The sequence below is a fragment of the Pseudomonas atagonensis genome (assembly GCF_011369485.1).
Lineage (GTDB): Bacteria > Pseudomonadota > Gammaproteobacteria > Pseudomonadales > Pseudomonadaceae > Aquipseudomonas > Aquipseudomonas atagonensis.
Map to the genome: position 1 here is coordinate 114,491 of NZ_VXCA01000003.1, position 55,595 is coordinate 170,085.

Below are 55,595 nucleotides of genomic sequence, written 5' to 3' on the forward strand. Positions count from 1 at the left end.
GCGTCCGGCGGGTGCCGCAGCGCCGCCGCTCTCAATCATGGTTTCGGTCAAGGTGTTCCAGGCGCCGCATTCACCGCACTGGCCCGCCCACTTGGGAAAGGTTGCGCCGCACTCGGTGCAGCCATACATGCGCTTGGCCTTGGCCATCTGAACCCCCGGGGCAAAACCGCGATGATAACGCAGACGCCGTGGATCAGCGCGGCGCGGATTCCTACACATCAAGCAACAGGAAAAACACTTATCAGCGCAAACGGGGCCTGATCCCGGCCCCGTTGCGCAGCGACTCGATCAGTCGACCAGTTTCGCGGCCAACGCCTTGACCCGGGCGAGGTCACCCTTGGCGACTTGCGTCACGCTGGCGCCGTATTCCGCATCGGCCTTATAAAGGAAGGACAGGATGATGTGCTTGCTCTCATCATCCGCACCGGCCAGCGAGCCACCGAAGCTTTCAATCAAATCGCGGCGTTCTTTTTTGCTGTACGAGCGATAGAGATCACCGGCCTGCTTGAAGTTCTGCTCACGCGTTATTTTCGCTTGCTGAGTATTGCCAAACAGAGCCGATTGGCTGTAACGCGCACTTTGCTTTTCTTCACGCGGTTGCAAGCGACTTGGCTGATAGTTCACGCCCGAGTGGCTGGCGCCAGTATTCATCGCGCCGTCCTGATTGCCGTTATTCACCGCGACTTTCGGTGCGTTGATTGGCAATTGCAGCCCGTTGGCACCCAGACGATACATTTGCGTGTCGGCGTAAGAGAACATGCGCCCTTGCAACAGGCGATCTTCCGAAGGCTCGATACCCGGCACAACATTGGCCGGCGCCATGGCCACTTGTTCGGTTTCCTGGAACACATTCGCCGGATTGCGATTCAGGATCATTTGTCCAACTTTTCGCTCCGGGACACCCGGCCAGATCTTGGTGGCGTCAAGTGGATCGAAATCAAACTTGGACAAATCTTGCGGATTCAGCACCTGAATGTACAAGTCCCATTTTGGGAAATTGCCTTTGTTGATATTCGCCACCAGATCATTGGTCATGTGACTGTAATCCTGACCTTGAACTTTGCTGACCTCTTTCGGCGTCAGATTTTTTATTCCTTGCAAACTCTTCCAGTGAAACTTGACGTAGTGAACTTCATTCTTTGCATTAACTAACTTATAGGCGTGAACACTATTGCCATCCATTTCACGATAACTCGCTGGCGTCCCCGAATTCGAATACAACTCGGTAAGTGTTCGAGTGGCTTCCGGCACATGTGAGAAGAAATCGAAGCGTCGCGAATCATCATCCAGGTTAGTGCGCGGATCAGGTTTGAAGGCGTGAACCATGTCCGGAAACTTGATCGCATCGCGAATAAAGAATGTCGGGAAGTTATTACCGACCAGATCCCAGTTACCGTCGGCGGTATAGAACTTGGTCGCAAAGCCGCGCGGATCGCGCAGGGTTTCCGGCGAGTGATTGCCGTGCACCACGGCGGAGAATCGCACAAACACCGGCGTGGTCTGGCCAGCAGCAAAGACTCTGGCCTTGCTCAGGTCACTGAGGTCGTTGGTCACGGTAAACGAGCCGTGGGCGCCGGTACCACGGGCGTGCACCACGCGCTCGGGAATGCGCTCGCGGTCGAAGCGTTGCAGCTTCTGGATCAGTTGCACGTCCTGCAGCAAAACCGGGCCATTGGCACCGGCAGTTTGCGAGTTTTGGTTGTCCCCCACCGCCGCACCGTTATCCCGGGTCAGGGGCGCGGCGTTGACGGAAAGAGTCAGCAGGCTGGCGGTGAATACGCCGAATGTACGACGGTAGGGAAAAGCCCCGTGGCCAAATGATGAAGTCATATCAGTTTCCTCTGGTTTTTCTGGGCGCATCCAGGTGCGCCAACCAGAGGCTAGAGGGCCGGGGGCGGGATCATAAATAGAATGTTCACAACCCGACGATTGAGAAAAATGGTTTCCTGCTCAGTGGGTTAAGGCGTATTTCGCGCGCGATTAGTGGCACTTTGCAAACTAATCGTCGAATCATGTGTCGATAAAAGCGGGCATTGTAAGAAGGTGTTTCGCGCAGGACGCGTTTTGCTGATTTACACTGCGTACACCAAACTCATCTGTAACAAGGAAATAACCTATGGGCGTGCTAAGTGAGTTCAAGGCCTTCGCGGTCAAAGGCAATGTGGTCGACATGGCCGTCGGTATCATCATCGGTGCAGCCTTCGGCAAAATCGTTTCGTCGTTTGTCGGTGACGTGATCATGCCGCCGATTGGCCTGTTGATCGGCGGGGTGGACTTCAGTGATCTGGCCATTACGCTCAAAGCCGCCGAGGGCAGCGCCCCTGCGGTGGTCATGGCCTACGGCAAGTTCATTCAGAGCATTCTCGACTTCGTGATCGTCGCTTTCGCGATTTTCATGGGCGTCAAAGCCATCAACCGCCTCAAGCGCGAAGAAGCCGTGGCCCCGACGCTGCCGCCGGTTCCGACCAAGGAAGAGGAATTGCTGGGCGAGATCCGTGATTTGCTCAAGGCACAGAACAATCGGCCTTGAATAATGAAACGGCGCCCGAGGGCGCCGTTTCATTACCAGTAGTTTTCTACCGCCACCTGTCCCGGTCGCCGGGTCAGACTCAAGGCCAAGCCGTGTTTCTTGAGCAAGGCCCGGGTGTCATCGATCATCTGCGGATTACCGCAGAGCATGACCCGCGAATGCGCCGGGATCAGCTCGACGCCTGCCACCCTCTCCAGCTCGCCATTTTCGATCAGCGTGGTGATGCGCCCGTTGAGGGCGCCGGCATTCGGTTCACGGGTGACCACGGGAATGAACTGGAATTTGTGCGCATGCTCAGTCAGGTAGTCACGCTGAGTCAGCTCGGCAATCAGCTGTTGATACGCCAGCTCCCGAGCCTCTCGCACGCTATAGACCAAGATGATTCTTTCAAACTTCTCCCAGACCTCAAAATCCTGCAGGATCGACAGAAACGGCGCCACGCCCGTGCCTGTGGATAACAGCCACAGATCCCTGCCATCAACAAAACGATCCAGGGTCAGATAACCAAACGCCTGTTTTTCCACCAGCAAGGTGTCGCCGACCTGCAGCCGGCTCAACTCGCTGGTGAACTCGCCACCTGGAACTACAATCGAGAAGAATTCGAGGAACTCGTCGAACGGCGAGGACACCATCGAATAGGCTCGCCACACCGTACTGCCGTCGGCCTTGGTCACACCCAGGCGGGCAAACTGCCCGGCGCGAAAACGAAAACCTGCGTCACGTGAGGTACGCAAGGTGAACAGATTGCCGGTCAGCGGCTGCACATTGAGCAAGGTCTGACGGGTGAATTTGTCTGCGCTGGCGGTCATGGGTCGCTCCATTCAACGATGGGTCTAGTTTCGCGCAAAGTCGGGTGCGTTAATACCACCAGTTTGTAATGGTATTCAGCGCCGCTGACCGCAGTTAAATCTTGCTCCCAAAAACCGTAGATGCCTTAAAAAACCAACAACGAACTAACATGTCGACCTTCATATTAAAATACTGAATGACTAATAACTTTTTATTGAAATTATCTCCTTCATAAAGAGCAAAATAAATCTCACGAATTTATAGGAAAAGTCCTACACTCGTTTTCGTGCGCTTTTGGATCCAAGAGCCACCCCCAAGTAACACTTAGATACACCCGAGGAGGACCTCATGGAAAGGTGGAAGGAGCTGCAGTTAAAGCAACTGACAAGATCGGGAACCATAAAAACCGCCTACCCGATTCTGCTCAGCTTTGCCAACAAGATAGGCTTCAACTTTTGTGCGATCACTGTGACATCAACCTGCCGAGAACAGCGTTTCGATACGTTGGAAATCAATAACTTCTCTAAAGAATGGAATGAACAGTACAAACGCAGCACCCGGGATGAAGTTGATCCCGTTCTTGAGCATTGCAGAAGTTCGATGCTGCCGTTTATCTGGAACGAAGCCGCCTACGCGAGAGCACCTAAACGCTGGCAAATTCTGCAACGAGAAGGGCTATACCACGGCTGGTCGCAATCGTTTGAAAATGAAGAGCGACGTGTGCGTGGTACCCTCAGCCTGGCCAGACAAGAATGCCCGATCAGCCCGTTTGAGCTTTACGAGCACTTCGGCTATCTGTTCTACGTCACTCACCATCTGACGGATCTGGTCGCCAATTCGCTGCCAAACACGCCGACGTTTCCTCGCCACCCTCATCTGTCACAACGGGAACTGGAAGTGCTGCGTCTGACCGCAGTAGGAAAAACGGCTTGCGATATATCCAGAATACTCAGCCTCAGTGAACGAACGGTGAACTACCACGTGCAAAACGTGATTGTGAAATTCAACGTCTGCAACAAGATCTCTGCAGTCATTGCCGCCACCAGACAGAACCTTATTTGAAAGCCCCAGCCGGCCAGACCATAAAACCTGCGAGTATTTACAGCGAAAAAAACGTACCATTTGCAGCCTTCCTGAGTGATGACGTGAGCTTCACACGTAGCAGTCCACTCGGTCGGTTCCGCCGCACACCTCAAGGCAGCGGGACATCTCCCGATTACCCTGAGTCCCCGCCCCATGCCTTTGCTCGACACACCTTTCGCCCAACTCGACCTGATCCGCCAGCCCGAGCAGCAGAATGAACCGCTGCAAGCCTTCGACGCCGCTGACGAATACCTGTTGAATCACTTGGCCGAACAACGACCTTCTGCCGAAACGCGGGTGCTGGTGCTCAATGACAGCTTCGGCGCACTGGCCGCCAGTCTTCTGGGCAAAGTCGTGGTCAGCAGCAGTGGTGACTCGTTCCTGGGCTTTCAGGGACTGGAAAAGAATTTGCTGCGCAACGGTCAGGCGTTCGACGCCATTCGTCCGATTCCCGCCAGTGAGCCTTTGGTCGGGCCCTTCGACCGCGTGTTGATCCGCGTACCGAAAACCCTCGCCCTGCTTGAAGAACAACTGATTCGACTGCAGGGGCAACTGGCACCCGATGCGCAAGTCATCGCAGCAGCGATGGTCAAACACCTGCCGCGCGCCGCCGGTGATCTGCTAGAGCGTTACATTGGTCCCGTGCAAGCCTCGCTGGCGGTGAAAAAAGCCAGATTGCTCATCGCCACGCCGCAAGCAAAAACCCCGGCAGTCTCGCCCTACCCTTCACGCTATCGCCTCGACGAGCCGGACATCGAACTGCTCAATCATGCCAACGTGTTCTGCCGTGAAGGCCTGGACATTGGCACCCGCGCCTTTCTTCCGCATCTGCCGAAAAACCTCGGTAATGCCCGGGTTGCCGATCTCGGCTGCGGCAACGGTGTACTGGCGATTGCCAGCGCGCTGCAAAACCCCGATGCGCATTACACGCTGGTCGACGAGTCGTTCATGGCGGTGCAATCGGCGGCTGAAAACTGGCAGGCAGCGATCGGTGATCGCGAGGTGATCGTTCGCGCTGGCGATGGTCTGGCCGGGCAGGCGCCGCAATCTCTGGACGTGGTGTTGTGCAATCCGCCGTTCCATCAGCAACAGGTGGTCGGCGATTTCCTCGCCTGGCGCATGTTCCAGCAGGCGCGCGAGGCTTTGGTCGTCGGTGGTGCGCTGTACATCGTCGGCAATCGCCACCTGGGTTATCACAGCAAACTGGCGCGGCTGTTCCGGGGTGTCGAGCAAGTGGCGGCCACGCCGAAATTCGTGATTCTCAAAGCGCGCAAGTAAAGCGCACCGCAAAAAAAACCCTCCACAAGGAGGGTTACAAAGCCGTACCCGAAGGCGCCGGGACGGATTCAGTGCGTGGTCAAGCCGGCCGCGTTCATGAACATGCGCATCAGGCTGGCGACGATAAACAGTGCGCCCACGCTGCCGATCCAGATCATGGCCAACCAGCCGAGCCGCTGCCACAACGGCTTTTTTTCAGCTTCTTCAATGTCGTGCAGGGAATGTTTGCCGTTCATTGTTTCGATCCTCATTCAGATCGATGGCGCCGCAGCCGACGCCATCGCGGGCAAGCCCGCTCCCACAGGTCTAGTGATAACCGTCTTCATGGGTGACCTTGCCGCGGAACACGTAGTAGCTCCAGAAGGTGTAACCCAGGATGAACGGGATGATGAACAACGTGCCGACCAGCATGAAGCCCTGACTCTGCGGCGGTGCGGCGGCGTCCCAGATCGAGATCGACGGCGGCACGATGTTTGGCCACAGGCTGATGCCAAGCCCGCTGTAGCCGAGGAAAATCAGCACCAAAGTCAGCAGGAACGGCATGTAGTTGGCATTGCGCGCTACGGCGCGGATCAATCCGTACATGGTTACCAGCACCAGGATTGGCACCGGCATGAACCAGAACAGATTCGGCATGCTGAACCAGCGTGTCGCGATTTCCGGGTGAGCCAGCGGCGTCCAGAGGCTGACGATGCCGATCACCGCCAGCAGCACGAAGGCCAGTGGCCGGGCCAGATTGTGCATCTGCTCTTGCAGCTTGCCCTCGGTTTTCATGATCAGCCAGGTGCAGCCAAGCAAGGCATAAGCCACCACCAGTGCCGCGCCGCAAAACATCGTGAACGGGGTCAGCCAGTCCAGTGAGCCGCCGGCGAACTGCCGGTTGACCACCGGCAAACCGTCGATGAACGCACCAAGAGCCACGCCCTGGAAAAACGTCGCAGCCACCGAGCCTCCGATAAAGGCCTTGTCCCACAGGTGACGCTTGTCGTCCTTGGCCTTGAAGCGGAACTCGAACGCCACCCCGCGGAAGATCAAGCCGATCAGCATGAAGATCAGCGGCAGGTACAGCGCCGACAACACCACCGAATAGGCCAGCGGAAATGCGCCGAACAACGCCGCGCCGCCCAGTACCAGCCAGGTTTCGTTGCCGTCCCAGACAGGGGCGACGGTGTTCATCATCACGTCACGGTCGGTCTTGCCCGGGATGAACGGGAAGAGAATCCCGATCCCCAGATCGAACCCGTCCATGACCACGTACATCATGATGCCGAAGATGATGATCACGGCCCAGATCAGCGGAAGATCAATACCCATGACTCAAATCTCCTTGGTCAGGCTGGGGCTGTGGTCAGCGTCGGCGCCATCATCGTCAGCAGCCGACAGCGGTCGCGCCGGTGTGCGTTTCTGGCCAGGACCACCGTCGTTGGTTTCCTTGCCTTCATCGGTTTTCGGCCCTTTGCGCACCAGGCGCATCATGTAACCGAGACCGGCACCGAACAGCGCGAAATACACCACCACAAACATGATCAGCGTGATGCTCATCTGCATGAAGCTGTGGTTGGACGAAGCATCCGCCGTGCGCATCAGCCCGTAGACCACCCACGGCTGACGCCCGATCTCGGTGGTAAACCAGCCGGCAAGAATCGCGATCAGACCGGAGGGGCCCATCCACAACGCCAGGTACAGGAATGGCCGCGAGGTGTAGAGGCTGTCGCGTTTACGCAGCCACAGGCTCCACAAACCGGTAAAAATCATCAGGAAACCGAGGCCGACCATGATCCGGAACGACCAGAACACGATGGTCGAATTCGGCCGGTCTTCCGGTGGGAATTCCTTGAGCGCCGGGACTTGCTTGTCCAGCGAGTGGGTCAGGATCAGGCTGCCGAGGTACGGAATCTCCACGGCGAATTTGGTTCTTTCTTCTTTCATGTCCGGCCAGCCGAACAGGATCAGTGGCGTCGCTTCGTCACCCTTGTTTTCCCAGTGCCCTTCAATTGCGGCGATTTTCGCCGGCTGATGTTCAAGGGTATTGAGGCCGTGGAAGTCGCCGATGACGGCTTGAATCGGCGCAACGATCAAAGCCATCCACATCGCCATCGAGAGCATGGTGCGAATCGCCGGGTTGTCCTTGCCGCGCAGCAAATGCCAGGCAGCCGAAGAGCCGACAAAGAACGCCGTGGCGACGAACGCTGCGGTGGCCATATGCATCAGGCGGTACGGGAACGACGGGTTGAAGATGATCGCCAGCCAGTCGGTTGGAATCACCTGACCGTTGACGATCTCGAAGCCTTGAGGTGTCTGCATCCAGCTGTTGGACGCAAGAATCCAGAAGGTCGAAATCAACGTGCCGATGGCCACCATGACCGTGGCGAAGAAGTGCAACTTGCGTCCGACCTTGTTCCAGCCGAAGAGCATGACACCGAGGAAACCGGCTTCGAGGAAGAACGCCGTGAGCACCTCATAGGTGAGTAAAGGCCCGGTTACGGAACCGGCGAAGTCCGAGAAACGGCTCCAGTTGGTGCCGAACTGGTAGGCCATGACCAGACCGGAGACCACGCCCATGCCGAAGTTGACGGCAAAGATCTTCGACCAGAAATGGTAGAGGTCACGGTAGGTGTCGTTGCCGGTTTTCAGCCAAAGGCCTTCCAGCACCGCGAGATAACTCGCGAGGCCGATGGTGATCGCCGGGAACAGGATGTGGAACGAGATGGTGAACGCGAATTGAATTCGGGCGAGATCGAGTGCCTCTAAACCGAACATATGGCTTCCTCTGTCAGGTAATACCGGCTGCGGGCCCGGAGGCCTGCACCCACTGCCCCCACGGATATGGAGTGCGGCGAATTCTGATTCGTTCTTTTTAAACAACCATCGCAACGCAGGGAGTCTGGCCAACGGGCCACCGGATCAATTCCTTTTGGGTCTTGATCTGGATCAAGCAACGTTGAAAGAGTAGTCCCATTTCAGGCGATGAACTGCGTGGTCGTTTGCCGCGTGACAAGTTGCCTCACAGCCATGGCAACACGCTGAAATCTATTTCTTGTGGTGAGAGAGTGGGATGCAGCAAAGATCGATGTCTGGCTAACTAAATTTTTTGTCATAGCAACTTCCTGTTACAGACTGGTGATAACCTCGCGGTTCCCCACCGAGCCAGACCTGCCTTCAGATGCCCAGCCAAGAGCCTTTGCTGTTACGTCACCATCGCCCTTTCCTCGCGTTCTGGTTCGCCCGGATTTTCACCGCCAGCGGTTTTCAGATGCTCACCGTGGCGATTGGCTGGAACCTCTACCAACTGACCGGCAACGTGCTCGACCTGGGTCTGGTCGGTCTGGTGGAGTTCGCCCCGCGCGTGCTGTTCATGCTGCACACCGGGCACGTCGCCGACCGCTACGACCGACGCAAGGTTGCAGCGCTCTGCCAGTCACTGCAGGCGTTGATCGCCCTGGCACTGGCCATCGGCAGTGCCACCGATCACGTTACCCGCGAGATGATCTTCATCCTTGCCTTCCTTTTAGGGGCCGCCCGCTCCTTTGAAATGCCGACCACGCAGGCCTTGCTGCCGAGCATTGTGCCCAGTGCGCTGTTCCCGCGAGCCGTCGCGGCAGCGCAATCGGCTCAGCAGTCCGCGACCATCGTCGCTCCGGCCCTGGGAGGTTTGCTCTATGCATTCGGCAGCGTCTGGGTCTATGGCCCGACCGTGCTGCTGTACGTGATCGCCTGTTCGCTGATGCTCAACCTGCCCGCGCGGCAAACACCGCTGAACAAAGGCAAAGCCACGCTGGATTCACTGCTGGCGGGGATCCGCTTTATCCGCAGCCGTCCGGACATCCTCGGGGCGATTTCACTGGATCTGTTCGCGGTGCTGCTCGGCGGCGCCACGGCATTGTTGCCGGTGTTCGCCAAAGACATCTTGCTGACCGGCCCGTGGGGCCTGGGCCTGTTGCGCTCCGCACCGGCAGTCGGCGCGCTGGGGATGTCTCTGTTCCTGGCGCGGTTTGCCGTGGAACGCAACGTCGGCCGGGTGATGTTCACCGCCGTCGGCATTTTCGGCGTCGCAACCATCGCTTTCGGCCTGTCGACCTCATTCTGGTTCTCGCTGGCGATACTGGTGGTGCTCGGCGCAGCGGACATGATCAGCATGGTCATCCGCGCCTCCTTCGTACAACTGGAAACCCCGGACGAAATGCGCGGCCGGGTCAGCGCGGTGAACGGCCTGTTCATCGGCGCCTCAAACCAGCTCGGCGAATTCGAATCCGGCCTCACCGCGCACTGGTTCGGCACGGTGCCGGCGGTGGTCATGGGCGGGATTGGCACGCTGGTGGTGACGGGGACGTGGATCAAACTGTTCCCGACACTGGCTAATCGGGATCGCATGCATGTGCCGGTGGAAGAGGCGAAGGCCTAGTCGTTATCTATCTATTCAGCACGCCTGGCACAAATAAACCGATAAGGTGCGGTACATAGATACCGCATCGAGTGTAATGTATCGCCTTACACTCGCCGACATGATCAAATCCTTTCAACACAAAGGCCTTCGTGGCTTCTATGAAACAGGTTCGACTCGCGGAATTCGCGCCGATCACGCAAAACGGCTGGCGCGTATGCTGCAGTTCATGGACCGCGCAACCCTTCCCGGAGATCTGGATATCCCAGGTTGGCGCTTGCATCCACTGAAGGGTGAGTTATCGGAATACTGGTCGCTCAGTGTCTCAGGCAACTGGCGGGTTATCTTTCGTTTTGTCGGTTCGGATATCGAACTGGTCGATTATCTGGACTACCACTGACAGGAGGCAGGCTCATGCCCATGCACAACCCGCCACACCCCGGTGAAACACTGCTGCTGGATGTCTTGCCCGAGCTTGGCATCAGCGTTACCGAACTGGCACGGCACCTCGGCTTCGCTCGCCCGCATCTTTCCCGTGTATTGCATGGGCATGCGCCGATCAGTCCGGATCTGGCCGTGCGACTGGAGCGAGCAGGCATTGGCAAGGCACGCGTTTGGCTAGGTGTTCAAACCGATTACGATCTGTGGCAAGCGGAACATCGGGAGCAACCGGCGATTGAACCTATCGCCGCGCACGCCTGACCCCCTTCAAGCCCGTAACTCCCCTGCCACTTTCGCCCGCAATGCCTTGCCGCCGAGTTGCTCTACCAACGCCAACGCAAACGCCAGTGCGGCGCCTGAGCCTTGGGCGGTGATGCAGTTGCCGTCGACCACCACCGGTTGGTCAACAAACGTACAACCGGAGAGTTGATGGCTGGCGCCCGGCAAGCAGGTCATGCGCCGCTGGCGCAGCACACCGAAGGCTTGCAGGGCGACGGCCGGGGTTTCGCCGATGGCGGCGAACACGCGTCCGGCGCTGGCCTGATCCTTGAGCAGTTGTTGCAGTGGCTGGTGCGCCGCCAAGTGTTGCGAGCCGACAGCGCCGCCGGGCAGCACGATCAGGTCGAAAGTCTGCGCCAGCACGTCAACCAGCATGCCGTCCGCCGTCAGTCGCGTGCCACGGGCACAGGTGAGCATCCGCCGTCCTTCAATGCTGGCTGCCATCACTTCAATGCCGGCGCGACGCAGCACGTCGATCAGGGTCACACTTTGCAGATCATCGATGCCCTCGGCGAGGGTAATCAGGGCTCTAAAGGTCATGGGCGCTATCCGCTGGGTGATCTTTAAAGCGTAGTCAGCTTTGCCGCGCCCGGTTTCAGAGACAGGCGTTACTTGATGTAAAGCTGGGTCGACATCCTGTTGTGCGGTGCATTGATAGAGGTATTGGTGAAAATGAAAGTGCCTTCCTGCTTGCCGGCCAGATCGAAGACGTAAAGTGAGCCGACAGTTTTGCTGCCCGGAGTGCAGTCAGTCAGATTGCCGTTGTCGAAAGCGCAGACCGGAGTTCGCGTGCCATCCACCTCAAAGCCGTCCAATTTGACATAGGGCTGGCTCTGCCCGTAACCGACTTCCAGCACATACACCTTGATGTGCGGCCCACTGTGATCGCAGCGCGTCTGTTCCTGGCCTTCAGCAATATCTTCAAAACCGCAGCCCGGCGATTCGACTTTCAATACTTTCAACTGCGACAACGGCGGCGCCGACGCAGCCAGCGCGCCAGCCATCCCGCCCATCCATATCGCGAAAACTCCGAAAGCCCTGATCCAGCGCTTGTTCATGCGTGCCTGTCCCCCCAAAAAACAGCGCGCAGTATGGCGCACTTGGCTCTGTCGCAAAACTTCGACGACGTTCGGCACCAACATCCGCCATATTCCTCACGCTGCTGGTATGATGCGCGGCTTTTTCCGGCCCACCACAATTTTTCAGGCGCTTGCGACGGTCTGTGCTTTGCTGTTGAGGTCGATACATTCACGGCGCCACGCGCGCCACGGGGAGCAGACATGCTGGAAAGGCTGTTTCAACTCAAGGCACACAACACCAACGTGCGCACCGAGATTCTTGCGGGCATCACGACGTTCCTGGCCATGGCCTACATTCTGTTCGTCAACCCGAGCATTCTCGGCGAGACCGGCATGGACAAGGGCGCCGTGTTCGTCGCCACCTGTCTGGCCGCTGCCATCGGCTCGACGATCATGGGCCTGATCGCCAACTACCCGATCGCCCTCGCACCGGGCATGGGTCTGAACGCCTTCTTCACCTACACCGTCGTGCTGCACATGGGCCACACCTGGCAAGTGGCGCTGGGCGCGGTGTTCATTTCGGCCGTGTGCTTCTTCCTGTTGTCGATCTTCCGCATCCGTGAATGGATCATCAACAGCATCCCGTTGCCGCTGCGCTCGGCGATTGCCGCCGGTATCGGCCTGTTCCTGGCACTGATCGCCCTGCACAACGCCGGCATCGTGGTCAGCAACCCCGCGACCATGGTCGGCCTCGGTGACCTGAAACAACCGGCGCCGATCCTCGCCACCCTCGGTTTCGCCGTCATCGTCGCCCTCGAAGCGCTGAAAGTGCGCGGTGCGGTGCTGATCGGCATTCTGGCGGTGACCATCGTCTCCATCGCCTTGGGCTTCACTCCGTTCGGCGGCGTGACCTCGATGCCACCTTCGCTGGCGCCGACCTTCATGCAACTGGATATCAAGGGTGCACTGGACATCGGTCTTGTCAGCGTGATCTTCGCCTTCCTGTTCGTCGACCTGTTCGACAACTCCGGCACCCTGATCGGCGTCGCCAAGCGCGCCGGCCTCATGGGCAAGGACGGCCACATGCCGAAAATGGGCCGCGCACTGATCGCCGACAGCACCGCAGCCATGGCCGGTTCGCTGCTGGGCACGTCGACCACCACCAGCTACATCGAATCCGCTGCCGGCGTGAGTGCCGGGGGCCGCACGGGCCTGACCGCCATCGTCGTGGCGATCCTGTTCCTGCTGGCGCTGTTCTTCTCCCCACTGGCGGCCAGCGTTCCGGCGTTCGCCACTGCACCGGCACTGCTGTTCGTCGCCGTGTTGATGACCTCGGGCCTGGCGGAAATAGACTGGGACGACATCACCGTTGCCGCACCAGTCGTGGTCACTGCCCTGGCTATGCCGTTCACCTATTCCATCGCCAACGGCATCGCGTTCGGCTTCATCGCCTGGACTGCAATCAAACTGCTGTCCGGCCGCGCCCGTGAGCTGAACCCGGCGCTGGTGATTCTGTCGATTCTGTTCGTGATCAAGTTGGGTTGGTTCAACGCATGACTTTTGATTCCCAGGCCTACGCCGCACAACTCGAAGACAAGGTCACGCGCCTGCGTGACCTGCTGGCGCCGTTCGATGCCCCCGAGCCGACGGTGTTTGACTCGCCGCTGCAGAACTTCCGTCTGCGCGCCGAATTCCGCCTGTGGCGCGAGGGCGGTGAGCGGCACTACGCGATGTTTTCCCAGGACGACAAACGCACGCCGATCCTGATCGAAGAGTTCCCGATCGCCAGCCTGCGCATCAACCAGTTGATGCCGCAATTGAAAGCGGCCTGGCAGGCCAGCGCGGCGCTGAGCCACAAGCTGTTTCAGGTGGAGTTTCTGACCACCCTGGCCGGCGATGCGATGATCACTCTGTGCTATCACCGTCCGCTGGACGAGCACTGGCATGCAGCGGCGACCAAACTGGCGGCGGATCTGGGCGTCAGCATCATCGGTCGTTCCAAGGGCAAACGCGAAGTACTCGGCCTCGATTACGTGGTCGAGAAGCTCGACGTCGGCGGTCGCACGTTCAGCTATCGCCAGCCGGAAGGCGCGTTCACCCAACCGAACGGCACCGTGAACCAGAAGATGCTCAACTGGGCATACGACGCACTGGGCGATCGCAGCGACGATCTGCTGGAGCTGTACTGCGGCAACGGCAACTTCACCCTGCCGCTGGCGACTCGCGTGCGCAAAGTGTTGGCCACCGAAATCAGCAAGACGTCGGTCAACGCCGCCCTGAGCAACCTCAGCGAAAACGCTGTGGATAACGTCACCCTGGTGCGCCTGTCCGCCGAGGAACTGACCGAAGCGCTCAACGAAGTGCGCCCGTTCCGTCGCCTGCAGGGCATCGACCTGAAAAGCTACGAATTCGGTAGCGTCTTCGTCGACCCGCCGCGCGCCGGCATGGACCCGGACACCTGCGAGCTGACCCGGCGTTTCGACAATATCCTGTACATCTCCTGCAACCCGGAAACCCTGGCGGCCAACATCGCTCAACTGCACGACACGCACCGTATTACCCGGTGCGCGTTGTTCGACCAGTTTCCGTGGACGCACCACATGGAGTCAGGTGTGTTGCTGACCCGGCGTTGATTGCGAATGCCAGGTACAAGAAAGCCGTCGTGATTGACGGCTTTTTTGTGGGCGCTTACTCAGCGGGATCGGCTTTACGTGGACGCCCGCCCTTTTTGCCGTTGGCCCGTGCGGCGGCAGACTTCGCAGCACTGCTCTGACGACCGTTGCGCGAAGCCACGACCGAGGCAGCCATCAGCATCAAGGACGGATTCGCCGAAATCATTCCGGCGATGGAAACGTGGAGATCCTTGCCTTCGAGGCAAAGCGCTGTGCCTGCGAAATCAATTTTCAGCTTCGCGTAATCCTGCGCATCGAATCCGTCGAACTCCGGATAGCGATCCACCGGTAACAACACACCGCTGCCGTCTTCAAAACGAATGACCAGAGAGGGCTTTTCAAAAGTTACAGAGACTGCCTGCAAACTGCTTGCGCGGCGTGCTTCCCCGCGCTGGATGGCGGCATCGATCATTTCTTCCGTCAATGGAGTACGTGCGGACGGCTTGGCCTTGATAACTTTCATAACTCGATTTCCACTCCCTCCAATGAGCCTGTCAACGTCAGAAGAGTCCTGTCCTCGTCTGGCATATAACGCGCCGATCCCACTCTGTATGTCGTGTCGGTGACGAGTCTCATCCCCAGCACTTCGTTTGCTTGCATGTCCCACAGCTGATTGTCGAGACAGACTGTTTGCAATCCCGACCCCCAAATCCCCCGGGCTCGCCGTAGATGAGCGGGTTGTTCAAGGGCTCGACACAAGCCTTCCAGCACGGCCAGTGGCGGTCGACGAGAGAGCGGAACGACATCCCAAAGCTCAATATCGTTGTGCCAGAAACTGAACTGTAATCGGGCACTCCAGCTGTCCGCGTTCACGTGAACGTGCGGCGGGCAATGTTCGTCTCGCAGCATGATGACAATCGACAATCCTTTGTAGCTGCACACCTTCATGCTAACCCATCTGTTAGGTTAATAAATTTCCGGATTTGATATTCCTTTCAAATCCGACGACTGGTGATCGTGTACACAACGCACCTCACTGCTTTGAGGCTAGCGTCGGAGCAGGCGAAGAGGTGATCAATCTTCAAGAAAAAACGTAAGCAAAGCTGTCGTTACATCGGAATTAAAACTGAACCTGAAACATGCTTGTGTGCGATCACCGAACAAAAAATACCAAGGCTATTTTTGTTCAATTGACCGATGTAACCATCTGGTACATTTTAACCCCACAGGCTGAAACCCTCGGCCAAAGCCAAAAACAATAAGTGGAGTTATCCCTCATGCCCCCTATCGTTCTGGTGCTCAACGGCCCGAACCTGAACCTGCTTGGCACTCGCGAGCCGGCGACTTACGGCCACGAAACCCTGGCCGATATTTCGGCGCTGTGCGGTCGTGCCGCCGAAGAGTTCGGCCTCGCGGTGGAATTTCGCCAGACCAATCACGAAGGTGAATTGCTCGACTGGATTCACGCCGCTCGGGGCCGCTGCGCCGGGATCGTGATCAACCCGGCCGCCTGGACGCACACGTCGGTGGCCATCCGCGATGCGCTGGTCGCCAGCGAGCTGCCGGTGATCGAAGTGCACCTGTCCAACGTCCATGCACGTGAGCCGTTCCGCCACCATTCGTTCGTCTCGGCAATTGCCACGGCGGTGATGTGCGGCTTCGGCAGCAACGGCTACCGCCTGGCACTGGAGCATTTCAGCCAGCGCCTGAAGAGCCAGGCAGCATGAGCCGGCCCAAGGTGATACTGGCCGGACTGATCGGCGCCGGCATTCAGGCCTCACGCACACCGGCGTTGCACGAGCACGAAGGCGATGCGCAAGGCCTGCGCTATCTGTACCGACTGATCGACCTCGATCAGCTGGATCTGGACTGCAACGCCCTGCCCGACCTGTTGCTCGCCGCCGAGCGGATGAACTACACCGGCCTGAACATCACGTTCCCGTGCAAACAGGCGATCATTCCGCTGCTTGACGAGCTGTCGCCGGAAGCCCGAGGCATCGGCGCGGTGAACACCGTGGTGCTCAAGGATGGCAAACGCATCGGTCACAACACCGACTGCCTGGGTTTCGCCGAAGGGTTTCGCCGTGGCTTGCAGGACGTTACCCGCGAACGTGTAGTGCAAATGGGCGCCGGTGGCGCAGGCGCGGCCGTTGCCCACGCCCTGTTGAGCGAAGGCGTACGACAATTGAGCATTTTCGACGTTGATCGTGATCGCGCCGACAGTCTAGCGAACAACCTCAACCAGCATTTCGGTTTTGCCCGCGCGGTCGCCGGACATGATCTGCCGAGCACTTTGAGTCAAGCCGACGGCCTGGTGAACACCACGCCAATGGGCATGGCCAAACTGCCGGGCATGCCGGTGCCGGTCGAGTTGCTGCGCAAGGAATTGTGGGTGGCGGAGATCGTGTATTTCCCGCTGGAAACCGAACTGCTGCGCAACGCCCGCGCTTTGGGCTGCCGCACCCTGGACGGCGGCAACATGGCGGTGTTTCAGGCGGTGAAGGCGTTTGAACTGTTCAGCGGCGTGGCGCCGGATGCGCAACGAATGCTGACGCACTTTCAAAGTATGAAAGGTTGATTCGAGAGAGGGGGCTAGCCCCCTCTTCTGATATCAGGCTTGCAGGTAACGCAATACCGACTCGCAAATCATCTCGCGATGCCGTTGCTTGATGCTTTCGTCCGGCAGGTCGATCTGAAAAATCTCCCCAAACGTGTGGCGGTTCGACACGCGATAGAAGCAGAACGAACTGATCAACAGATGCACGTCCAGCGCATTCAGGCCAGCGCGGAACACGCCTTCTTCGGCGCCCCGACGCAGGATCTCGCCGAGTGAATCGAGGATCGTGTTGTTCATCGCCTTGATCGCATCGGAGCGCTTCACGTATTCGGCGTTGTGGATGTTTTCGATGCTGACGATGCGCACGAAATCGACGTTGCGGTCGTGGTGATCGAAGGTGAACTCCACCAATCGGCGAATCGCCACGTCGGGCGACAGTTCATCCAGATGCAGGCGGTTTTCAGTGCTGCGGATATCGCCGTAAAGCTTCTCCAGCACCTCGACGTACAACTGCTCCTTACTGCCGAAGTAGTAATAGATCATGCGTTTGGAGGTGTGGATACGCTCGGCGATCGCGTCGACGCGGGCGCCGGACAAACCCTGCTGGACGAACTCGACGATCGCCTCCTGCAGGATATTCTCGCGGGTCTTTTCCGGATTGTTCTTGCGACTCTTGCGCGGCTCAACGGCGGATACGACGGGGGCTGCGGGGAGTTCTGAAGTCATTGTCATTGCGGGCTCACGGCCATCACTGCACAGGCTGGCGATTATGGGCCGCGCGGCACACTGAAGGAAGCCGCGCGGCCCGTGTTTAATCCCGCGTTTACGAATTTCCTACAACTTCGCCTGTCGCACCGCGCCGCTGCGCGATTTGGCCATCGCCGCCAGACGCACCGCCACATTGGCCGCGCCGTAACCGGCATAACCATTCTTGCGCTGGATGATCTCGAAGAAGAAACGCCCTTCGAACGGTTCGGTGTAAACGTGGAACAGTTCGCCACCCTGCGCATCACGGTCGTACAACACGTTGTAATACGCCAGCTCACTGAGAAACTCGTCGTCGAAATCAAACCGCGCGGCAAGGTCGTCGTAGTAGTTGAGCGGGATATCCAGCAGCGGCACGCCAGCCTCTTTGGCGCGACTGACTTCGGCGAAGATATCGTCACAATCGAAGGCGATGTGATGCACGCCAGAGCCACGATAACTCGACAGTGCGTGCGAAATCGCGGTGTTGCGGTTCTCGGAAATGTTCAGCGGCAAACGGATCGAACTGTCGCGGCTGCGCAGCGCGCGACTCTTCACCAGCCCGTACGGGTCGGGCAACACCACTTCGTCATCGGCCTCGAAATCCAGAAGACTCTTGTAGAACAGCACCCAACTGTCGAGGCTGTCCGCCGGCAGCGCCATGGCCATGTGATCGATGCGCTTGAGGCCGCCACGGGCGACGGCGTCCGGCAGCAGATTGAAGTCAGTGCCGTAGACATCCGCCTCGGCATCTACCAGATAAATCAGGCTGCCGTCCGGTGCGCGCACGGCCGCCAATTCAAGTTCGTTGGGGCCGACCAGACCGCGATAGGGCTGACCTTTGTAAGCCACGGCCCGCGCCAGGGCACTGGCACTGTCCTTGACCCGCACGGCAGTCGCGCACAGCGACGGGCCGTGGGCTTCAAAGAAACTGTGGCCGAACGAATAGGGCTCGGAGTTGAGGATCAGATTGATATCTCCCTGACGCAGCAGGCTGACACTCTTGGAGCGATGCTGGCCGGCCTTGACGAACCCCAGGCGTTCCAGCCAGTTCGACAGCTTGGCGCCGAGGCTTTCATCGACGGCGAACTCGAGAAATTCGATGCCGTTGTATTCGCTGGCCTTCGGCGTTTCGAAAAGGATGTCGCGGTTGGCGACCGTCGCAACCTCTTGCTCCAGGCGCAGACGGGTCTTTTCTTCCAGATACAACAACGAACGCAAACCGTCGGCAGCATTGGCCCGAGGCGGCGCGGCGCGAAAACCGTCGTTGAAGATTTCCAGCGACAGCGGCCCGGTGTAACCGCTCTGGATGATCGGTGCGAGGAATCCCGGTAAATCAAATTCACCCTGCCCCGGGAAGCAGCGGAAATGCCGGCTCCACTCCAGGACATCCATCGCCAGAATAGGCGCATCGGCCATTTGCACGAAGAAGATCTTGTCGCCGGGAATGTCGGCAATGGCTCGTGGATCACCCTTGAGCGACAAGGTGTGAAAGCTGTCGAGCAACACGCCGAGGCTCGGGTGATCGGCCTGACGCACGATGTCCCAGACCTGTTGCCAAGTATTGACGTGACGGCCCCAGGCCAGCGCCTCGTAACCGATGCGCAAACCGCGCGCACCGGCATGTTCAGCGAGCAGGCGCAAATCGTCGATGAGGATTTGCTGATCGCCAACACTGTCGGCCGAGGCGTTGCTGCACACCAGCACAAGGTCGGTGCCCAGTTCCTGCATCAAATCGAATTTGCGTTCCGCGCGTTCCAGGTTGCGCGCCAGACGATCACGGCGGCAGCCTTCGAAATCGCGAAACGGCTGAAACAGGGTGATGGCGATGCCGAGATCGGCGCACATCTGTTTAATTTCCCGCGGACTGCCGTCGTAGTACAGGAGGTCGTTTTCGAAAATCTCCACCCCGTCGAACCCGGCGGCGGCGATGGCTTCGAGTTTTTCCGGCAGGGTGCCGCTCAAGGAAACGGTGGCAATGGAACGCTGCATGCTTGAACTCCCGGTGGAGACGACGGCTGCGTGATCCGCGCCGTTTTTATAGGGTGAGCAAATTATTGGCTGCATCCCTTCGCGCAGCAATTTAAAGTGTACTAGCCGGTTAGTTTTGCGTGCGATTATCGAACACTATGCCGTTTTGACGAATTGACGATTTTTCGTCCACTGCCCAACATCGACCGCACATTGAGTCCGGACCTGAACCACCGGTCGCAGCGTGCAATGAAAAAGCACACCAAATAACAAATCCAAAAACGGGTGGAACACATGATTCCTTCACAGACTTCCCGCATGGCTCCGGCCATGAGCACTGCCACGGGTGGCATCGGCGACAAGATCCGCGGCGCCATGGCGGTCGGCAAAACCCGCTGGGGCATGCTGGCATTGGTGTTTTTCGCCACCACCCTGAACTACATCGACCGCGCCGCGCTCGGCGTCATGCAGCCGATCCTCGCCAAGGAAATGAGCTGGACGGCGATGGATTACGCCAACATCAACTTCTGGTTTCAGGTCGGCTACGCGATCGGTTTCGTCCTGCAGGGGCGTTTGATCGACCGGGTCGGCGTCAAACGTGTGTTCTTCTGCGCCGTGCTGCTCTGGAGCCTGGCCACGGGCGCCCATGGTCTGGCGACTTCCGCGGTGGGCTTCATGGTCTGCCGGTTCATTCTCGGCCTGACTGAAGCGGCGAACTATCCGGCCTGCGTAAAAACCACGCGCCTGTGGTTCCCAGCCGGCGAACGTGCCGTGGCCACCGGCATCTTCAACGCCGGCACTAACGTCGGCGCGATGTTCACGCCAATGCTGCTGCCACTGGTTCTGCACGTCTGGGGCTGGCAGGCCGCTTTCCTGTGCATGTCGGCACTGGGCGGAATCTGGTTGCTGTTCTGGGGTTTGAAATACTTCAACCCGGAAGACCACCCGAGCGTCAAACAGTCCGAGCTGAACTACATCCAGAAAGAAGTCGAACCGGAACAGGCCCGCGTGCCGTTCTCGAAGATCCTGCGCATGCGCGGCACCTGGGCCTTCGCTCTCGCCTACTCGCTGACCGCGCCCGTATTCTGGTTCTACCTGTACTGGCTGCCACCGTTTCTCAATCAGCAATACAACCTGGGCATCAACGTTACCCAGATGGGCATTCCGCTGATCATCATTTACGTCACCGCCGACTTCGGCAGTGTGGGGGGCGGGATTCTGTCGTCGTTCCTGATCGGTCGCGGGATGAACTCGATCAAGGCGCGGCTGCTGTCGATGTTCCTGTTCGCCTGCTGCATCATCGGCGTGGTCATGGCCGCCGGTTCCGCCAATCTGTGGGTGGCAGTCGCCGCGATCTCCCTCGCCATCGGCGCGCATCAGGCCTGGACGGCAAACATCTGGAGCCTGGTGATGGACTACACGCCCAAGCACATGATGAGCACGGTGTTCGGGTTCGGCGGCATGTGCGCGGCGATCGGCGGGATGTTCATGACCCAGATCGTCGGCCACATCCTTACCGTCACCAATAACAACTACACCGTGTTGTTCACCCTGATTCCGGCGATGTACTTCATCGCACTGACGTGGATGTACTTCATGGCCCCGCGCAAGATTCCTACCGTCTGCGAGTAACCCCGGCCTACACCAAAACCTGTTGTGGGAGGGGACTTGTTTCCGAAAGCGGACTGACATTCAAAACGAATGTCGGTAGATACACCGCCTTCGGGAGCAAGCCCCCTCCCACAAGGTTCTGCATCGTTCCTCAGCGCCGGCTCTGCTGCCACGCTGCCGCCAGTCCGCTGCAACAAATCACCGCGATGCCGATGACCGTCAGCAGACTCGGCGTGTGATTGAACAGCAACCAGCCCAACAACCCCGCAAACACAATCTGGCAATAACCGAACGGCGCCAGCAATGCCGGTGCGGCATGGCGAAAAGCCTGGGTCAGAAACAAATGCGCAGTCATCCCGCAACTGCCCAGTGCCAGCATGAGACCTGCGTGAGTCAGCGTCGGCACCTGCCAGAAGAACGGTACCAGCGCACTCATCACCAGCGTGTTGCACAGCCCGGCAAAGAAGTTGCTGGTGGTCGGGCTGTCGACCTCGGCGAGCTTGCGGGTCAGCAATTGGTAAAAGCAGAAAAACAGCGCTGAGCAGAACGGCAACAACACCGCCGGGGTGAACAGTTCTCCGCCGGGGTGGACGATGATCAGCACGCCAACAAAACCGCAAATCACCGCAATCCACTGGCCGCGTGTCACCCGCTCCTTGAGCAGCGGCACCGACAGCGCCGTGACCAGCACCGGCGCGAGGAAGTTGACGGCCGTGGCTTCCGCCAGCGGGATGTACAGCAGCGCAGTGGTAAAAAACAGACTGGTGCCGAGCAGGCAGAGCGCCCGCACCAATTGCCACAACGGTCGCTTGGTGCGCAGGACGCGTAACCCGGACTGCGGCAGAAAAATCCCCGCCATGAGCAAGGTGTGCACCAGATATCGGGCCCAGACCACCATCACGATCGGATAGTAACCGGAGAGGTATTTCGACAGCGCGTCGTGACTGGAGAACAGGAAGGTTGCCACGACAATCAGCAAGATCCCCTTGAAGGGTTGGTTGACACCGGAGAGCGGGGTGCTGACGGTCATTGGATATCCTTGTGTTGCCATAAAAAATCAAAAGCTTCGCGGGCAAGTCCACTCCCACATGGACAATGCAGATCCAGTGCAAGCGCGGCTTGCCCGCGACAGGGACGCTGCACCGCTCAAAGCCGCGCCAGCAACGCCCGGGTTTTATCGATCGCCATCTGCGCCCGCTGCAATCCACTCACGCCCTGTTCCAGCAGTTTCACCGTGGGAATTTCCAGACTCAACGCAATATTAGTCGGCAACGCTTTCAACAACCCGAACAGATCGCAATCGCCCTCGCCGGGAAACCGCCGCTCGTTGCGAGCCTGACGCAAGATTTCGGCCATGTCGGTCGGCCTCGGCCCCGCCACATCACACAACTGTGCATAACGCAGACGCGATGGCGGCACGCAGGCAAGGTCTTCAAGGCGAGAAGCGGAGCGGTCGAAGTGGAAGGCATCGACCAACACCGCCGCATTGTCCCGGTCAGCGTTTTCGACGATGCGCAGCGCTTGCTCAAGATTGCGCGCATCGGTCCACGGCATGAATTCCAGGTGCGGATGCAAGCCATAAGGCCTGGCCAAATCACACAGCGCCGCGAAATTATCAGTGAGCCGTTGCTCGTCGGGATCGTTACCCGCGACCAGCAACTCACTGGCACCGAACTGCGCACCCACACTCAGCAGTTGGTCGAAATCGGCGACCACGGTCTGCGGTTTCAGACGCAGGATTTCCACGTCGAGCACACGGATCCCGGTGTCGTGCAAACGCGCCAGCGTCTGACGACGCAAACTGCTATCGGCGACCAGCGGGAAGTGATACTCCTCCGGCGTCGCCGGTTCCAGACGCAGGCCGACATGGCTGTAACCGGCACGGGCGGCGACCTCGACCATCTGCGGTGGCGACAGCTCGAGCACCGTCAGGCTGGCCAGCGAGAGAATTCGTTCGTTCATGCTCAGCCCTCGATCAACGCGGGTGCACAAGCACAACCGGTGGCGGCGGCTTCGTGGATGGCCTCAACCAGCGCCAGCGTGCGGGCAGCATCGGCGGCACTCACCAAAGGCTCGACCTCACCGCGTGCCACGCGGACGAAGTGCTGCAGCTGCAAGCGCAAAGCATCGTCGCCGGAGCAGGACTCGTCGACCCTCAGCAACGGTTCGTGCCAACCGGCGTCGACCAACTCGGCAGCGTAATGCCAATGCCTCAGTTGCGGGATGCTCAGGGCTCCGGCAGTGCCGGCCAGCAGGTAACACGGTTGATCGGCCTGTCGCGGGTACACCGGATTTTCGCCGGAACCCAGCTCCCAGCTCCAGGGCGCCGCCACCGCGTCAGAACCACTCAAGGTGCCCAACGTGCCGCCCGCGAAGCGCAGCAACACTGCCGCGCTGTCTTCGTTGGCAAAGCCGCGCACCGAGTGATCGGTGATCGCTTGCACCGACAGCACTTCGCCGCACAGATGCCGCAGCAGATCGAGGTCGTGAATCAGGTTGGTCAGCAACATCCCCGCGCCCGCCTCGCGACGCCACGGGATCTCGAAGTAGTGGTCGGGTTTGCGCAACTGAAACAGCGCAGTGACGCTGATCAACCGACCGAGCGCACCGCTTTGCAGCAATTCGTGAGCGCGCACGATGAGCGGATTGTGTCGCCGATGATGACCAACCAGCACCGGCACACCACTGCTCTTGACCGCTGCCACCAACTCACGCGCTTCATCCAGATGCACGCCGACCGGTTTTTCCAGCAACACCGGCACGCCAACCGCCAGACAATCCAGCGCGGTGCTGACGTGCTGATTATTCGGATTGGCGACAATCACCGCGTCTGGCCGCGCGTGCTCAAGCATCTGACGGTGATCGGCGAAATGCGCTACGCCCCACGTCGAGGCGAGTTCTGCAGCTTGCGGGCCGGGATCGGCCACCGCGCACAGGGTGGCCTCCGTCAGCGTTTGCAGGTGGCGGTAATGTTGCTGACCCATGTTGCCGGCGCCGATCAGGGCGATTCGAAGGGGCGAATTCAAGGCGCGATCCTCTTGTGATTGTTGTGGGAAAAACACTCCTCCAACAATTTAGAACCGAGTTCCAGAATCAAACAGCCACTTCCACGAAAAGCGTGCGAACAGCGCACGTTTTCCGTTTCAGTCAGACAAACAACTCCGACGCTAGACTCGCCGCCGACAACTCCTCTGCAAATTTCAACAGCAACGGCGCCAGCTCATGCAGGCGCGCCCCCGGCATCCGTGCGCTCGGCCCGGCGATGCTCAGTACGCCGATCACCCGGCCATCCGTTGGGTGCCTGACCACCGCCGCAATCGCCGAAGTGCCCACGGCCGAGCTCTCCTCGACACAGGCATAACCCTGCTCACGGGCCAGACGCAGGCGTTCGAGCAACTCGATGTTGGAGCGTGGTGCGTTCGGCCCAACGCTCTCCGGCACCTCGGCAGCCTGGCGCTCGACCAGCGACAGCGCTTCGGCGTCGCTCATGCACGCCAGCCAGGCATGCCCGGACGCTGTATAGAACAACGGCGCATCGCGGCCCATATCGGGGTCATAACGCAAACCGGTGCGCGCGCCCTGAGCCTTGGCGATCCACGTCTGACGCTCGCCATCAATTACGCCAAGGCGCACCAGTTCGCCGGTTTCCTGCGCGAGACGATCCAGTACTGGCTGGACAATGTCGGCGCCGCTGCTCGACAGATAACGGAAACCCATCGCCACCAGTCTGGTCGACAAGTGATAACGCAAGGTCTCCGCATTTTGCCGCACGTAGCCGAGGCGGATCAGCTCGGCGAGCAGGCGGTGAGTCGCGCTTTTGGGGATGTCCAGTTGCTCGGCGAGGGTCTGCATCGGCAGCCCGCGCGGCTCACTGGTGAGGCTTTCCAGCACGCTGAAAACCCGTTCGATCTGACTGCCGGCCATGGGGAAATCCAAATGAAATTTCGCCGATTCTAGAAGACATCCTCAGCAAAGCGAAATCTGGAACCCGCTGTTCGATAACCGCCCGGTATATCCATTCAAGCCTTGTCGGGCGGCCAGCTTATTGATTACTTTCTGGAATCAAATTCCAAAAACAATATCAGCGGAGCTTGCTTTGATGTCTGCCGAACTTCCCCAAATTGACTGCGACGTCCTTGTGGTCGGCTCCGGCGCCGCTGGCTTATCGGCAGCCGTCACTGCTGCCTGGCACGGATTGAAAGTCATCGTCGTCGAGAAAGATCCGGTCTTCGGTGGCGCCACGGCGTGGTCCGGTGGCTGGGCATGGGTGCCGTGCAATCCGCTGGCGCGGCGTGCCGGGATCATCGAAGACGTCGAACAACCGCGCACCTACCTGCGCCACGAACTGGGCGAACACTTTGACCCGGCAATGATCGACGCCTTCCTCGAATCAGCGCCGCGCATGGTCGCGTTTTTCGAACACAACACCGCGCTGCAATTCGCCGACGGCAATGCCATCGCCGACATTCACGGTGAAACGCCCGGTGCTGGAACCGGTGGACGCTCAGTGATCGCCGCGCCCTACGATGGTCGCAACGTCGGACGCTTGCTCAAGCGCCTTCGCACAACGATGCGCGAAACCTCCTTCATGGGCATGCCGATCATGGCGGGCGCCGACCTCTCTGCATTTCTCAATTTGACCCGCTCATTGAAAGCCGCCTGGCACGTGACCCGACGCTTCACTCGGCACTTGCTCGATCTGGCCGTGCATGGCCGGGCGATGCAACTGGTCAACGGCGTGGCGTTGGTCGCACGACTGGCAAAATCCGCCGAAGACCTCGGCGTCTTGCTCTGGCCCTCAGCGCCGGTGACTGAACTGCTGCGCGACGGCGCCCGTGTCACCGGCGCCATGGTCAACAGCGACAAAGGCCCGATCCGCATTCATGCGCGCAAAGCCGTGGTGCTCGCGGCGGGTGGGTTCGCCAACGACGTCGAACGGCGCAAAGCGTTATTTGCGCGTACGCCTACCGGTCGGGAACACTGGGCGCTGCCGCCGCTCTCGGTCAACGGCGATGGCTTGCGTCTGGGCGAAAGCGTCGGTGCCCGGGTCAACACCGATCTCGCCTCCCCCGTGGCGTGGGCACCGGTGTCGCAAGTACCACATGCCGACGGCAGCACCGGACACTTCCCACACATCATCGAGCGCGGCAAACCGGGAATCATCGGCGTCTTGCGCAACGGCCAGCGTTTCGTCAATGAAGCCAACGGTTACTACGATTACGTCAGCGCCATGGTCGCGGCGGCGCCGGAGGGCGAAGAAGTGGCGTCATGGCTGATCTGCACCCGCGCCTTTCAACGCCGCTACGGCCTCGGCATGTCGCGGCCGTTTCCTGTGCCGCTGTCAGGTTTTATCCGCAGCGGCTATCTGAAAAGCGCAAACACCGTTGAAGCGTTGGCCACCGCCTGCGGTATCGACCCACAAGGCCTGCGCCACACGCTCGACGACTACAACCACCACGCCCGCCACGGTGAAGACCCACTGTTCGGTCGCGGTTCGACGCCGTACAACCGCAAACAGGGCGACCCGGCGAACCTGCCCAATCCCTGCGTCGCGCCGATAGAGCACGGCCCGTTCTATGCCGTGAAAGTCCAGCCGGGCTGCTTTGGCACTTTCGCCGGCCTCAAGGTCAACCCGCACGCGCAGGTGCTCGACGCCAACGACCAGCCCATCGACGGGCTCTACGCCGCCGGGGGCGACATGGCCAGCATCATGGGTGGCCACTACCCGGCAGGCGGGATCAATATCGGCCCGGCACTGACCTTCGGTTACATCGCCGCCCGGCATATCGCCGGCATCACTGCTTTCGAACAGGAGATCGACCATGCAGCACATCGTTAATGCCCACGGTTTGAACATGCCCAAACTTGGCCTCGGCACCTGGCCGATGCTCGGTGAGGAGTGCACCCAAGCTGTGGAACAGGCGTTGGAACTGGGTTATCGGCACATCGACACGGCGGCGGCCTACAACAATGAAGACGCGGTCGGACAAGCGCTGGCGAATACGCCGACACCCCGCGAGCAGATTCACGTCACCAGCAAAGTCTGGTGGGATCAGCTGCAACCCGACGCCATGCGTCATTCGATGGAGCGCAGTCTGAAAGCCTTGCGCAGCGATTACGTCGACCTGTTCATGATCCATTGGCCAAGCACCGACTGGGACTTGCCTCGCACGCTCGAGACCTTGGCCGCGTTCAAGGAGCAAGGTCTGGCGCGCAACATCGGCGTGGCGAATTTTCCACTGCCACTGCTGCGCAAAGTCGTCGAGGAATATGGCATCGGTCTGTCAGCCATTCAGGTCGAATACCACGTGCTGCTCGGCCAGAACGCCCTGCTCGACTACGCCCGGCAACACGACATGGCGCTGACGGCCTACACGCCATTGGCACGCAACAAGGTCTCACACATTGCCGAGATCCAGCAGATCGCCGCCAAACATGGCGTGCTGCCAACCCAGGTTGCGCTGAAGTGGCTGCTCGATCAGCCCAGCGTCGCGGCCATCCCCAAGGCCAGCAGCAAAGCCAATCAACTGGCCAATCTGGCGGCACTTGAGGTCAATCTGGACGACGCAGACCGCGCGTTGATCGCGAGTCTGTCGAAACGCGAACGCCAGGTCAGCCCGGACTTCGCTCCCGTGTGGGATGCGTTCGACGAGTAAGCAGGAAAGCGGCGTTCGGGCGCTGCAGCACGGCCGATTCAAGAACGGTCTTACGCGCCCTTACACATCTGTCCTGCAGATTGTGACGTGCGCGGTTATTCATAGGCGCGGCGAAAAACGCCGATCAACCTACGAGAGACCGCAACCATGTTATGGAACAAGGCAAGACGCAGCGACAACGTCAACGACACGCGAGAGGGCAAGGACGCCCGCACACTGACAGGGAAAACACTCGGCGCAGGACTGGCCGCCGCCGCACTCACCGGCGCGGCACTGTATTCGACACTCGACACCGCGCCGCCAGAGCGCCCGGCCACAGAGCATCAGATTAGCGAACAGCTCGTGCAGACCAGCGATCCGCAGTTGCACTTCATCGAATCGATTCTCGGCGATACCGAGGACACCTGGCAGCCACTGTTCGCCCAGACCGGGCAGCAATACTCCGCGCCGACATTGACCTTGTTCAATGATGGGGTGGTGTCTGGCTGCGGTTACGCCGGGGCCTCGGCCGGCCCCTTCTACTGTCCCGAAAATAAACAGATCTATCTCGACCCGAACTTCTTTCAACAGATGGCCGAACGGTTTTCGGTGGTCGGCGATTTTGCCCAGGCCTTCATCATCGCCCACGAAGTCGGGCATCACGTACAGCTTGAACTGGGCCTGTCCGCGCCGTTCGAGGCGGCGTTATCGGCCCGCGAGCCGGTCATCGGCGACGGCGGCCTTGAGGTGCGCGCCGAATTGCAGGCTGATTGCCTGGCCGGCGTGTGGGCCCATCACGCGCAAAAACGTCTGGCGTGGCTGGAACCCGGCGACATCGACGAAGCCTTGAATGCCGCGTCCGTATTCGGCGACGATTTCCTGCAAAGTGCGAAGAACCGCACGGTACGCCCCGACACGTTCAGCCACGGCACGTCGCAACAACGCAGCGCCTGGTTCAGCGCCGGATTCGAGCGTGGCGTGATCGATGCCTGCGATACCTTCAACGCCGATCGACTGTAAGCTGACAACCGCGCTACGTTTATCAGAACCGCCGTCGATCACGATGGTCTGACGACCGGACTGGCGCCGTTACCGCGCACCAGCAACACTCATCACCACGACTCTTCACCGGGTACAAACAGAGGATTCCCCCATGCTATGGAAAAAAGGCCGACGCAGTGACAACGTCGTCGATGCCCGTGGTGATGATGCCGGCGGTGGCGGCGGCATGCGCTTCGGTGGCGGCAAGGGCTTGAGCCTGGGGGCGATTCTGTTGATCGTCGGCATTGGCTGGATCACCGGGCAGGATCCGCTGCAAATTCTCGGTCAGCTCGCCGGGCAATCGGGGCAGCAATCGGCGCCCACTTCGCAAACCCGTCAGGCACCGCCGGCCAACGATGAACAGGCGGAGTTCGTCCGTTCGATCCTCGGCGACACCGAAGACACTTGGGGCGCAATTTTCCAGCAGGCCGGCCGGCAATATAAGGACCCGACCCTGGTGTTGTTCAGCAATCGGGTCAATTCCGCGTGTGGGCTGGCGACGTCCGCCACCGGGCCGTTCTATTGCCCGGCAGATCAGAAGGTTTATCTGGACATGGCGTTCTTCCAGGAAATGGCCCAGCGTTTCAAAGCCGCTGGCGATTTCGCTCAGGCCTACGTGATCGCACACGAAGTCGGACACCATGTGCAGACGCTTCTCGGTGTCTCGGCGAAAATTCAGACAGCCCGCCAGCAAGGCCGACAGATGGAAGGTGACGGTGGCTTGCTGGTGCGTCAGGAGCTGCAGGCCGACTGCCTCGCCGGGGTCTGGGCCTACAACGCACAGAAGCGTTTGAACTGGCTGGAGCCGGGCGACATTGAAGAAGCCTTGAACGCCGCCAACGCCATCGGTGATGATCGTCTGCAACAACAAGGTCAGGGCCGTGTGGTGCCGGACTCGTTTACCCACGGTACGTCGGCGCAAAGGGTGCGCTGGTTCAAAACCGGATTCGCGCAAGGCCAGGTCGGCCAGTGCGACACCTTCGCGGCGAAAAACCTGTAAATGCATAAATGGCTTTTGGCTTTACTGCTTATTGGCAGCACCGCGCACGCGGCCGGCGTCGACGCCATCAGTGCCGGGCGGTTGCAACTCAAGGCGGGGGAAATGGCGGTGGGCATCGGCCCGGCGCCGGAGAAAATCGAGCGTGTGCTGATCGTCATTCACGGTCGCTTGCGCAACGCCGAGACCTATCGCAAAAGCGCTGAAAGCGCCGCTGAGCTGGCCGGGCAAACCGCTCACACGCTGGTGATCGCGCCGCAGTTCCTCAATGAAAGTGATGTCGCCCTGTACTCGTTGCCGCCGACGTTGCTGCGCTGGAAAGGCAACGAGTGGATGGGCGGCGGCTTATCCACAGGCCCGAATCCGTTGAGCGCTTATGCCGCCCTCGATGAAATCGTCGCCCGGGTCAGTGATCGCAAGCAGTTTCCGGACGTAAAGCAAATCGTGATGTTCGGCCACTCCGGCGGCGGCCAGGTCGTGCAGCGTTACGCCCTGCTCGCCAAGGATCAGCCGGCGCTGAAGGCCAATGGCATCCGCTTGCGCTACGTGGTGGCCAATCCGTCTTCCTACGCGTACTTCAACGAGCAGCGGCCGGTGGCGTTCGATCACGCAAAGTGCCCGGGTTTCAATCGCTGGAAGTACGGCCTGAGCGACATGCCGGTGTACGCCGGTGGGCAGACTCCGTTGCAGCTTGAAAGCGCCTACGTCAAACGTGAGGTGATTTATCTGCTCGGGCAGCAGGACATCGACCCGAAGCACCCGGCGCTGGACAAGGGCTGTGCAGCCGAGGCGCAGGGTGCCTATCGGCTTGAGCGCGGCAAGTTGTACTTCGGCTATTTGCTGCGGCGCCACCCGGAAGGGGTGAACCAGCGGTTGGTGGAAGTACCCGGGGTCGGTCACAACGGCGATGGGATGCTGACCTCGCCGGAGGGACAGAAAGCCCTGTTCGAACAGTAATCCTTGCGGTGGCTGTTCTGGCCTCTTCGCGAGCAAGCCCGCTCCCCCATTTGGAATGCATTCCCCTGTGGGAGCGGGCTTGCTCGCGAAGACAATCTGACAGGCAGTAAAAATTTCAGGCCGACAGCATCTGCCGCAACTCGACACAATCCTGCGCATGCCAATCGGTCAGCTCCGGCCACGGATTATCCGGCAGGTTCACCAGAACCGTCCGCGCCCCCGCCGCTCGCCCGCAGTCCAGATCAAAGCGGTAATCGCCGACCATCACCATCTCACTGGCCGGCACTTTCCAGGCCTCGGCCAGTTTCAACAAACCACCCGGATGCGGTTTCGGCGGTGCTTCATCGCGGCCCAGCACATCGTCCACCGCAAAGCAGTCAGCGAGGCCTATGGCCGCAAGCGTGACGTGCGCCAGCTCGCGGGCATTGCGCGTCAGAATGCCGAGGCGATAGCCGCGCGAGTGCAGGTCACGCACCAGTTCCACCGCGCCGGTGGCCGGTTTCGAACCGAGCGCCAGATCACGCTCATGCTCCAGCAACCAGGCGTGTTTCGCCGCCGCTTCATTCGCCGGCAGCGCGGCGAGATGCGTGAGGATATCGTCCTCGGGCGGGATCGCCAGCGCCACACGAATCGCCGCAAAATCATGCACGGCGACGGTCAGCGTGCCGTCCATGTCGAACACCCAGTGCTTCACATCGGCCAGGCTCATGCCCAATCCTTGCGGTGACGGATCAGACCTTCCTGAGTCACCGACGCCACCAATTGACCCGCCCGGTTGTACACGCTGCCACGGGAGAAACCGCGAGAGTTGCCGGCCCACGGACTGTCCATCGCATAGAGCAACCAGTCATCGGCGCGCAGATCGTTGTGGAACCACAGCGCGTGATCGAGGCTGGCGACCTGCATGTCTTTCTGCCAGACCGATTTACCGTGGGGCAGCATCGACGTGGTCAGCAAGCCGAAGTCCGAGGCGTAAGCCAGCAGGTATTTGTGCAGTGCCGGAATGTCGGCAAGTGCGCCGTCGGCACGGAACCACACGTATTTCACCGGATCGGCAGGCTGCGGGTTGTACGGGTCTTTTTCGGTGACCGGGCGCACTTCGATCGGCTTTGGGCACAGCAGTTTTTCGCGCATGTGTTCCGGGATCAGGTGCGCACGTTGCTGGGTCAGTTCCAGCTCGGAAGGCAGGTTTTCCGGGCCGACCACCACCGGCATCTGGCTCTGGTGCTCGAAGCCTTGTTCGTCGTACTGGAACGACGCGCTGCAGGTGAAAATCGGATGGCCCTTCTGGATCGCGGTCACGCGACGGGTGCTGAAACTGCCGCCATCGCGCACGCGATCAACCGAGTACACCACCGGCAACTTGGCATCGCCCGGCCGCAGGAAATAACCGTGCATCGAGTGCACGTGGCGTGCTTCTTCCACGGTCTGACTGGCCGCCGACAGCGACTGGCCAAGCACCTGCCCACCGAACAACTGGCGGAAACCCAAGTCCTGGCTGCGGCCACGGAACAGGTTTTCTTCAATCGGTTCCAGGGTCAGCAGGTCGACCAGATCTTCCAACACTTGGCTCATTCAGACTCTCCTCACACAAAGCAATGCCGCGCAGTCTTGGCTGCGGCGGGCGATTCAGGTTCTGGCGCGAGCCACTGTCGCGCCATTGTAAACGTCCGTGTCGGCTTAGCCATGCAAGGTTTGCAGCCACTGCTCGCGGCTGATGCGGTAGAGCAGGTGCCTGCGCAGCGGGTGATCCACAGCGAGTTTCGGATGATCGAAGTCATCGGCCGGATCGTGATGCATGCCAATCGCTTGCATGACTTTCTCCGAGGGCAAATTGGCTTGCGCGGTGAAGGAGACAATTTCCTTCAGGGCCAATCGATCAAACCCGCAGCGCAGAGCGGTCCATGCCGCTTCGCTGGCATAGCCCAGCCCCCAATGCTCCCTGGCCAGACGCCAACCGATTTCCACCGCCGGGGTGAATGGCGCATCAAAGCCAACCACGCCCAGACCGGTAAAACCGATGAACTCGCCGCTGTCCTTGCGCTGCAGCGCCCACAAACCGTAACCGTGCTCGGCGAAATGCCCGCGCACGCGGCCGATCATCGACGCACTTTCCAAGCGAGAAAGTTGCGCCGGAAAGTAGCGCATCACCTGAGGATCGGCGCACATCGCGGCAAATGCCGGCAAATCCTCGTCCTGCCACTGACGCATCAGCAGCCGCGCACTTTCCAGTTCCAGTATCGGCTCCATCGTGCTCCTCCGTTTCCATGCCGCAAGTCTACATCGCTGGTAGGATCGTTCACTCTTTCCGACAGTTCCTACAAGAAATCGCCATGCCACTGCCGTTGATCTATCACGAAGACTACAGCCCCGAGTTTCCGGCGGATCACCGCTTCCCGATGGACAAGTTCCGGCTGTTGCGCGATCACCTGGTCGACAGCGGCCTGACCCGCGACGCCGACCTGCTGCGACCGGAAATCTGTCCGAACGACATCCTCGCCCTCGCCCATGACCGTGCGTATATCGAACGCTACATGAGTGGCGAATTGTCCCGCGAGGATCAGCGACGTCTGGGCCTGCCGTGGAACGAAGCGTTGGCGCGGCGCACGGTGCGCGCTGTCGGCGGCTCGATTCTGGCGGCGCAAAAGGCTCTGGAACACGGTCTGGCCTGTCACTTGGCCGGCGGCACCCACCATGCCCATTACGATTACCCGGCCGGTTTCTGCATCTTCAACGACCTGGCGATCATCAGCCATTACCTGCTGCAAAGCGGTCGGGTGAACCGCGTGTTGATCTTCGACTGCGATGTGCATCAGGGCGACGGCACGGCACGCATCCTCCATGACACTCCGGAGGCGATCACCGTTTCCCTGCACTGCGAGAAGAATTTTCCTGCACGCAAAGCCGAAAGCGACTGGGACATTCCGCTGCCCAAAGGCATGGGTGATGCCGACTATCTGAAGGTCGTCGACGACACGCTCAACTACCTGTTGCCGCTGTATCAGCCGGATCTGGTGCTGTACGACGCTGGCGTCGATGTGCACAAGGACGATGCCCTCGGTTATCTGCAACTGACCGACGAAGGCGTTGCCGCCCGCGATGAAAGCGTCATGCGCCATTGCCTGGGCCGTGACATTCCGGTGGTCGGCGTGATTGGTGGCGGCTACAGCAAGGATCGCCACGCCCTCGCCCGCCGCCACGGCATCCTCCATCACAGCGCACAACGTGTATGGCAGTCACACGGTTGTCATTGAGCTGTGCTGCGTTACCCACAATCGCTGTGGAACGGCCTGTGGATAACCTGAGCGAAAGGGACTACAGCCCATACCGGCTATGGCCTGCAGCACGCTGATCAATTTTCAACCAGAGCTTACGAGATCACCACAGATCCCGTGTGGGAGGGGGTTTGCTCCCGAATACGGGGCGTCATTCAACTTTGATGTCAATTGAATCTCCGCATTCGGGAGCAAGCCCCCTCCCACAATGTTCTGCGCTGTTAGAATGCGCGCCTTATCCCGCCATACCGCAGCGCACGCCATGACCCAGACTCCCGCCACCTCCCCCACTCACGTTGCCATCATCGGCGGTGGCCCCGCCGGCCTGATGGCCGCCGAAGTGCTGAGCCAGGCCGGCGTCCGTGTCGATCTGTACGACGGCATGCCTTCGGTGGGTCGCAAGTTCCTGCTGGCCGGCGTTGGCGGCATGAACATCACCCATTCCGAAGCCTACCCGGCGTTCCTCTCGCGTTACGCCGAACGCGCGCCGCACATCGCTCCGCTGCTGCGTGGCTTTGACGCCGATGCGCTGTGCCGGTGGATTCATGACCTGGGCATCGAAACCTTCATTGGCAGTTCCGGCCGGGTTTTTCCTACGGACATGAAAGCCGCACCGCTGCTGCGCGCCTGGCTCAAGCGTCTGCGCGACAGCGGCGTAGTTATCCACACCCGTCATCGTTGGCTTGGTTGGGATGAACACGGCGCGCTGCGTATCGACCGCCCCGACGGCGAGACAACCGTCAATCCCGACGCCACCCTGCTCGCCCTCGGCGGCGGCAGTTGGTCGCGCCTGGGTTCGGACGGCGCGTGGATGTTGGCGCTGGAGCAACGCGGTGTAGGAATGGCGCCGCTGCAGCCAAGCAATTGCGGCTTCGAGGTGCAGGCCTGGAGCGAATTCCTCGTCAGTAAATTCGCCGGCGCGCCGCTGAAAAACGTCGCCATCGGCCTCAACGACGACACTCCGCGCTTGGGCGAATGCGTGATCACCGCGACCGGGATTGAAGGCAGTCTGGTTTATGCGCTGTCGGCGCCGATTCGTGAGGCGATCAACGCACAGGGCTCAGCCACGGTTCACATCGATCTGCTGCCCGGCAGGCCTGTGGATAAATTGCAGGCGGCATTGAGCAAACCGCGAGGCTCGCGCTCGATGGCCAAGCACCTGCACAGTCAGGTCGGGATTGACGGGGTGAAAGCAGCGTTGTTGCGTGAACTCACTGACACCGCAACTTTCGCCGATCCAGCGCTGCTGGCCCGGGCGATCAAGGCATTACCGCTAACGCTGGTGAAAACCCGACCGCTGGAAGAAGCGATTAGCAGCGCGGGTGGCGTGACGTTCGAAGCGATGGACGAGCAACTGATGCTCAAGGCCTTGCCGGGGGTATTCTGCGCAGGCGAGATGCTGGATTGGGAAGCGCCGACGGGCGGCTATCTGCTGACGGGATGTTTTGCCAGTGGGCGGGCGGCGGGGTTGGGAATGCTGCAGTGGTTGAAAAACAGCGGCAAGCGCTGAAGACCCAAGTGCGCCCTTCGCGAGCAAGCCCCACAAGGACAATGTGATCCCTGTGGGAGCGGGCTTGCTCGCGAAAGAGTCTTTACAGACGCCGCGCTAAATCAAGGCTTACGCTTGCGCGGCCCAGTGTTAAAAACCGGCACCTTGCGCACAGGCTTGATCGAAGGTTCCGGCGCCTGTGTGTCGCCGCTGTCCACCCACTTGCCGAGATTGCGCTTGCCGCCACCGCCAGAGGTTTTTGGCTTCTTCGGTTTCTTCGGCTTTTTGATCACCTGACCGCTGGCATCGGTGTCCGGCACGCGGTGCTCAGGTTCGAAATCCGGCTCGTTCTGGCGCTTGAGGGTCTGGCGCGTCAGCATTTCAATCGCCGACAACATGTTCACCTCGTCGGCGCACACCAGCGAAATCGCCTCGCCGGTTGCACCCGCACGACCGGTACGGCCAATGCGGTGAATGTAATCCTCGGCCACGATCGGCAGATCGAAGTTGACCACCAGCGGCAGGTCTTCGATATCCAGACCTCGGGCGGCAACATCAGTAGCGACCAGGATCTGCACTTCGCTGAGTTTGAAACGATCCAATGCGCGCTGACGAGTGGCCTGCGGCTTATCGCCGTGGATGCCATCGGCGTTGACGCCCAGGCCCTGAAGTTTTTCCACCAGTGCATCGACGCCGTTACGGGTCTTGGCGAACACCAGCACCTGCTTCCACTTGTTCTTGCGCATCAGGTGCACGAACAATTCGGCCTTGCGCTTCTTGTCCACCGTCACCACCCATTGCTTGACGGTGTTGGCGGCGACGTTGCGCGGGCTGACTTCGATGCTCAGCGGATCGTTGAGCATCTGCCCGGCCAACAGGCGGATGTCATCGGAGAAGGTCGCGGAGAACAGCAGTGTCTGGCGTTTTTTCGGCAGCATGCGGTAAATGTTCGCCAGCTCTTCGGAGAAACCGAGGTCGAGCATACGATCAGCTTCATCCAGCACCAGGGTCTGCAACTGATCGAGCTTCAGCGCGTTCTGGCGGAACAGGTCGATCAGGCGACCTGGCGTGGCGACCAGTACATCAACGCCGCCGCGCAGCTTCATCATCTGCGGGTTGATGCTGACGCCGCCGTACACCGCATAAGTGCGCAGCGGCAGGTTTTCGGCGTACTGGCGCACGGATTCGTGAACCTGCTCTGCCAACTCGCGGGTCGGCACCAGAATCAGCGCACGGGCCGAGTTCGCTGCGACTTTCGGCCCTTCCATGGCCAGCAATTGCAGGAGCGGCAAGGCGAAACCGGCGGTCTTGCCGGTGCCGGTCTGGGCCGCAGCCATCAGGTCGCGACCGGCCAGAACGGCCGGAATGGCTTGCGCCTGCACCGGCGTCGGGGTCTGGTAGCCGAGCGTCTCGAGGGAGCGCAGCAAGGGTTCGATCAGGCCAAGGGAGGCGAAAGTCATGGGAGTACCGTAGAAAAAATCGGAGCGATTGTGCAAAACGAGTATGCGATGACGCGGAGTTTACCCTAATTCCCACGCTGCTCCGTCGCAATGGCAGCAGGCTCGCTGACCACCGGCAGCTGCCGTGGGCGCCGCCACTGCGGCAGCCCGATCAGCACCACCGCGCCAATGATTACCAGCATCGCCAGCGCCTCTTCGACCCCGATGGTCTCACCGACAAACACGATCCCCAGCAATACCGCCACCGCCGGGTTCACATAGGCATAACTGGTGGCCGCCGCCGGACGAACGTTTTTCAACAGATACATGTAGGCGTTGAAGGCGATGATCGAGCCGAAGAAAATCAGGTACACCAGCGCCAGCCAGCCTTCCAGCGGCGGCATGGCCTGCAGGTGTTCACCGCTCGCCGCGCTGCCGATCAACAGCACCACGCCGCCGACCAGCATTTCCACGGCACTGGCCATCGCGCCCTGGGGCAACGGCAGATGTTTGCTCCACACCGAGCCGAATGCCCAGCTCGCTGCCGCGAAAATCAACAGCGCCGCGCCCAGCGGACTCGATTGCAGGTTGGAGCCCATGTTCAGCATCGCGATGCCGATAATCCCCATCGCCACCCCGGCCCATTCCAGACGGGTATTGCGCGCGCCCCAGAAATAACCGCAGAGCAAGGTGAACAACGGCACCGTCGCCACCGCCAGCGCAGCGACACCCGACGCCACGCCGCTGTGCTCAGCGAGCGTCACCGCACCATTGCCGAAACTGAGCAGCAAAATCCCGATGATCCCCGCCGCTTTCCACTGGGCCCAGGTCGGTGCCGGTGCCCCGCGCCAGCGCAAGAAGACATACATCAATGTGCCCGCAATCACGAAGCGCACACCACCGAGCATCAACGGCGGCCAGTACTCAACACCGATGCGAATCACCAGATAGGTCGACCCCCAAATCACATACAACGCAAAAAACGCGGCGATCAGGGGTAAGGAAAAACGGCGCAAGGCAGGCATTGGCAGCTCGAACGTCAGAGTCAGGAGATTGATTATTCTAGAAAGGCACGCAGGCAAAAATAAGTTACAAAACCTGTTTATCGTGCCGGTACACTTTCGAAAAAACGGAGATCGACGGCATAAACCACGATTTCGAAAGTCTGGCATTTTCAGGAGTCCGGCCTTGGACAAATACGACCGCATGCTGCTCAGTGCCCTGCTTGAAAACGGTCGCGCGTCCTACGCCGATCTGGCGCGCAAAGTGAACCTCTCAGCCCCCGCCGTCGCCGAGCGCGTGGCCAAGCTTGAGGCATCCGGGGTAATCACCGGATATCAGGCGAACATCGACCTGTCGAAAATCGGCTTGCCGATCCAGTGCATGATCGAGCTGCGCCTGCACCAGAACGGCAGTCAGAAGGTCTACGACGAATTGACGAAAATCCCGCAACTCACCGAATGCTTTCGGGTGACGGGTGATCCTTGCGTGATGATGAAGGCAGCGGTGGGGTCGATGCTCGAGTTGGAAGAGCTGATTAATCGGGTGGCGAAGTTTGGGTTCAGCAAGACGTCGATTGTGTTGTCGAGTGCCATCGAAAAGCGTGTGCCGCTCGGCCACATCGAAGGGAACGGCAAATAGTCCGGATCACAACAGATCCAATGTAGGAGTGAGCCTGCTCGCGATAGCGGTGTGCCAGTCACCGATGATCTCGTATGACAGTCCGCTTTCGCGAGCAGGCTCACTCCTACAAGGGTTTTGTGTGGGGCGCGGGATCAGCGATAACGCTGCAAGTGCTCGCCGACCTTTGCGGCGGGCACTTTCTGCAATTTGCACAGCAAGTCGTGCGATAGCTCCCGCACGCCGTGCTTGCTGCGCAGCTCATCGGCCAGATGCGCCATCAGATTGGCCGCCATCTCGGCGTCGGCCATGGCCCGGTGAGCCTGGCCGGTGTGCGGCAGGCGCGCGAAGGTGGTGAGGGTGCCAAGTTTGTGGTTCGGCGCGGCTGGCATCAAGCGGCGGGCCAGCAGCAACGAACAGGCAAAGTTCTGCAACCGCGTGCGTTTGATCCGGCCCAGCTCGAAATCCCAGAACTTCTGGTCGAACGAGGCGTTGTGCGCAACCAGTGGCGTGCAGCCGACGAATTCGTTGACCTCTTCCATCACTTTCTCGGCCGATGGCGCGGTGCGCAGCATGGCGTTGCTGATGCCGGTCAGTTGCTCGATGAAGGCCGGGACGCGCACGCCGGCGTTCATCAGGCTCTGGTAACGCTCGACGATGCGGCCGTTTTCCAGCATGACCACGGCGATTTCCGTGGCGCGGCAGTTGCTGTGCGGCGACAGGCCGGTGGTTTCAAAGTCGATGACTGCAATGCGTTCCAAACCGGGTTCAACTCCGTACAAATTCTTCAGTAACTGCTCAGTTCTTCAGCAGCAACGCGCCTTCGATCGGCACGTAACGGCTGGCGGCGCGGATCAGCGAGTTGGCGGTCAGGCCGGGCACGCCGTAAGCCACTGCCTGTACGCCGTGTTTGTTGATGATGCGTTCGAGCAGCATGTCGAAATCGCCATCACCGGAGGCAAGGACGATTTCGTCGACGTGGTCGGCGGCGTCCATGATGTCGAGGGTGATGCCCACGTCCCAGTCGCCCTTGGCCGAGCCGTCGCTGCGCTGGATGTAGGGTTTGAGCTTCACGGTGAAGCCAAGGTTGCGCAGGATCTGCTGGAACTGCTGCTGCTTGCTGTCGCCCCGGTCGATGGCGTAGGCGTAGGCCTCGACGATTTTCCCGTCCTTGCCGATGTCCGCCCACAGTGCGGCGTAGTTGAAGTGGCAACCATAGGCCTGACGCACGGTGTAGTAGAGGTTCTGCACGTCGGCGAACACTGCGATTTTTTTCACCGGAGTTCCTGTGAGCGCGCAAGCGCCAGAAGCGGGATCAGACGCGGAGTCTGAAAAAGGCGCTCAGTATGCCAGCCAAGAGGAAGGTACTGCGAATAATCACCGGCAGGCGCCGAGGTGCTGCTGACGAGTGGTGAATGTGGCGAGGGGATTTATCCCCGTTGGACTGCGCAGCAGTCCCAGAAAACCGGGGCCGCTCCGCTGCCCGACGGGGATAAATCCCCTCGCCACAGGGTTAGCGTGAACTTAGAGATGTGGGTCAGACGAACGAATCGTCGTCATCGAAGAACGACGAGTTGTCATCGCTGTAGTCGGTATCGGTGAATCCGCCCTGATCATTGCCGTAGGTATCGTTACCGGCCATGCGCTGATCGTTGCCCCAATCGTTGTTGCTCTGGTCAGCCACCTGCGCTGGCTCTTCCTTGATCACTTCAACGATTTCTTCCGGCTGCTGATTGTGATGAAACAGGCTGCTGATGCCCTGCGCCAGCATCACCCCACCCGCCACACCGGCGGCGGTTTTCAATGCGCCACCGAGGAAGCTGCTGCCGGCGGCCGGGGCAGCTTGTTGCGCATAGTTGGGCGGCGGTGCACCGAAGTTCTGTTGTGGCGCGGGCGCACCGAAGTTCTGCTGCGACGCCGGTTCACGCCAGCCACCGGTGGACGCCGGAGCCGCACTCTGGGTCGGTGCCGGGCGCGGGCTGCCGCCAAAGATGCTCGACAAAAAGCCGCCACCGCTCGACGCAGGGGCTGCGCTCTGCCCCTTGGCCGATTGCAGTTCGGCCTGCAGGCGCTGGACTTGCTGGGTCAATTGCTTGTTCTGTTCATCGAGGCTCTTGAGCGCTGCCTCTTGCACCAGGATCGCCTGGGTCATGAAATAACCTGCCGCCGGCTGGCGTGTCAGGTGTTCCTTGATCCGCGTTTCGGCCTGGGCGTCACGCGGGGCTGCCTCCGTTTCGGCCTGTTGCAGGCGGGAAAACAGTCCATCGATCAGGGTTTGCTCTTCGCTGTTCATGGCGACCTCGTAGATTGCCGGGGATAACGTTGCCCTCGCCCACGCTGGACAAGGTACTTGTCCGTAATGGAGGCGGTGACAAAACGTTTCAATGACCTTTACCGAATGTTTACGTTTGTGTCGGCCCGCGCATCATCGGTTAAAGTGAGCCACTGTTTTCGACCTGCGATACCGACTGATGAATGCCTTCGAAGTGCTGCGCGACTCTCTGTATTTTTTCAAACGCCATTTGGGCAGCATCGTCCAGCTGTGCCTGCCGCTGGTGATCTTCGAAGCGTTTTTGCAGCAAGTGGTCGATCATGCCAGCGGGCCGGAGAATTTCTCGGCCACCAGTGTGATCGTCGGTCTGCTGGTGTATCCGCTGTACACCGCCGCGCTGATTCTGTTTCTCGATGCCCGCAGCCGTGGCGAGTCGCCGCGCAACCGCGATCTGCTGGCCATGGCCGCCACCCTGTGGCCGCGCTTCGCCCTGCTCACGGCACTCAACACCTTGCTGATTCTGCTGGGGCTGTCGCTGTATTTCCTGCCGGGCCTGATGTTGATGGTGATGCTCGCCTTTGGCGAATACCTGCTGGTGCTGCGCGGCATGGGGCCACTGCAGGCCATGAAGGAAAGCCTGCGTCTGACCCGTGGGCATTTCTGGCGGATTCTGTTGTGCATTCTCTGCGTGATGACGCCGCTGTGGCTGCTTAAGGGCGCGACACTGGCGGTCTATCCCGAGCCGCAAAACCCGGTGATCGCCGTGCTGATCGACAGTGCTCACAGCTTCCTGCAGTTGTTCACCAGCGTGGTGCTGTTCCGCCTGTTCATGCTGATCAGCGAATTGCCTGACAAACGTGGCGGAACGGTCTGACCGCGCAGCCCTTGGGCTTCGAGTCTGCCCTCAGGTATGCTCGCAGCCACTTTCTGTAACGCTATAAGCCGAGCCATGACCCGTCTACTGCGCTACACCCTGTTACTCGCTGTGCTCGCCATCGTCGTGATCGGCGGGCTGATTTTCAGCCTGACCTGGCGCCCCGACGCACGCGAAACCCTGCCGGTCAGTTGCAGCGGCGCGGCACCGACGCTGGTGCCCGGGCAAACGCTGAAAGTCATGACCTGGAACGTGCAGTACCTGGCCGGCAAGCGGTATGTGTTCTGGAATGATCTGGCCGGAGGCGACGATGAAGCGCCGACGCTGGAAGACATGGCGTTCAGCCTCGACGAAGTGGCACGGGTGATCCGCGACGAGCAGCCCGACGTGGTGTTGCTGCAGGAACTGGATGACGGCGCAAAGGCCAGCGATTATCAGGATCAACTCAAGTTGCTGCAGGAACGGGTCGCCGACCTGTATCCGTGCAGCGCCAGTGCCTTCGACTGGAAATCCGACTTCGTACCCGAACCGCACATTTTCGGCAGCGTCGGCCGGCAACTGGCGACACTCAGCCGCTACCGCATCGAACACGCCGAACGCCTGCAATTGCCCGTGGCCCCGGCGAATTTCATCAGCCGTCAGTTTCAGCCAAAGGATGCGCTGCTGGCGACCAAACTGCCGCTCAGCGATGGCGGGCAGTTGACCGTGTTCAACACGCACCTGGAACGCGCCCGCCAACCGGATACGACCTTGCAGGCGCAGGTGAGCGCCGTCGCCAGAGTCCTCGACAAGTATGAAAGCCAGGGTTTGCCATGGCTGATCGGCGGCGACTTCAACCTGCTGCCCCTTGGCCAATACCGGCGTCTGTCTGCCGAGCAACGCACGCCCTACGCCGCCGACAGCGAACTGCACCTGCTGTGGGACAAGTACCCGATGATCCCGACCAACAACGAAGCCAGCGGCATCGACCGTGCGCAGTGGCTGACCCACTACCCCAACGATCCCGGCCTGAATGGCCCGGATCGCACGGTCGATTACCTGTTCTACAGCCCGAAAATCAAACGGATCGAAGCGATGGTGCGCCAGGACGATACGCTGCGCATCTCCGATCACCTGCCAGTGATTGCGCGGTTCCTGCTCCCTGCCACGCCTTAGCCAGCAACACCACAAAGCCCTGGTGGGAGCGGGCTTGCTCCCCCAGGTTTCGAGTAGATCTACGGATCAATGCACCTCTTCCAGGTCGTCGTGCAGCAGCCCGAAGATCTGCCGTTTCATGTCGATGAATGGGCGTTCCATGACCATGTCCAGCGAACGTGGGCGTTCGATCGGCACGTCGAGGATCTGTTTGATCCGCCCCGGTTTCGCGCCCATCACATAAACCCGGTCGCCCAGCAGGATCGCTTCGTCGATGTCGTGGGTAACGAACAACACGGTTTTCTTGCTGTTGCCCCACACCCGTAGCAATAACTGCTGCATCTGCAAACGGGTCTGGCTGTCGAGCGCGCCAAATGGCTCGTCCATCAGCAGAATCTGCGGATCATTGGCCAGCGCCCGGGCAATCGCCACGCGTTGCATCATGCCGCCCGAGAGCTGTTTGGCGTAGTTGTCGGCGAACCCGGCGAGACCGACTTCGTTGACGTAATAATCAACAATCTCCTTGCGCCGCGCCGCCGGCAGGCCCCGACGCTTGAGGCCGAACTCGACGTTTTGCCGGACGGTCAGCCACGGGAACAGCGTGTAACTCTGGAACACCATGCCGCGATCGGCGCCGGGGCCTTGCACTTGCTGGCCGCCGACGTAGATCTCGCCAGAGGTTGGCTCAGCCAGACCGGCGGTCAGGTACAACAGGCTCGACTTGCCGCAACCCGAAGGCCCGACCAGCACGGCGAACTGCTGATCCGGCACCTCGAACGAAACCTCTTCCAGCGCGGTAAACGTCCCGCCGTCAGGCTTCTTGTAGCGCAGGCTGACCTTGTCCACCTGCAAGCGTGGCGCGGCGTGCGCCGGGGCTGCGACAGGTTCGATAAAACGATGATTGGCAGCAGTCACTGAGCCCATGCGGCAACCCTCAAGCGGAGAAAACGGAACAGTTGATCAGTCACCAGACCGAGCAGGCCGATGATCGCGATGGCGAGGAAAATCACGTCGACCTGAAAACCGCGCATGGCTTTCAGACTCAAGTAACCGAGGCCACTGGACGCTGCGACCAGTTCGGCCACCACCAGATACGTCCACGCCCAGCCCATGGTCACCCGCAAGGTGTCGAGCACGCCCGGCACCGAGGCCGGGGCGATCACGTGCAATACCGCATCGCGGCGATTGGAGCCCAAGGTGTAGGAGGCGTTGATCAAATCCTTGGAAATGCCTTTCGACACATCGGCAATCATCACCAGTTGCTGGAAGAACACGCCGAAGATAATCACCGACACGCGCTGCTCCAGGCCGATGCCGATCCACAGGATGAACAGCGGCACAAACGAGGTCACCGGCAGATAACGAATGAAGTTAACCAGTGGCTCCAGAAACGCCTGAACGATGCGGAAGCTGCCCATCAGCAAACCCAGCGGCACCGCCACCAGCGACGACACAATAAAGCCGACCATCACCACTTCGACACTGGCCCACACATGCGTGCCGAGGGTGCCGTCGCGGCTCAGGCGCACGGCGGCTTCAACCACCGCACCCGGGGTCGGCAGGAACATGCCCGGCACAATGCCGCCGTAGGACAACCCGGCCCACAGACCGACCAACAACACCCAGGCCAGACCGCTGGCGCTCCACACCACGGGTACCGGCAGAGCGGTTTTCGGCGTGAGGCTGCGGCTCAGCCACGAATTGCGCTTGAACATTGCAAACCTCCTAGAGCGGGCTGACGAAACGGTTGTCGACCAGATCGTCGTTGCTGACGTTGTAAGGTTTGCCCTGCAATTCACTGGCGGTTTCATTGGCCAGTTTGATCAGCGGTGCGCTGTCGCCCGGTTTGCCCGGCGCGCCGAGCAGTTTTTCGCTCATTGCCTGATCGTAGAAGCGCACACCTTGCGCGGCAGCGGCCAGCTCCTTTGGATCGGACAGATAGCCGCCGACACCCTTGGCCATGATTCTGTAAGCGTCTTCCGGATGATCCTTGGTGTACTGCACGGCTTTGTACAAACCACTGACCAGTGCCTTGACGTCCTCCGGCTGCTTCTCGATAACGCTGCAATTGAGCGCCACCACATCGACGATCACCCCCGGTGTGCTGCTGCTGTCGATCAGCACCTTGCCCTGCTGCTTGTCGCGCACCATCGACAGGTGCGGCTCCCAGGTCACCGCCGCCGGCACGCGACCGGCAATGAACGCAGTGGCGGCATCGTCAGCCGTCATGTTCTGCACGGTGATGTCGCTCATCTTCATGCCGTTCTTTTTCAGCAGATACGAAAGCCAGAACTGCGAGGTCGAGCCTTCGTTCACCGCCACGGATTTGCCCTTGAGCTCTTGCAGGCTCTTCACATCCTTGCCGACCAGAACACCGTCGCCACCATGGCTGTCGTCCAGCGCCGCGACAGCCTTGAAACAGAATTGAGGCCGGTACTTGAGCACTTCATCGATGGTCGACGCCGAACCGGACAGTTGTCCGGACGCCTGCGCGGCCATGTACATCGAGGCCTCTTCGACCACCGGCAATTCGACGGTCAGGCCGTTTTCCTTGAAGTAGCCCAGGTCCTGAGCCAGATAGAGGGTGCCGTAACCGACCCACGTGGTGTGGCCGATGGACAGGGTGCCGGCCTGCGCGCTGGTGGCGACTGTCGCCGCTAGTGCGGTGATAGCCAGAGGATGAGAGAGACGGAGACACAAGGACTTGATCATTGGAGCACTCCCGACGCTGTTGATTTAGTTTTGTCATGGGCAGTACGGCCAGCGCCAAAGGTGCGCATGCACGCTGCGGTCTCTGCTGGACTCTGGCGTGAACGGCTGGGGCTGGCGAGATCGATGTTGGCCCATGTGCGCGGCGAGGAAAATCAGGAAATTGTTGGCTGCGAACAATGAAAAAACTGCTTAGTGCGCACTGTAAAAGAGCGGGATTGGCGGAGCTGCTCAAGGTGAGTGCATATCAGGAGAGTTCTTTCGAATGGGCGAACGCATTCGCGAGCAAGCTCGCTCCCACACTGGATCTGCAACGCGCTGTAGATCCCCTGTGGGAGCGAGCTTGCTCGCGAAGTGGGCGACGCGGTTTCAGCGCAACTGAAACCAGGTGGTTTTCAACTGCGTGTATTTGTCGAACGAGTGCAGTGAGAGGTCGCGCCCGAACCCCGATTGTTTGCCGCCGCCAAACGGCACGGTGACGTCCAGCGCATCGACGGTATTGACCGACACCGTGCCAGCGCGCAATTGCCGCGCCACGCGGTGTGCGCGGTTGAGGTCATCGGTCCACAGCGACGCGGCCAGCCCGTAAACGCTGTCATTGGCCAGTCGCACAGCCTCCTCTTCACTGTCGAACGGCACGACCGCCAACACCGGCCCGAAGACTTCTTCGCGAAACAGCGCCATGTCTGCGTTCACACCGGAGAAAATCGTCGGTTCGATGAAATTGTCCGAATCATTGAAGCGCCGTTGCTGGCCGCCGCATACCAGCGTCGCCCCCTGCTCTTGTGCCTGGTGAATGGCGCGCATGATGCCCGCCGTCTGCCGCTGATCGACGATGGCACCAGCGCGACTTTGCGGGTTCAGCGGATCGCCCGGCAGCCAAAGCCCGGCTTGCTCTTTGAGGCGCTCGACGAACTCATCATGGATCGAACGCTCGACCAGCAGTCGCGAGTTGGCCGAGCAGACTTCGCCCTGATTGAAGAAGATGCCGAACGCGGCTTTTTCCGCCGCCAGATCCAGATCCTGGCAATCGGCGAAGACCAGATTGGCGCTTTTGCCGCCGCACTCCAGCCACACCTGTTTGAGGTTGGATTGCGCCGCGTACTGCATGAAGTATTTACCGACCTGCGTCGAGCCGGTGAACACCAGACAATCGACATCCGCGTGCAAACCCAAGGCCTTGCCGGCCTGCTCGCCGAGTCCCGGCAGCACGTTCAGCACACCCGGCGGCAGGCCCGCCTCCAGCGCAAGCTCCGCCAGACGCAATGCGGAAAACGGTGACTGCTCGGCCGGTTTAAGAATCACTGAATTGCCAGCGGCAAGGGCCGGCGCGAGTTTCCACGCGGCCATGTCCAGCGGGAAATTCCACGGCACCACGGCGGCGACCACGCCCAGCGCTTCACGGGTAATCGTTGCCAACACGTTGGGCGCAGCGGGGGCGATCTGGTCGTAGAGTTTGTCGATGCTTTCGGCGTACCAGCGGAACACGCCAGCGGCGCCCGGCACGTCGATGTTGTAGGCATCCATCACCGGTTTGCCCATGTTCAGCGAATCCAGCAGGGCCAGTTCTTCGCGATGCGCCATCAGCAAATCAGCAAGACGCAGCAACACTTGCTTGCGCTCGGCCGGGGCACGTTGTGACCAGGTGCCGGCCTCGAACACCTGCCGGGCATTGCACACCGCCGCCTCGACATCGGCCTCGCCGCACGCGGCAACGTTGGCCAGCAACTGGCCGGTAGCGGGGTTGATCGCGGCAAAGGTCTGCCCCGATTGCGCCGCGCAATATTTGCCGTCGATCACGGCTTGAGCGGGGAACTTCAATGCAACGGCCTGGCGCTGCCACTCTGCAAGCTCGAACACGTCGGATGCTCCTTGGGCTTTATTGTGCAATCGATGGTCGCTCAGGCCTGCGCGGGCTAAAAATAGTAAAAATGTCTTCGCAGGCAATAAAAACACTGGGCAACGACTTCCCCCAAACGCTGCGCAGGTGGCTATGGTTGAAGGATAAAAACATCGTCGCGCAATGGACGTGGCGGCGCACAAATTGCTTTGAAGGCGAGTCCGCTCGTCCTGAGGTTTGCCGTGGCCGCTTACAATTTGCGTCAGTTGAAATACTTCATCACCACCGTCGAATGCGGAAGCGTTGCCGAGGCTTCACGCAAGCTCTACATCGCCCAGCCGGCGATCTCCACCGCGATCAAGGCGCTGGAAGACAGCTTCGCCGTGCAACTGCTGATCCGTCATCACGCCCAAGGAGTGTCGCTGACCCCCAGTGGCGCGCGCTTCTTGCGCAAGGCGCAGGAACTGCTGCGCATGGCCAAGGAGTTCGAACAGAACGCATTGGCCGACAACGACGTGGTCGCCGGGCAGATCGATATCGGCTGTTTCGAAACTGTCGCGCCGTTGTACCTGCCGCAATTGATCGCCGGTTTTTCCGCCCTGTACCCGGGCGTGAAGATCCGCATCCGCGACGGCGAACAACAGGAACTGGTGCAAGGCCTGACCTCGGGGGCGTTCGATCTGGCGATTCTGTATGAGCACGAACTCGACGCGACGATTCAGACCGAGCCGCTGATGCCGGCGCAACGACCTTACGCACTGTTGCCGGCTGATCACCGCTTCGCCCACTACAAACAGGTCTCGCTGCGCGACCTGTGTCTGGAGCCAATGATTCTGCTCGATGTGCAACCGAGCCGAACCTACTTCGTCAGCCTGTTCGAAGAACTGGGCCTGACCCCGCGCATCGAGTTCAGCTCGCCTTCGATCGAGATGGTGCGCGGCATGGTCGGACAGGGGTTCGGTTTCTCGATACTGGTGACCAGACCCCACTCAGAATGCACCTACGACGGCCAGAAAGTGGTGTGCGTGGACATCGTCGAAGACGTCACCGGCTCAGGCCTGGTCGCCGCCTGGCTCAAGCGCGGGCAACTGACCAAACCGGCGCAATTGTTCGCCGATTATTGCCGCGAACAACTGACCGCAAAGAGCCACACTTAAGAACAATCATCACAGTCCGTCATGCCACGAAACCACAGTAAATCGATGTCGCACCATTATTCATGTGACAGATCCAACCCTTCACGTACCCCGTGGTTTTGCTCGCGCGGTGGCCTCGGCCACCAGCGGATCATCTGGCCAGTAATGCTTCGGATAACGCCCCTTGAGATCCTTCTTCACCTCGGCATAGGTGCTGCGCCAGAAGTTCGCCAGATCTTGCGTCACCTGCACCGGTCGTCGCGCAGGCGATAACAGGTGCAGCTTGACCACTTGCCGGCCGCCCGCGATGCGCGGGGTCTCGGCCAGGCCGAACAACTCCTGCAAACGCACCGCGAGGATCGGTGGAAACTCGCTGTAATCCAGACGAATCGACGACCCCGACGGCACGCTCAGATGATGCGGCGCCAGCTCATCGAGCTTTTGCGGCAGCGGCCAAGGCAGCAGATTGCGGACGATGCTCGACAGATCCAGATTGGCGAAATGACTGAGCCGCGAGACCTTGCCCAGATACGGCAGCAGCCAATCTTCGAGGGTTTGCAGCAAGGTCGCGTCGCTGACGTCCGGCCATTGGCTTTCGGTTTGCGCGTTCAAATCCAGCTGCCGCAACAGCGCCACCCGCGCCTGCCACTGGCGCAGTTCCGGCGTCCACGGCAGCAGCTCCAGACCTTTGCGCCGCACCAGATTGACCAGCGCCTGACTGCGCGCCGCCTCGTCGAGACCGGTCAGCGGTTCACGGCTGAGAATCAGCTCGCCGACCTTGCGCTGACGCTCGGCGCGCAGCACGCCTTCGCGCTCGTCCCAGTCAAGTTGATCGACGTTTTGCACCTGCTCGGCGAGCACGGAATCAAACAGCGCCGGATCGAAATCCGCCGCCAGATAAATCCGTTCTTCACGCTGGCCGTGACGGCTGCCGAGGTCTGCGATAACAATCCACGGCTCTTTCATCAGGCTGTCGGCTTCGGCGAACAGCGCGGCGCGGCCGTTGGCCAGTCGATATTCGGCCCCACCGGCACGCCGCTGCTGGGCAACGCGATCCGGGTAGGCCAGCGCCAGCAACGCGCCGAGCCAGCGCGGGTGCTCGGGGTCGCTGACCGGCTCGTTGGCCTTGCCGCGCAAATAGCCGCGATATTGCCGCGCCAGTTGCCGGGCGCGCTGCACACCGCCCTGCGCGCCACGGGCGGCGCGTTCTTCGCCGGAGAGCAGCACCAGGCGACTGTGCAAATCCGCCCCGGCGCCGCGCTGAATATCGCGCTCGCCGAGCAACGCAGCCACGTCGCACGCCATGTTGGCCAGACCCAGCGCCTGACCGCGCAGCAGCAAATGACCGATACGCGGATGCGCCGCCAATTCGGCCATGGCCTGACCGTGCGGGGTCAGCGCTTCGCCTTCCAGTGCGCCAAGCCGTTGCAGCAAATCCTGCGCCTGCGCGTAAGCCGCTGCGGGCGGAACATCCAGCCAGACCAGTTCGCCCGGCGTCACACCCCAACGCCCGAGTTGCAGGGCGAGGCTGGCCAGATCCGCCGAGAGAATTTCCGCGCTGCCATAAGCGGCGAGTTGTTCGTGCTGATCCTGCGACCACAAGCGATAACAGACGCCCGGTTCCAGACGCCCTGCCCGACCGGCTCGTTGGGTGGCGCTGGCCCTGGAAATCCGCTGGGTATCGAGGCGCGTCATGCCACTGCCAGGATCGAAACGCGGCACCCGCGCCAACCCGGCGTCGATGACGACGCGCACACCGTTGATGGTCAGGCTGGTCTCGGCGATGTTGGTCGCCAGCACCACTTTGCGCTGACCGGCCGGAGCGGGATCAATGGCGGCGCGCTGCGCGTTGAGCTCGAGTTCACCGTGCAACGGGCAGAGCAACACGTCACTGCGCTCGCCAATGGCGTCGGCCAATTGTTGATGAACGCGACGAATTTCCGCCTGTCCCGGCAGAAAGACCAAGAGGCTGCCGGTTTCGTCGAGCAGCGCTTCAAGCACGGTTTGCGTGACGCGCTGATCAATGTATTCGCCGGGCTGGAAAGGGCGGCCCCAGCGCATCGTTACCGGATACATGCGACCTTCGCTGCGCAGGATCGGTGCGTCATCGAGCAACCCGGCCAGACGTTCGCCCTCAAGGGTGGCGGACATCAGCAAAATCTTCAGCGGCTGTTCAGCTCGAAACAGCTCGCGACCGTTCAGACTCAGGGCCAGGGCCAGATCGGCATCTAGGCTGCGTTCGTGAAATTCGTCGAAGATCAGCAGGCCCACGCCTTCCAGCGCCGGATCATCCTGCAAACGGCGAGTGAGAATGCCTTCGGTGACCACTTCGATACGGGTGTCGGGGCCAACCTTGCTGTCGAGACGGATACGATAACCGACGGTTTCGCCGACCTTCTCGCCCAGCTCGCTGGCCAGTCGTTCGGCAGCAGCACGTGCAGCAAGACGCCGCGGTTCGAGCATCAGAATGGTCTGCCCGTCGAGCCATGCTTCATTAAGCAAGGCCAACGGCACGCGGGTGGTTTTACCGGCGCCGGGCGGTGCTTCGAGCACGGCTTCGTGGCGTGTCGCCAAGGCTTCACGCAGGGCGGGTAAAACGTCGTCGATCGGCAAAGAATTCATGCTGGCTCCCAAACAGAGGGCCGAGTATAACGGCGAACTGCAAAGCCTTCGTCAGGGTCTTAACTTCACAAGACGAAGCTTCGTTATCAGATGACTCAGGAGATTTTCCATGCGCTTACCTTTTCGCCTGATCGGCGGTGTACTGGTCGCCACCCTGCTCACGCAAATCACTGCGTGCGGTTCGATTTTCTACCCCGACCGTCGTGGTCAGATTGACGGCAAGATTGACCCGGCGATTGCCGTGCTTGATGCGGTGGGCCTGCTGTTCTACATCATCCCGGGGCTGATTGCGTTTGCCGTCGACTTCGCCACCGGCGCGATCTATTTCGAACCGGGCCACACCGCGCAGATCGACCCGGCCAAACTCAAGCAAGCGATTGGCCCGGACGGTCAGGTCGATAATCACAAGCTGCAGGCTATTCTCGAAAGCGAGTTGGGCAGAGATTTCCCTCTCGACGATCCGCGCCTGATTCAGCACAAGGGCAGCACTCAACAACTGGCGATGTTCGGCCTGCAACCCGCCGCCTAAGAAGGAAACCCAATGACATCCAGCCCCGAACACGCCCGCCTGCTACGGCTGGCGACCCGCGCCTCGGTGGCAGTGGCGTGCACGCTGATCATCGCCAAAGCCATCGCCTGGTGGCTGAGCGGATCCGTCAGCATGCTCGCCGGCCTCACCGACTCGGCGCTGGATGGCATCACCTCGATGCTCAATCTGCTGGCGGTGCATTACGCCCTGCGCCCGGCGGATGACGATCACCGTTATGGGCACGGCAAGGCTGAATCGCTGGCAGGCATGGCGCAGGCGTTGTTCATTGGCGGCAGTGCGGTGTTGATTGCGTTCCAGGCTTATGAGCGACTGAATGATCCACAGCCGCTTGGCGCGCCTTGGCTCAGTATCGGCGTGATTGTGTTTTCACTGCTGCTGACCGCTGCGCTGCTGGTGTTGCAGCATCGGGTGATCAAGCAGACCGGTTCCAACGCCGTGCGCGCCGACTCGCTGCATTACCGCTCGGACATGTTGCTCAACGGCAGCATTCTGCTTGCGCTGGTGTTGGCCGGGTTGGGTTTTGAGCAACTCGATGCGTGGTTCGGTCTGGGGATCGCCGGCTACATCTTGTGGAGTGCAATCCAGATCGCCCGGGAAAGCTTTTCGGTGTTGATGGATGAAGAGCTGCCGGCCGATGTCAGTCAGCACATGCTCGAACTGGCGTGCAGTGTGCCAGGGGTGTTGGGCGCGCATGACTTGCGCACGCGAATCTCAGGTAACCACTGGTTTGTACAATTGCATCTGGAGTTGCCGGGCGAGCTGACATTGTCGGTGGCCCATGGCATCAGCGATCAGGCTGCTGATGCCATTCACCAGGCCTACCCGCGCGCCGAAGTGCTGGTGCACGCAGATCCGCAAGAAGTGGTGCTGGCTGCCAGGGCTCAGTAGCGGACCTGATAACCGCGACTGCTCAGGCAGTTGCCCTGCGCCTGGCGATAGGCCTGAACCACTTCAGGCGCCGGTTGATAAGTCGCGGTGCGCGGATCGAAACCGCTTTGCTGCACGGCGTACTGGTAGCACTGATAACCGTCCTGCTGCACCTGTTCCGGTGACTGACCGTTGGCCGGATAGGCTTCGACGTCATAACCCTGGGATTGCGGCTGCGGCGGTTGCTGCACTGGTGGCTCGACCACCACATAGTCCTGCGTCGCCTCCTGATAGGCGTAGTAGGAGCCGGCCGCGAGGAACAGCAGCGATCCACCGATCCATACTTCGCGGGCGTAGTCCGGCAAGTACTGAATGCGGATCCCTCGTGGTGGCTGCACGACGATGTAGCGCGGGCCTTGCGGGCGATACCAGTAACCGCCGGAATAGAAATAATCCTGACCGCGGTACGGCACGCGATAGTCGCGATCCGGGAAACGGTCGATCACATGCCCCGGCCGATATTGCGGGCCCGGCCCCCAACCGTTGCCATGCCCGTCCGGACGTCCCGGCCAGTGATTGTCGTTGGGCCGATTGTTGGTTTGCCAATGCTGGTTGTTGTAACCGTTCTGCGGACGCTCGTCGCGGTAGTAACCCTGACGCGGTTCCTGGGTCTGGCGCACGGCATCGGGCCGTGGCCGGATCGGCAGGCTGTTGGCCGGCAATTGCGGCGGTAGCGGCTGGCGCACCGGGTTGGGATTGTAGGCTGGCCGATTCTGATCGTGATTCTGCCACTGGCCATTGTTGTTGTGCTGCTGGCCGTTGTGCTCGAACTGACGGCTGTTGTCGCCTCGAATGATCTCGTTGTTCTGCGGGCGCGGCTGATTCTGTGGCGGCGGATTATTCTGCGGGCGTGGCTGATTATTGCCACCGTGGCCCTGATTGTTGCCCTGATGATCCTGACCGTGGCCGCCGCCCTCCGGCCCGCGATTCGATTGATCATCGGCAAGCGCTTGCGCACTGATACTCACACACAGCAAACCAACACTGGCCAGACGCCAGATGCGCGACTTCATGAAATTCCTCACTGGGGCTTACGGCCGGTAATTAAGAGGGGCCTGTAGCTAAGACCGGGATGGACATGTCCGGTTCTGCAACAGGTTATCAGTCACGCAACTTATTTATTGAGGGCGTCGACGCAACGCGGCATAAATCGCGGGCAAGAAAAAAGGGAGACCCGTCGGCCTCCCTTCTAGAGAACTTCGTCCTGGCTCGACGCTTTTGACGTCGGCTCACCTCACGCCGTCTTCTGGACAGTGTGCAGCTCGGGGGCCAGCACAACCCCGGTGGGGGTGGCGGCCGCGGCGGGCCTGATAGGCGGGCCGCTGTGGACTGTGTTACCGAGCAGTGATTCTGGTGATAAGAATAGGCCCGAGGCCGCGACAGATGATTGCGAAGATTGCTGAAATAAACACCACTTGCGCAATTTTTAACCCTGGATAGATAATCCGCCGCAATAGTTACAACCAAGGACAGATTGATGAGCAAACTCGACCGTTACGACCTGAGCATTTTGGCGGAATTGCAGCGCGATGCCCGCATCTCCAACCAGGAGTTGGCCGAGCGCATCGGTCTGTCGCCGTCGCCATGCTCGCGCCGGGTCAAGCAATTGGAGGATGACGGCTATATCTCGCGTCAGGTGGCGTTGCTTGATCGCAAAATGCTCGGCCTGAGCCTGACCGCGTACGTGCTGATCGGCATGGACCGGCACACGCCGGAGCGCTTCGAAAACTTCGAAGCGGCGATCCGTACGTTGCCGCAGGTGCTGGAGTGCAGTCTGGTGACGGGCGTGGATGCCGACTATCAGTTGAAAGTGGTGGTGCCGGACATGGATCACTATCAGAAACTGTTGCTGGGACACCTGACCCGGATTGAAGGCGTGACCAGCGTGCGCTCGAGTTTTGTGCTGAATCAGGTGCTCAACAGCACCGAACTGCCGCTGACTCATTTGCGTAGCTGAAATCGACGAATGACTGCGGCACACCGACGCAGGTCAATGCTGCGTCGTTCGCCGCTGGCGTATACTTCCGGCCGCCCTTTCAGCCGCACAGCGCCGGAGATGCCCGATGGATCCAGCCGTATTTGAAGAGTGGATGATGACCGGACTGGTCAGCATCCTGATCATTTTCATGGGTTTCATCGTCTGGGATCTGGCGAAGAAGTCGAAGGCCGGGCGCTTTGGCTCGTTCATTCTATTCTTCGTGCTGGGCCTAGGCGTGGCCGCGTTCATCATCAAAAGTGTGGTGATCGGCCTGATTGAGTCCGGCGCCTTATAAGCGCGCCGGCACTTCCTTCCACTGGCCCTGATCGAGCCCTTCGATCGTCCAGTCACCGATTCTGACCCGCACCAGCCGCAAGGTCGGCAGCCCCACCGCCGCCGTCATCCGCCGCACCTGACGGTTACGTCCTTCGCGAATCACCAGCTCCAGCCAGGTTGTCGGTATGGTCGCGCGAAAGCGTACCGGCGGATTACGCGGCCACAGTTCGGGTTCGTCCAGTTGCCTCGCTTCGGCGGGCAAGGTCATGCCGTCATTCAGTTCGACGCCTTCGCGCAGACGCTGCAATTGCTCGGCGGTCGGCACGCCTTCGACCTGCACCCAATAGGTCTTGGCCAGTTTGTGCTTGGGGTCGGCAATGCGCGCCTGCAACTGGCCGTCATTGGTCAGCAACAACAAACCTTCACTGTCGCGATCAAGACGTCCGGCCGGATAGATGCCGGGCACATCAATGTAATCCTTGAGGGTCGCCCGCCCTTCACCGTCGCTGAACTGCGTCAGCACGTCGAA

General features: G+C 60.3%; 57 protein-coding genes (2 of these 57 running past the window's edge). 26 read left to right on the top strand and 31 right to left on the bottom strand.

The annotated features are described in order from the left end of the window. Positions 1 to 147 carry the beginning of a DNA repair protein RadA gene (gene radA, locus F2P67_RS01705; RefSeq protein WP_166216571.1) on the bottom strand. 1,221 nt of this gene lie to the left of the window's left edge, so the window shows 147 of its 1,368 coding nt (coding positions 1-147); the start codon lies at positions 145 to 147; the stop codon falls past the left edge of the window. Between the two features lie 141 nt (positions 148 to 288). Beyond that, positions 289 to 1,830 carry a catalase KatB gene (katB, locus tag F2P67_RS01710; protein ID WP_166216574.1) on the bottom strand — a complete coding sequence of 514 codons (1,542 nt, stop codon included), beginning with the start codon at positions 1,828 to 1,830 and terminating at the stop codon, positions 289 to 291. 286 nt (positions 1,831 to 2,116) lie between these two features. Here katB and mscL point away from each other — a divergent pair, with 286 nt between their 5' ends. Beyond that, positions 2,117 to 2,530: a large-conductance mechanosensitive channel protein MscL gene (gene mscL / locus F2P67_RS01715; RefSeq protein WP_102354481.1), complete on the top strand. Its 414-nt coding sequence runs from the start codon at positions 2,117 to 2,119 to the stop codon at positions 2,528 to 2,530. Between the two features lie 32 nt (positions 2,531 to 2,562). On the opposite strand, the gene F2P67_RS01720 is transcribed toward mscL, so the two are convergent. Further along, positions 2,563 to 3,339, bottom strand: a complete 777-nt coding sequence (locus F2P67_RS01720; protein WP_166216577.1) for a ferredoxin--NADP reductase — start codon at positions 3,337 to 3,339, stop codon at positions 2,563 to 2,565. A 328-nt stretch (positions 3,340 to 3,667) separates the two neighbouring features. Between F2P67_RS01720 and F2P67_RS01725 the strand changes: the two genes are divergently transcribed. Both F2P67_RS01725 and F2P67_RS01730 read left to right on the top strand, forming a co-directional pair. Continuing rightward, positions 3,668 to 4,381: an autoinducer binding domain-containing protein gene (locus F2P67_RS01725; RefSeq protein ID WP_166216580.1), complete on the top strand. Its 714-nt coding sequence runs from the start codon at positions 3,668 to 3,670 to the stop codon at positions 4,379 to 4,381. Positions 4,382 to 4,555: 174 nt separating this feature from the next. Further along, entirely contained in the window at positions 4,556 to 5,680 is a 1,125-nt protein-coding gene (locus F2P67_RS01730) for a methyltransferase (RefSeq protein WP_166216582.1), read from the top strand. A 68-nt stretch (positions 5,681 to 5,748) separates the two neighbouring features. Here F2P67_RS01730 and F2P67_RS01735 read toward each other — a convergent pair whose 3' ends face one another. From F2P67_RS01735 to F2P67_RS01745, 3 genes are all read right to left on the bottom strand, one after another. Further along, positions 5,749 to 5,916, bottom strand: a complete 168-nt coding sequence (locus F2P67_RS01735; RefSeq protein WP_166216585.1) for a DUF2474 domain-containing protein — start codon at positions 5,914 to 5,916, stop codon at positions 5,749 to 5,751. Positions 5,917 to 5,986: 70 nt separating this feature from the next. Continuing rightward, positions 5,987 to 6,994, bottom strand: coding sequence for a cytochrome d ubiquinol oxidase subunit II (cydB, locus tag F2P67_RS01740; protein ID WP_166216588.1), 1,008 nt, complete (start codon positions 6,992 to 6,994; stop codon positions 5,987 to 5,989). A gap of 3 nt (positions 6,995 to 6,997) precedes the next feature. Beyond that, positions 6,998 to 8,440, bottom strand: a complete 1,443-nt coding sequence (locus F2P67_RS01745; protein WP_166216591.1) for a cytochrome ubiquinol oxidase subunit I — start codon at positions 8,438 to 8,440, stop codon at positions 6,998 to 7,000. A 403-nt stretch (positions 8,441 to 8,843) separates the two neighbouring features. Between F2P67_RS01745 and F2P67_RS01750 the strand changes: the two genes are divergently transcribed. The 3 genes from F2P67_RS01750 to F2P67_RS01760 all read left to right on the top strand — a co-directional run bounded on the left by F2P67_RS01750 (position 8,844) and on the right by F2P67_RS01760 (position 10,763). Continuing rightward, complete coding sequence (locus F2P67_RS01750; RefSeq protein ID WP_166216594.1) at positions 8,844 to 10,082, top strand: MFS transporter; 1,239 nt, start codon at positions 8,844 to 8,846, stop codon at positions 10,080 to 10,082. 100 nt (positions 10,083 to 10,182) lie between these two features. Then, the gene (locus F2P67_RS01755; protein WP_166217002.1) at positions 10,183 to 10,461 is read left to right on the top strand and encodes a type II toxin-antitoxin system RelE/ParE family toxin; all 279 of its coding nucleotides are present in this window, start codon (positions 10,183 to 10,185) and stop codon (positions 10,459 to 10,461) included. 14 nt (positions 10,462 to 10,475) lie between these two features. Continuing rightward, positions 10,476 to 10,763, top strand: a complete 288-nt coding sequence (locus F2P67_RS01760; protein WP_103303633.1) for a HigA family addiction module antitoxin — start codon at positions 10,476 to 10,478, stop codon at positions 10,761 to 10,763. A 6-nt stretch (positions 10,764 to 10,769) separates the two neighbouring features. Here F2P67_RS01760 and F2P67_RS01765 read toward each other — a convergent pair whose 3' ends face one another. Both F2P67_RS01765 and F2P67_RS01770 read right to left on the bottom strand, forming a co-directional pair. Further along, the gene (locus F2P67_RS01765) at positions 10,770 to 11,321 is read right to left on the bottom strand and encodes a DJ-1 family glyoxalase III (protein WP_166216597.1); all 552 of its coding nucleotides are present in this window, start codon (positions 11,319 to 11,321) and stop codon (positions 10,770 to 10,772) included. Positions 11,322 to 11,389: 68 nt separating this feature from the next. Continuing rightward, positions 11,390 to 11,839, bottom strand: a complete 450-nt coding sequence (locus tag F2P67_RS01770) for a DUF4879 domain-containing protein (protein ID WP_166217004.1) — start codon at positions 11,837 to 11,839, stop codon at positions 11,390 to 11,392. 222 nt (positions 11,840 to 12,061) lie between these two features. On the opposite strand from F2P67_RS01770, the gene F2P67_RS01775 reads away from it, so the two are divergent. Further along, on the top strand, positions 12,062 to 13,357 hold the full coding sequence (locus tag F2P67_RS01775) for an NCS2 family permease (RefSeq protein ID WP_166216599.1): 1,296 nt from the start codon (positions 12,062 to 12,064) through the stop codon (positions 13,355 to 13,357). Then, positions 13,354 to 14,433, top strand: a complete 1,080-nt coding sequence (gene trmA / locus F2P67_RS01780) for a tRNA (uridine(54)-C5)-methyltransferase TrmA (protein WP_166216602.1) — start codon at positions 13,354 to 13,356, stop codon at positions 14,431 to 14,433. Before F2P67_RS01775 ends, trmA begins: the two co-directional genes overlap by 4 nt. A 55-nt stretch (positions 14,434 to 14,488) precedes the next feature. Here trmA and F2P67_RS01785 read toward each other — a convergent pair whose 3' ends face one another. Next, positions 14,489 to 14,935: a DUF2442 domain-containing protein gene (locus F2P67_RS01785; protein WP_166216604.1), complete on the bottom strand. Its 447-nt coding sequence runs from the start codon at positions 14,933 to 14,935 to the stop codon at positions 14,489 to 14,491. Further along, complete coding sequence (locus tag F2P67_RS27695) at positions 14,932 to 15,360, bottom strand: DUF4160 domain-containing protein (protein ID WP_246226451.1); 429 nt, start codon at positions 15,358 to 15,360, stop codon at positions 14,932 to 14,934. The genes F2P67_RS01785 and F2P67_RS27695 overlap by 4 nt, the downstream gene beginning before the upstream one ends. Before the next feature lie 329 nt (positions 15,361 to 15,689). Between F2P67_RS27695 and aroQ the strand changes: the two genes are divergently transcribed. Then, positions 15,690 to 16,139, top strand: coding sequence for a type II 3-dehydroquinate dehydratase (gene aroQ / locus F2P67_RS01790; RefSeq protein ID WP_166216606.1), 450 nt, complete (start codon positions 15,690 to 15,692; stop codon positions 16,137 to 16,139). Then, the gene (locus F2P67_RS01795; RefSeq protein ID WP_166216609.1) at positions 16,136 to 16,990 is read left to right on the top strand and encodes a shikimate dehydrogenase; all 855 of its coding nucleotides are present in this window, start codon (positions 16,136 to 16,138) and stop codon (positions 16,988 to 16,990) included. Before aroQ ends, F2P67_RS01795 begins: the two co-directional genes overlap by 4 nt. Positions 16,991 to 17,023: 33 nt before the next feature. Here the strand turns inward: F2P67_RS01795 and F2P67_RS01800 are convergent, their stop codons facing one another. Continuing rightward, positions 17,024 to 17,701 carry a TetR/AcrR family transcriptional regulator gene (locus tag F2P67_RS01800; protein ID WP_166216612.1) on the bottom strand — a complete coding sequence of 226 codons (678 nt, stop codon included), beginning with the start codon at positions 17,699 to 17,701 and terminating at the stop codon, positions 17,024 to 17,026. Positions 17,702 to 17,803: 102 nt separating this feature from the next. Beyond that, entirely contained in the window at positions 17,804 to 19,705 is a 1,902-nt protein-coding gene (gene quiC, locus F2P67_RS01805; RefSeq protein ID WP_166216615.1) for a 3-dehydroshikimate dehydratase QuiC, read from the bottom strand. 273 nt (positions 19,706 to 19,978) lie between these two features. Between quiC and F2P67_RS01810 the strand changes: the two genes are divergently transcribed. Then, positions 19,979 to 21,316 carry an MFS transporter gene (locus tag F2P67_RS01810; protein ID WP_166216618.1) on the top strand — a complete coding sequence of 446 codons (1,338 nt, stop codon included), beginning with the start codon at positions 19,979 to 19,981 and terminating at the stop codon, positions 21,314 to 21,316. A gap of 130 nt (positions 21,317 to 21,446) precedes the next feature. Here F2P67_RS01810 and F2P67_RS01815 read toward each other — a convergent pair whose 3' ends face one another. The 4 genes from F2P67_RS01815 to F2P67_RS01830 all read right to left on the bottom strand — a co-directional run bounded on the left by F2P67_RS01815 (position 21,447) and on the right by F2P67_RS01830 (position 25,219). Then, positions 21,447 to 22,325: a DMT family transporter gene (locus F2P67_RS01815; RefSeq protein ID WP_166216621.1), complete on the bottom strand. Its 879-nt coding sequence runs from the start codon at positions 22,323 to 22,325 to the stop codon at positions 21,447 to 21,449. A 116-nt stretch (positions 22,326 to 22,441) separates the two neighbouring features. Then, complete coding sequence (locus tag F2P67_RS01820) at positions 22,442 to 23,257, bottom strand: sugar phosphate isomerase/epimerase family protein (RefSeq protein WP_166216624.1); 816 nt, start codon at positions 23,255 to 23,257, stop codon at positions 22,442 to 22,444. 2 nt (positions 23,258 to 23,259) lie between these two features. After that, positions 23,260 to 24,321, bottom strand: a complete 1,062-nt coding sequence (locus F2P67_RS01825) for a Gfo/Idh/MocA family protein (RefSeq protein ID WP_166216627.1) — start codon at positions 24,319 to 24,321, stop codon at positions 23,260 to 23,262. Positions 24,322 to 24,442: 121 nt separating this feature from the next. Next, positions 24,443 to 25,219: an IclR family transcriptional regulator gene (locus F2P67_RS01830; protein WP_166216630.1), complete on the bottom strand. Its 777-nt coding sequence runs from the start codon at positions 25,217 to 25,219 to the stop codon at positions 24,443 to 24,445. A gap of 175 nt (positions 25,220 to 25,394) precedes the next feature. On the opposite strand from F2P67_RS01830, the gene F2P67_RS01835 reads away from it, so the two are divergent. The 5 genes from F2P67_RS01835 to F2P67_RS01855 all read left to right on the top strand — a co-directional run bounded on the left by F2P67_RS01835 (position 25,395) and on the right by F2P67_RS01855 (position 30,925). Continuing rightward, a complete protein-coding gene (locus F2P67_RS01835) occupies positions 25,395 to 27,134 on the top strand; it encodes an FAD-dependent oxidoreductase (protein ID WP_166216632.1) in 1,740 nt (579 codons plus the stop codon). Then, the gene (locus tag F2P67_RS01840) at positions 27,118 to 27,951 is read left to right on the top strand and encodes an aldo/keto reductase (RefSeq protein WP_166216635.1); all 834 of its coding nucleotides are present in this window, start codon (positions 27,118 to 27,120) and stop codon (positions 27,949 to 27,951) included. Before F2P67_RS01835 ends, F2P67_RS01840 begins: the two co-directional genes overlap by 17 nt. Positions 27,952 to 28,098: 147 nt before the next feature. Beyond that, positions 28,099 to 28,950: a KPN_02809 family neutral zinc metallopeptidase gene (gene ypfJ / locus F2P67_RS01845; protein WP_166216638.1), complete on the top strand. Its 852-nt coding sequence runs from the start codon at positions 28,099 to 28,101 to the stop codon at positions 28,948 to 28,950. A 133-nt stretch (positions 28,951 to 29,083) separates the two neighbouring features. Further along, the gene (gene ypfJ / locus F2P67_RS01850; RefSeq protein WP_166216641.1) at positions 29,084 to 29,971 is read left to right on the top strand and encodes a KPN_02809 family neutral zinc metallopeptidase; all 888 of its coding nucleotides are present in this window, start codon (positions 29,084 to 29,086) and stop codon (positions 29,969 to 29,971) included. Then, complete coding sequence (locus tag F2P67_RS01855; protein ID WP_166216644.1) at positions 29,972 to 30,925, top strand: alpha/beta hydrolase; 954 nt, start codon at positions 29,972 to 29,974, stop codon at positions 30,923 to 30,925. Positions 30,926 to 31,040: 115 nt separating this feature from the next. On the opposite strand, the gene F2P67_RS01860 is transcribed toward F2P67_RS01855, so the two are convergent. The 3 genes from F2P67_RS01860 to F2P67_RS01870 all read right to left on the bottom strand — a co-directional run bounded on the left by F2P67_RS01860 (position 31,041) and on the right by F2P67_RS01870 (position 33,175). After that, entirely contained in the window at positions 31,041 to 31,634 is a 594-nt protein-coding gene (locus F2P67_RS01860; protein WP_166216646.1) for an HAD family hydrolase, read from the bottom strand. Next, positions 31,631 to 32,500, bottom strand: coding sequence for an acyl-CoA thioesterase II (gene tesB, locus F2P67_RS01865; RefSeq protein WP_166216649.1), 870 nt, complete (start codon positions 32,498 to 32,500; stop codon positions 31,631 to 31,633). Before tesB ends, F2P67_RS01860 begins: the two co-directional genes overlap by 4 nt. Before the next feature lie 105 nt (positions 32,501 to 32,605). After that, on the bottom strand, positions 32,606 to 33,175 hold the full coding sequence (locus tag F2P67_RS01870; RefSeq protein ID WP_166216652.1) for a GNAT family N-acetyltransferase: 570 nt from the start codon (positions 33,173 to 33,175) through the stop codon (positions 32,606 to 32,608). An 83-nt stretch (positions 33,176 to 33,258) separates the two neighbouring features. Between F2P67_RS01870 and F2P67_RS01875 the strand changes: the two genes are divergently transcribed. Continuing rightward, positions 33,259 to 34,179, top strand: a complete 921-nt coding sequence (locus tag F2P67_RS01875; protein WP_166216655.1) for a histone deacetylase family protein — start codon at positions 33,259 to 33,261, stop codon at positions 34,177 to 34,179. 283 nt (positions 34,180 to 34,462) lie between these two features. Then, a complete protein-coding gene (locus tag F2P67_RS01880; RefSeq protein ID WP_166216658.1) occupies positions 34,463 to 35,710 on the top strand; it encodes a TIGR03862 family flavoprotein in 1,248 nt (415 codons plus the stop codon). Positions 35,711 to 35,811: 101 nt separating this feature from the next. Here the strand turns inward: F2P67_RS01880 and rhlE1 are convergent, their stop codons facing one another. Then, a complete protein-coding gene (gene rhlE1 / locus F2P67_RS01885) occupies positions 35,812 to 37,149 on the bottom strand; it encodes an RNA helicase RhlE1 (RefSeq protein WP_166216661.1) in 1,338 nt (445 codons plus the stop codon). A gap of 65 nt (positions 37,150 to 37,214) precedes the next feature. Further along, positions 37,215 to 38,153, bottom strand: coding sequence for a drug/metabolite exporter YedA (yedA, locus tag F2P67_RS01890; protein WP_166216664.1), 939 nt, complete (start codon positions 38,151 to 38,153; stop codon positions 37,215 to 37,217). Positions 38,154 to 38,316: 163 nt separating this feature from the next. Between yedA and F2P67_RS01895 the strand changes: the two genes are divergently transcribed. Continuing rightward, positions 38,317 to 38,769 carry an Lrp/AsnC family transcriptional regulator gene (locus tag F2P67_RS01895; RefSeq protein ID WP_166216667.1) on the top strand — a complete coding sequence of 151 codons (453 nt, stop codon included), beginning with the start codon at positions 38,317 to 38,319 and terminating at the stop codon, positions 38,767 to 38,769. A gap of 134 nt (positions 38,770 to 38,903) precedes the next feature. Here the strand turns inward: F2P67_RS01895 and F2P67_RS01900 are convergent, their stop codons facing one another. The 3 genes from F2P67_RS01900 to F2P67_RS01910 form a co-directional block, all read right to left on the bottom strand. Further along, a complete protein-coding gene (locus F2P67_RS01900; protein ID WP_166216670.1) occupies positions 38,904 to 39,509 on the bottom strand; it encodes a 3'-5' exonuclease in 606 nt (201 codons plus the stop codon). Between the two features lie 37 nt (positions 39,510 to 39,546). Next, the gene (locus tag F2P67_RS01905) at positions 39,547 to 40,026 is read right to left on the bottom strand and encodes an NYN domain-containing protein (RefSeq protein WP_166216673.1); all 480 of its coding nucleotides are present in this window, start codon (positions 40,024 to 40,026) and stop codon (positions 39,547 to 39,549) included. A gap of 259 nt (positions 40,027 to 40,285) precedes the next feature. Next, complete coding sequence (locus tag F2P67_RS01910) at positions 40,286 to 41,041, bottom strand: DUF2076 domain-containing protein (RefSeq protein WP_166216676.1); 756 nt, start codon at positions 41,039 to 41,041, stop codon at positions 40,286 to 40,288. Between the two features lie 178 nt (positions 41,042 to 41,219). Between F2P67_RS01910 and F2P67_RS01915 the strand changes: the two genes are divergently transcribed. Continuing rightward, positions 41,220 to 41,894 (top strand): YciC family protein, encoded by a 675-nt coding sequence (locus tag F2P67_RS01915; protein WP_166216678.1) that lies wholly within the window; start codon positions 41,220 to 41,222, stop codon positions 41,892 to 41,894. Positions 41,895 to 41,969: 75 nt separating this feature from the next. Further along, complete coding sequence (locus F2P67_RS01920) at positions 41,970 to 43,049, top strand: endonuclease/exonuclease/phosphatase family protein (RefSeq protein WP_166216681.1); 1,080 nt, start codon at positions 41,970 to 41,972, stop codon at positions 43,047 to 43,049. 66 nt (positions 43,050 to 43,115) lie between these two features. Here the strand turns inward: F2P67_RS01920 and F2P67_RS01925 are convergent, their stop codons facing one another. The 4 genes from F2P67_RS01925 to F2P67_RS01940 all read right to left on the bottom strand — a co-directional run bounded on the left by F2P67_RS01925 (position 43,116) and on the right by F2P67_RS01940 (position 47,597). After that, the gene (locus F2P67_RS01925; protein ID WP_166216684.1) at positions 43,116 to 43,952 is read right to left on the bottom strand and encodes an ABC transporter ATP-binding protein; all 837 of its coding nucleotides are present in this window, start codon (positions 43,950 to 43,952) and stop codon (positions 43,116 to 43,118) included. Beyond that, positions 43,940 to 44,743 (bottom strand): ABC transporter permease, encoded by an 804-nt coding sequence (locus tag F2P67_RS01930; RefSeq protein ID WP_103303657.1) that lies wholly within the window; start codon positions 44,741 to 44,743, stop codon positions 43,940 to 43,942. Before F2P67_RS01930 ends, F2P67_RS01925 begins: the two co-directional genes overlap by 13 nt. Positions 44,744 to 44,753: 10 nt before the next feature. Then, positions 44,754 to 45,740, bottom strand: a complete 987-nt coding sequence (locus tag F2P67_RS01935) for an ABC transporter substrate-binding protein (RefSeq protein WP_166216687.1) — start codon at positions 45,738 to 45,740, stop codon at positions 44,754 to 44,756. Between the two features lie 366 nt (positions 45,741 to 46,106). Next, positions 46,107 to 47,597, bottom strand: coding sequence for an aldehyde dehydrogenase family protein (locus F2P67_RS01940; protein ID WP_166216690.1), 1,491 nt, complete (start codon positions 47,595 to 47,597; stop codon positions 46,107 to 46,109). Between the two features lie 222 nt (positions 47,598 to 47,819). Here F2P67_RS01940 and F2P67_RS01945 point away from each other — a divergent pair, with 222 nt between their 5' ends. Next, on the top strand, positions 47,820 to 48,734 hold the full coding sequence (locus F2P67_RS01945; RefSeq protein WP_166216693.1) for a LysR substrate-binding domain-containing protein: 915 nt from the start codon (positions 47,820 to 47,822) through the stop codon (positions 48,732 to 48,734). Positions 48,735 to 48,815: 81 nt separating this feature from the next. Here the strand turns inward: F2P67_RS01945 and hrpB are convergent, their stop codons facing one another. Next, positions 48,816 to 51,335, bottom strand: a complete 2,520-nt coding sequence (gene hrpB, locus F2P67_RS01950) for an ATP-dependent helicase HrpB (protein WP_166216695.1) — start codon at positions 51,333 to 51,335, stop codon at positions 48,816 to 48,818. 109 nt (positions 51,336 to 51,444) lie between these two features. Here hrpB and F2P67_RS01955 point away from each other — a divergent pair, with 109 nt between their 5' ends. Further along, a complete protein-coding gene (locus F2P67_RS01955) occupies positions 51,445 to 51,864 on the top strand; it encodes a hypothetical protein (RefSeq protein WP_016986146.1) in 420 nt (139 codons plus the stop codon). A 12-nt stretch (positions 51,865 to 51,876) separates the two neighbouring features. Next, complete coding sequence (locus F2P67_RS01960) at positions 51,877 to 52,773, top strand: cation diffusion facilitator family transporter (RefSeq protein ID WP_166216698.1); 897 nt, start codon at positions 51,877 to 51,879, stop codon at positions 52,771 to 52,773. Here the strand turns inward: F2P67_RS01960 and F2P67_RS01965 are convergent. Beyond that, a complete protein-coding gene (locus F2P67_RS01965; RefSeq protein WP_166216701.1) occupies positions 52,767 to 53,825 on the bottom strand; it encodes a DUF6515 family protein in 1,059 nt (352 codons plus the stop codon). The genes F2P67_RS01960 and F2P67_RS01965 overlap by 7 nt on opposite strands. A gap of 464 nt (positions 53,826 to 54,289) precedes the next feature. Between F2P67_RS01965 and F2P67_RS01970 the strand changes: the two genes are divergently transcribed. Together F2P67_RS01970 and F2P67_RS01975 are read left to right on the top strand one after the other, a co-directional pair. Continuing rightward, the gene (locus F2P67_RS01970) at positions 54,290 to 54,769 is read left to right on the top strand and encodes an Lrp/AsnC family transcriptional regulator (RefSeq protein ID WP_007909658.1); all 480 of its coding nucleotides are present in this window, start codon (positions 54,290 to 54,292) and stop codon (positions 54,767 to 54,769) included. Positions 54,770 to 54,875: 106 nt separating this feature from the next. After that, complete coding sequence (locus F2P67_RS01975; RefSeq protein WP_003228500.1) at positions 54,876 to 55,085, top strand: DUF2788 domain-containing protein; 210 nt, start codon at positions 54,876 to 54,878, stop codon at positions 55,083 to 55,085. On the opposite strand, the gene F2P67_RS01980 is transcribed toward F2P67_RS01975, so the two are convergent. Continuing rightward, positions 55,080 to 55,595, bottom strand: partial view of a pseudouridine synthase gene (locus tag F2P67_RS01980; protein WP_166216704.1) — the 3' portion only. 120 nt of this gene lie beyond the right edge of the window; only the last 516 of its 636 coding nucleotides appear in the window; its start codon lies beyond the right edge, outside the window; it ends in the stop codon at positions 55,080 to 55,082. The two genes, F2P67_RS01975 and F2P67_RS01980, sit on opposite strands and share 6 nt — an antisense overlap.

Coding starts and splice junctions, on each gene's coding strand:
- F2P67_RS01745 (WP_166216591.1), bottom strand. CDS start 8,440: ATGTTCGGTTTAGAGGCACTCGATCTCGCCCGAATTCAATTCGCGTTC.
- F2P67_RS01795 (WP_166216609.1), top strand. CDS start 16,136: ATGAGCCGGCCCAAGGTGATACTGGCCGGACTGATCGGCGCCGGCATT.
- F2P67_RS01730 (WP_166216582.1), top strand. CDS start 4,556: ATGCCTTTGCTCGACACACCTTTCGCCCAACTCGACCTGATCCGCCAG.
- F2P67_RS01815 (WP_166216621.1), bottom strand. CDS start 22,325: ATGACCGTCAGCACCCCGCTCTCCGGTGTCAACCAACCCTTCAAGGGG.
- F2P67_RS01760 (WP_103303633.1), top strand. CDS start 10,476: ATGCCCATGCACAACCCGCCACACCCCGGTGAAACACTGCTGCTGGAT.
- F2P67_RS01965 (WP_166216701.1), bottom strand. CDS start 53,825: ATGAAGTCGCGCATCTGGCGTCTGGCCAGTGTTGGTTTGCTGTGTGTG.
- F2P67_RS01855 (WP_166216644.1), top strand. CDS start 29,972: ATGCATAAATGGCTTTTGGCTTTACTGCTTATTGGCAGCACCGCGCAC.
- F2P67_RS01770 (WP_166217004.1), bottom strand. CDS start 11,839: ATGAACAAGCGCTGGATCAGGGCTTTCGGAGTTTTCGCGATATGGATG.
- katB (WP_166216574.1), bottom strand. CDS start 1,830: ATGACTTCATCATTTGGCCACGGGGCTTTTCCCTACCGTCGTACATTC.
- F2P67_RS01910 (WP_166216676.1), bottom strand. CDS start 41,041: ATGAACAGCGAAGAGCAAACCCTGATCGATGGACTGTTTTCCCGCCTG.
- F2P67_RS01820 (WP_166216624.1), bottom strand. CDS start 23,257: ATGAACGAACGAATTCTCTCGCTGGCCAGCCTGACGGTGCTCGAGCTG.
- F2P67_RS01880 (WP_166216658.1), top strand. CDS start 34,463: ATGACCCAGACTCCCGCCACCTCCCCCACTCACGTTGCCATCATCGGC.
- F2P67_RS01725 (WP_166216580.1), top strand. CDS start 3,668: ATGGAAAGGTGGAAGGAGCTGCAGTTAAAGCAACTGACAAGATCGGGA.
- ypfJ (WP_166216641.1), top strand. CDS start 29,084: ATGCTATGGAAAAAAGGCCGACGCAGTGACAACGTCGTCGATGCCCGT.
- F2P67_RS01975 (WP_003228500.1), top strand. CDS start 54,876: ATGGATCCAGCCGTATTTGAAGAGTGGATGATGACCGGACTGGTCAGC.
- F2P67_RS01970 (WP_007909658.1), top strand. CDS start 54,290: ATGAGCAAACTCGACCGTTACGACCTGAGCATTTTGGCGGAATTGCAG.
- F2P67_RS01750 (WP_166216594.1), top strand. CDS start 8,844: ATGCCCAGCCAAGAGCCTTTGCTGTTACGTCACCATCGCCCTTTCCTC.
- F2P67_RS01930 (WP_103303657.1), bottom strand. CDS start 44,743: ATGTTCAAGCGCAATTCGTGGCTGAGCCGCAGCCTCACGCCGAAAACC.
- F2P67_RS01960 (WP_166216698.1), top strand. CDS start 51,877: ATGACATCCAGCCCCGAACACGCCCGCCTGCTACGGCTGGCGACCCGC.
- F2P67_RS01835 (WP_166216632.1), top strand. CDS start 25,395: ATGTCTGCCGAACTTCCCCAAATTGACTGCGACGTCCTTGTGGTCGGC.
- mscL (WP_102354481.1), top strand. CDS start 2,117: ATGGGCGTGCTAAGTGAGTTCAAGGCCTTCGCGGTCAAAGGCAATGTG.
- F2P67_RS01870 (WP_166216652.1), bottom strand. CDS start 33,175: ATGGAGCCGATACTGGAACTGGAAAGTGCGCGGCTGCTGATGCGTCAG.
- F2P67_RS01765 (WP_166216597.1), bottom strand. CDS start 11,321: ATGACCTTTAGAGCCCTGATTACCCTCGCCGAGGGCATCGATGATCTG.
- F2P67_RS01735 (WP_166216585.1), bottom strand. CDS start 5,916: ATGAACGGCAAACATTCCCTGCACGACATTGAAGAAGCTGAAAAAAAG.
- F2P67_RS01925 (WP_166216684.1), bottom strand. CDS start 43,952: ATGGGCTCAGTGACTGCTGCCAATCATCGTTTTATCGAACCTGTCGCA.
- quiC (WP_166216615.1), bottom strand. CDS start 19,705: ATGCAGCGTTCCATTGCCACCGTTTCCTTGAGCGGCACCCTGCCGGAA.
- F2P67_RS01915 (WP_166216678.1), top strand. CDS start 41,220: ATGAATGCCTTCGAAGTGCTGCGCGACTCTCTGTATTTTTTCAAACGC.
- F2P67_RS01830 (WP_166216630.1), bottom strand. CDS start 25,219: ATGGCCGGCAGTCAGATCGAACGGGTTTTCAGCGTGCTGGAAAGCCTC.
- F2P67_RS01755 (WP_166217002.1), top strand. CDS start 10,183: ATGATCAAATCCTTTCAACACAAAGGCCTTCGTGGCTTCTATGAAACA.
- rhlE1 (WP_166216661.1), bottom strand. CDS start 37,149: ATGACTTTCGCCTCCCTTGGCCTGATCGAACCCTTGCTGCGCTCCCTC.
- F2P67_RS01935 (WP_166216687.1), bottom strand. CDS start 45,740: ATGATCAAGTCCTTGTGTCTCCGTCTCTCTCATCCTCTGGCTATCACC.
- F2P67_RS01810 (WP_166216618.1), top strand. CDS start 19,979: ATGATTCCTTCACAGACTTCCCGCATGGCTCCGGCCATGAGCACTGCC.
- ypfJ (WP_166216638.1), top strand. CDS start 28,099: ATGTTATGGAACAAGGCAAGACGCAGCGACAACGTCAACGACACGCGA.
- hrpB (WP_166216695.1), bottom strand. CDS start 51,335: ATGAATTCTTTGCCGATCGACGACGTTTTACCCGCCCTGCGTGAAGCC.
- F2P67_RS01775 (WP_166216599.1), top strand. CDS start 12,062: ATGCTGGAAAGGCTGTTTCAACTCAAGGCACACAACACCAACGTGCGC.
- F2P67_RS01875 (WP_166216655.1), top strand. CDS start 33,259: ATGCCACTGCCGTTGATCTATCACGAAGACTACAGCCCCGAGTTTCCG.
- F2P67_RS01860 (WP_166216646.1), bottom strand. CDS start 31,634: ATGAGCCTGGCCGATGTGAAGCACTGGGTGTTCGACATGGACGGCACG.
- F2P67_RS27695 (WP_246226451.1), bottom strand. CDS start 15,360: ATGAAGGTGTGCAGCTACAAAGGATTGTCGATTGTCATCATGCTGCGA.
- cydB (WP_166216588.1), bottom strand. CDS start 6,994: ATGGGTATTGATCTTCCGCTGATCTGGGCCGTGATCATCATCTTCGGC.
- yedA (WP_166216664.1), bottom strand. CDS start 38,153: ATGCCTGCCTTGCGCCGTTTTTCCTTACCCCTGATCGCCGCGTTTTTT.
- F2P67_RS01800 (WP_166216612.1), bottom strand. CDS start 17,701: ATGACAATGACTTCAGAACTCCCCGCAGCCCCCGTCGTATCCGCCGTT.
- F2P67_RS01840 (WP_166216635.1), top strand. CDS start 27,118: ATGCAGCACATCGTTAATGCCCACGGTTTGAACATGCCCAAACTTGGC.
- F2P67_RS01785 (WP_166216604.1), bottom strand. CDS start 14,935: ATGAAAGTTATCAAGGCCAAGCCGTCCGCACGTACTCCATTGACGGAA.
- tesB (WP_166216649.1), bottom strand. CDS start 32,500: ATGAGCCAAGTGTTGGAAGATCTGGTCGACCTGCTGACCCTGGAACCG.
- F2P67_RS01720 (WP_166216577.1), bottom strand. CDS start 3,339: ATGACCGCCAGCGCAGACAAATTCACCCGTCAGACCTTGCTCAATGTG.
- F2P67_RS01955 (WP_016986146.1), top strand. CDS start 51,445: ATGCGCTTACCTTTTCGCCTGATCGGCGGTGTACTGGTCGCCACCCTG.
- aroQ (WP_166216606.1), top strand. CDS start 15,690: ATGCCCCCTATCGTTCTGGTGCTCAACGGCCCGAACCTGAACCTGCTT.
- F2P67_RS01920 (WP_166216681.1), top strand. CDS start 41,970: ATGACCCGTCTACTGCGCTACACCCTGTTACTCGCTGTGCTCGCCATC.
- trmA (WP_166216602.1), top strand. CDS start 13,354: ATGACTTTTGATTCCCAGGCCTACGCCGCACAACTCGAAGACAAGGTC.